The sequence below is a fragment of the Bacteroidales bacterium genome (assembly GCA_035647615.1).
Taxonomy (GTDB): domain Bacteria; phylum Bacteroidota; class Bacteroidia; order Bacteroidales; family 4484-276; genus SABY01.
Map to the genome: position 1 here is coordinate 1 of DASRND010000012.1, position 57,671 is coordinate 57,671.

At 44.6% G+C, this 57,671-nt stretch carries 41 protein-coding genes (1 of these 41 running past the window's edge); 25 read left to right on the forward strand and 16 right to left on the reverse strand.

Going from position 1 to position 57,671, the window contains the following annotated elements; translation table 11 throughout:
• Both VFC92_05085 and VFC92_05090 read right to left on the reverse strand, forming a co-directional pair.
• Positions 1-425, reverse strand: a 425-nt coding sequence (locus VFC92_05085; protein ID HZK07553.1) for a hypothetical protein, incomplete at its 3' end; no start/stop codon positions are given.
• A gap of 731 nt (positions 426-1,156) precedes the next feature.
• A complete protein-coding gene (locus VFC92_05090) occupies positions 1,157-3,625 on the reverse strand; it encodes a GEVED domain-containing protein (GenBank protein HZK07554.1) in 2,469 nt (822 codons plus the stop codon).
• A 320-nt stretch (positions 3,626-3,945) separates the two neighbouring features.
• Here VFC92_05090 and VFC92_05095 point away from each other — a divergent pair, with 320 nt between their 5' ends.
• The 6 genes from VFC92_05095 to rsmA all read left to right on the forward strand — a co-directional run bounded on the left by VFC92_05095 (position 3,946) and on the right by rsmA (position 10,003).
• Positions 3,946-4,875 carry an EamA family transporter gene (locus tag VFC92_05095; protein HZK07555.1) on the forward strand — a complete coding sequence of 310 codons (930 nt, stop codon included), beginning with the start codon at positions 3,946-3,948 and terminating at the stop codon, positions 4,873-4,875.
• Between the two features lie 78 nt (positions 4,876-4,953).
• Positions 4,954-5,265: a 50S ribosomal protein L21 gene (rplU, locus tag VFC92_05100; protein ID HZK07556.1), complete on the forward strand. Its 312-nt coding sequence runs from the start codon at positions 4,954-4,956 to the stop codon at positions 5,263-5,265.
• Positions 5,266-5,303: 38 nt separating this feature from the next.
• Entirely contained in the window at positions 5,304-5,582 is a 279-nt protein-coding gene (rpmA, locus tag VFC92_05105) for a 50S ribosomal protein L27 (GenBank protein HZK07557.1), read from the forward strand.
• Positions 5,583-5,664: 82 nt separating this feature from the next.
• Complete coding sequence (gene serS, locus VFC92_05110; protein ID HZK07558.1) at positions 5,665-6,942, forward strand: serine--tRNA ligase; 1,278 nt, start codon at positions 5,665-5,667, stop codon at positions 6,940-6,942.
• A gap of 390 nt (positions 6,943-7,332) precedes the next feature.
• Positions 7,333-9,207, forward strand: coding sequence for a tetratricopeptide repeat protein (locus tag VFC92_05115; protein ID HZK07559.1), 1,875 nt, complete (start codon positions 7,333-7,335; stop codon positions 9,205-9,207).
• Position 9,208: 1 nt separating this feature from the next.
• A complete protein-coding gene (gene rsmA / locus VFC92_05120; GenBank protein ID HZK07560.1) occupies positions 9,209-10,003 on the forward strand; it encodes a 16S rRNA (adenine(1518)-N(6)/adenine(1519)-N(6))-dimethyltransferase RsmA in 795 nt (264 codons plus the stop codon).
• A gap of 117 nt (positions 10,004-10,120) precedes the next feature.
• Here the strand turns inward: rsmA and VFC92_05125 are convergent, their stop codons facing one another.
• Entirely contained in the window at positions 10,121-11,521 is a 1,401-nt protein-coding gene (locus VFC92_05125; protein ID HZK07561.1) for a hypothetical protein, read from the reverse strand.
• Positions 11,522-11,576: 55 nt separating this feature from the next.
• The gene (locus VFC92_05130) at positions 11,577-12,671 is read right to left on the reverse strand and encodes a DUF2027 domain-containing protein (GenBank protein ID HZK07562.1); all 1,095 of its coding nucleotides are present in this window, start codon (positions 12,669-12,671) and stop codon (positions 11,577-11,579) included.
• Between the two features lie 791 nt (positions 12,672-13,462).
• Between VFC92_05130 and VFC92_05135 the strand changes: the two genes are divergently transcribed.
• The 3 genes from VFC92_05135 (at position 13,463) to VFC92_05145 (ending at position 16,754) form a co-directional block, all read left to right on the forward strand.
• Positions 13,463-14,251 (forward strand): TlpA disulfide reductase family protein, encoded by a 789-nt coding sequence (locus tag VFC92_05135; protein ID HZK07563.1) that lies wholly within the window; start codon positions 13,463-13,465, stop codon positions 14,249-14,251.
• Positions 14,252-14,543: 292 nt separating this feature from the next.
• Positions 14,544-14,903: a PHP domain-containing protein gene (locus tag VFC92_05140; GenBank protein HZK07564.1), complete on the forward strand. Its 360-nt coding sequence runs from the start codon at positions 14,544-14,546 to the stop codon at positions 14,901-14,903.
• Between the two features lie 18 nt (positions 14,904-14,921).
• Positions 14,922-16,754 carry a cation-translocating P-type ATPase gene (locus VFC92_05145; protein ID HZK07565.1) on the forward strand — a complete coding sequence of 611 codons (1,833 nt, stop codon included), beginning with the start codon at positions 14,922-14,924 and terminating at the stop codon, positions 16,752-16,754.
• A gap of 503 nt (positions 16,755-17,257) precedes the next feature.
• Here VFC92_05145 and VFC92_05150 read toward each other — a convergent pair.
• From VFC92_05150 to VFC92_05175, 6 genes are all read right to left on the reverse strand, one after another.
• Positions 17,258-18,928 (reverse strand): efflux RND transporter permease subunit, encoded by a 1,671-nt coding sequence (locus VFC92_05150; GenBank protein HZK07566.1) that lies wholly within the window; start codon positions 18,926-18,928, stop codon positions 17,258-17,260.
• On the reverse strand, positions 18,898-20,358 hold the full coding sequence (locus VFC92_05155) for an efflux RND transporter permease subunit (protein ID HZK07567.1): 1,461 nt from the start codon (positions 20,356-20,358) through the stop codon (positions 18,898-18,900). Before VFC92_05155 ends, VFC92_05150 begins: the two co-directional genes overlap by 31 nt.
• 9 nt (positions 20,359-20,367) lie before the next feature.
• The gene (locus tag VFC92_05160; GenBank protein HZK07568.1) at positions 20,368-21,498 is read right to left on the reverse strand and encodes an efflux RND transporter periplasmic adaptor subunit; all 1,131 of its coding nucleotides are present in this window, start codon (positions 21,496-21,498) and stop codon (positions 20,368-20,370) included.
• 5 nt (positions 21,499-21,503) lie between these two features.
• A complete protein-coding gene (locus tag VFC92_05165; protein ID HZK07569.1) occupies positions 21,504-22,835 on the reverse strand; it encodes a TolC family protein in 1,332 nt (443 codons plus the stop codon).
• A 98-nt stretch (positions 22,836-22,933) separates the two neighbouring features.
• A complete protein-coding gene (locus VFC92_05170; GenBank protein HZK07570.1) occupies positions 22,934-24,310 on the reverse strand; it encodes a HAMP domain-containing sensor histidine kinase in 1,377 nt (458 codons plus the stop codon).
• The gene (locus tag VFC92_05175) at positions 24,310-24,996 is read right to left on the reverse strand and encodes a response regulator transcription factor (GenBank protein ID HZK07571.1); all 687 of its coding nucleotides are present in this window, start codon (positions 24,994-24,996) and stop codon (positions 24,310-24,312) included. The genes VFC92_05170 and VFC92_05175 overlap by 1 nt, the downstream gene beginning before the upstream one ends.
• 274 nt (positions 24,997-25,270) lie before the next feature.
• Here VFC92_05175 and VFC92_05180 point away from each other — a divergent pair, with 274 nt between their 5' ends.
• The 4 genes from VFC92_05180 (at position 25,271) to amrB (ending at position 30,825) form a co-directional block, all read left to right on the forward strand.
• The gene (locus VFC92_05180; GenBank protein ID HZK07572.1) at positions 25,271-27,628 is read left to right on the forward strand and encodes a TonB-dependent receptor; all 2,358 of its coding nucleotides are present in this window, start codon (positions 25,271-25,273) and stop codon (positions 27,626-27,628) included.
• A gap of 89 nt (positions 27,629-27,717) precedes the next feature.
• Positions 27,718-28,050, forward strand: coding sequence for a hypothetical protein (locus VFC92_05185; protein ID HZK07573.1), 333 nt, complete (start codon positions 27,718-27,720; stop codon positions 28,048-28,050).
• An 11-nt stretch (positions 28,051-28,061) separates the two neighbouring features.
• Positions 28,062-28,892 (forward strand): MbnP family protein, encoded by an 831-nt coding sequence (locus tag VFC92_05190; protein HZK07574.1) that lies wholly within the window; start codon positions 28,062-28,064, stop codon positions 28,890-28,892.
• A gap of 454 nt (positions 28,893-29,346) precedes the next feature.
• The gene (gene amrB / locus VFC92_05195) at positions 29,347-30,825 is read left to right on the forward strand and encodes an AmmeMemoRadiSam system protein B (GenBank protein HZK07575.1); all 1,479 of its coding nucleotides are present in this window, start codon (positions 29,347-29,349) and stop codon (positions 30,823-30,825) included.
• A gap of 154 nt (positions 30,826-30,979) precedes the next feature.
• On the opposite strand, the gene VFC92_05200 is transcribed toward amrB, so the two are convergent.
• Positions 30,980-31,381: a DUF4296 domain-containing protein gene (locus VFC92_05200; GenBank protein ID HZK07576.1), complete on the reverse strand. Its 402-nt coding sequence runs from the start codon at positions 31,379-31,381 to the stop codon at positions 30,980-30,982.
• 102 nt (positions 31,382-31,483) lie between these two features.
• Positions 31,484-33,703 (reverse strand): DNA helicase RecQ, encoded by a 2,220-nt coding sequence (gene recQ, locus VFC92_05205; protein HZK07577.1) that lies wholly within the window; start codon positions 33,701-33,703, stop codon positions 31,484-31,486.
• 326 nt (positions 33,704-34,029) lie between these two features.
• Here recQ and VFC92_05210 point away from each other — a divergent pair, with 326 nt between their 5' ends.
• From VFC92_05210 to VFC92_05225, 4 genes are all read left to right on the forward strand, one after another.
• Positions 34,030-35,001: a KpsF/GutQ family sugar-phosphate isomerase gene (locus tag VFC92_05210; protein HZK07578.1), complete on the forward strand. Its 972-nt coding sequence runs from the start codon at positions 34,030-34,032 to the stop codon at positions 34,999-35,001.
• Positions 35,002-35,415: 414 nt separating this feature from the next.
• Positions 35,416-37,878: a DUF5686 family protein gene (locus tag VFC92_05215; protein ID HZK07579.1), complete on the forward strand. Its 2,463-nt coding sequence runs from the start codon at positions 35,416-35,418 to the stop codon at positions 37,876-37,878.
• A gap of 41 nt (positions 37,879-37,919) precedes the next feature.
• Positions 37,920-38,645, forward strand: a complete 726-nt coding sequence (gene lptB, locus VFC92_05220) for an LPS export ABC transporter ATP-binding protein (GenBank protein ID HZK07580.1) — start codon at positions 37,920-37,922, stop codon at positions 38,643-38,645.
• A 410-nt stretch (positions 38,646-39,055) separates the two neighbouring features.
• On the forward strand, positions 39,056-39,820 hold the full coding sequence (locus VFC92_05225; GenBank protein ID HZK07581.1) for a glycosyltransferase family 2 protein: 765 nt from the start codon (positions 39,056-39,058) through the stop codon (positions 39,818-39,820).
• Positions 39,821-40,031: 211 nt separating this feature from the next.
• Here the strand turns inward: VFC92_05225 and VFC92_05230 are convergent, their stop codons facing one another.
• A complete protein-coding gene (locus VFC92_05230; GenBank protein ID HZK07582.1) occupies positions 40,032-40,919 on the reverse strand; it encodes a glycosyltransferase in 888 nt (295 codons plus the stop codon).
• 232 nt (positions 40,920-41,151) lie between these two features.
• Positions 41,152-41,883 (reverse strand): ElyC/SanA/YdcF family protein, encoded by a 732-nt coding sequence (locus VFC92_05235; protein HZK07583.1) that lies wholly within the window; start codon positions 41,881-41,883, stop codon positions 41,152-41,154.
• 281 nt (positions 41,884-42,164) lie between these two features.
• Here VFC92_05235 and VFC92_05240 point away from each other — a divergent pair, with 281 nt between their 5' ends.
• Together VFC92_05240 and VFC92_05245 are read left to right on the forward strand one after the other, a co-directional pair.
• Positions 42,165-43,745, forward strand: a complete 1,581-nt coding sequence (locus tag VFC92_05240) for an O-antigen ligase family protein (protein ID HZK07584.1) — start codon at positions 42,165-42,167, stop codon at positions 43,743-43,745.
• Positions 43,742-44,707: a diacylglycerol kinase family protein gene (locus VFC92_05245; protein ID HZK07585.1), complete on the forward strand. Its 966-nt coding sequence runs from the start codon at positions 43,742-43,744 to the stop codon at positions 44,705-44,707. Before VFC92_05240 ends, VFC92_05245 begins: the two co-directional genes overlap by 4 nt.
• 458 nt (positions 44,708-45,165) lie before the next feature.
• Here VFC92_05245 and VFC92_05250 read toward each other — a convergent pair whose 3' ends face one another.
• The gene (locus VFC92_05250) at positions 45,166-45,429 is read right to left on the reverse strand and encodes a hypothetical protein (protein ID HZK07586.1); all 264 of its coding nucleotides are present in this window, start codon (positions 45,427-45,429) and stop codon (positions 45,166-45,168) included.
• Positions 45,430-45,642: 213 nt separating this feature from the next.
• Between VFC92_05250 and VFC92_05255 the strand changes: the two genes are divergently transcribed.
• The 6 genes from VFC92_05255 (at position 45,643) to VFC92_05280 (ending at position 53,270) form a co-directional block, all read left to right on the forward strand.
• Entirely contained in the window at positions 45,643-47,439 is a 1,797-nt protein-coding gene (locus tag VFC92_05255) for a hypothetical protein (protein ID HZK07587.1), read from the forward strand.
• Positions 47,440-47,459: 20 nt separating this feature from the next.
• Positions 47,460-47,816 carry a transcriptional regulator gene (locus tag VFC92_05260; protein HZK07588.1) on the forward strand — a complete coding sequence of 119 codons (357 nt, stop codon included), beginning with the start codon at positions 47,460-47,462 and terminating at the stop codon, positions 47,814-47,816.
• Between the two features lie 28 nt (positions 47,817-47,844).
• Entirely contained in the window at positions 47,845-48,756 is a 912-nt protein-coding gene (locus VFC92_05265; protein ID HZK07589.1) for a DUF5655 domain-containing protein, read from the forward strand.
• A 180-nt stretch (positions 48,757-48,936) separates the two neighbouring features.
• Complete coding sequence (locus VFC92_05270) at positions 48,937-50,475, forward strand: sulfatase-like hydrolase/transferase (protein ID HZK07590.1); 1,539 nt, start codon at positions 48,937-48,939, stop codon at positions 50,473-50,475.
• A 136-nt stretch (positions 50,476-50,611) separates the two neighbouring features.
• Positions 50,612-51,763: a porin family protein gene (locus VFC92_05275; GenBank protein HZK07591.1), complete on the forward strand. Its 1,152-nt coding sequence runs from the start codon at positions 50,612-50,614 to the stop codon at positions 51,761-51,763.
• Between the two features lie 4 nt (positions 51,764-51,767).
• On the forward strand, positions 51,768-53,270 hold the full coding sequence (locus VFC92_05280) for a kelch repeat-containing protein (protein ID HZK07592.1): 1,503 nt from the start codon (positions 51,768-51,770) through the stop codon (positions 53,268-53,270).
• 199 nt (positions 53,271-53,469) lie between these two features.
• Here VFC92_05280 and VFC92_05285 read toward each other — a convergent pair whose 3' ends face one another.
• Positions 53,470-57,671: the 3' portion of a hypothetical protein gene (locus VFC92_05285; GenBank protein ID HZK07593.1), read on the reverse strand. Its footprint extends 172 nt past the window's final position; the window shows 4,202 of its 4,374 coding nt (coding positions 173-4,374); its start codon lies off the right edge, out of view; its stop codon occupies positions 53,470-53,472.

The window sequence follows — 57,671 nt, forward strand, 5'->3', positions numbered from 1 at the left end:
TAAAAATAGGTACCATCATAAGCTAAATCCCTGATAGCGCCACCTCCTGCAAGTGAAAACGATGAAAGGTAGTTGCCGTCCATATCAAATTTATCAAACAGTCCGGCAGCATTATTCCAGTAAGTCATATAAAAGTTGATGCCATCGGTAGTAATACCCTGACTCGATGGTGCCTGACCACTGAATGTGAAAAGAACATCCCATTGCTCGTCCGTACCGTTCGAATATGTACGTGCTTCCATTGGCGATTGCTCAGCCTCCGGATTCATACTTGGAAATGAAGTCGGGTTTAGCACCTGCTCCATTTTAAACTGCTCCAAGGCAGAACGGTCTTTGTTGGCCAGTCCCGTCGAAGTAGTTTGCGCAAAAAGGGCTGTCGATGTCATAAAGAGCACCAGCAACCACAAACTTGTAATTTGCTTCATAAGAAATTGTTTTTAGTTAGTAATAAATCAATTCATAAAATTATTTGTATTCGTGAACCAATATTCATTACGATATCAAAAAAAAATCACCGCTAGTTGCATGACAAAATCTGGTAGCTGGTACTTGAGGTCTCTTTATGTTACTTCGTGTGTAGTTTAGAAATTAGTAGAATGAGTTAGTTTGACGATTTCTTAGTACTATTTGTTTAGGTTTTATTAGCTGTGTTTCGCTTTTCAGTTTTAACTTGCAAATATAAAATAATCTTTAATGATTTTATTGAAATTCTTTATTTTATTGAGCAGCAAAGTTAAAAAATTAACTGTAGGATATCCAAAAAAAAGAATTATTTGTTAATGACTTCTGACTTATTAACACAATGCCACTGTTTTCAACACCTCGCACGTTGGCGCTATGACCTTTAAAGCAGCTCATTTTCTTTACAACACCCGTCGGGGCGGCTGGGCACTATTGATTTTACTGATGCTCACATGGGGCAGTTCTTTAGTTCTCATGAAGCGGAGGCTATAAGTTTATGCCAGCACTCAGGTAGGAGCCATCAGGATATTCAAAGGATTTCTGGTACTGCTGTCCAAGTAGCGTAAGCGCGTAAATGGATGTAACAGTAGAACATCCCGTCGATCAAGCTATTTACTTTGTGAATTTCCTTCCCAAAAACAAAAAAAAGGGAACCCCTGCGGATTCCCTTTTCTGATTCCTCTTCAATTAAGGATTATTGGATGACCACCTTATGTATTGAGCGGCCATCAGTAGTCTCGATCTGCAACATGTAAAGACCTTTTGCGAATTTTTCGGTATTGATGCGCAGCTCCGTCCCCTTAACTTCCCGGCTGAAATTTACTTGCCCGGAGTAGTTGGTTAAAATTACCGACCGTAATTCGTCTTCAGATTGGATGATGATGTGATCGTTAGCCGGATTTGGATAAACCTGCAGTGTGCCTGAGGCACCAGAAGGATCGCTGATATGGGTGTCAATGATTACTTCTATCTCATTACTTGGAGCTGACAGGCCAGCAGCATATTGAGCTTTCACATGGTAATAGTACAGATGGCCATAAATAACATTTTGATCAAGGTAGGTAAGTGTGTTCGCATTGGTGCTACCAATCAGATTAAAGCTGCCTTGGTTCCCATTTTTGCGGAAAACTTTGTAACCTTCAACCTGCATTCCAGTCTCTATGTAACCTTTAATAGCCCAATTGAATGTAAGCGAGGGATCCAACTGAGAAAGGGTAGTCCAGGCACCATTCCAGGAAATCATGTTACCAAAGCCTTCATCTTGAGGGCCGGCATCGCAGCCAGCCGGGAAACCTCCCGTGGTGTTGCAGTTGAAACCAATCCACAAATCTTTAGAAAAATCAATATGATAAGCCTCATCCAGCTCTACAGTGTTCCAAGCACCTGGTGTGATATCAAAAACTTCCTGCGAATACTTAAGCGTTGGATTGGTGCTTCCCTGCCATATCTTGACGGTGTAGGTGCAAATATCGCCGGGTTCACCAGGGACAAAGTCAACCTTTGTTACCCTGCCCCCTTCAAAATCTTCGAGCATTTCAGGCGTCCAGCGGGCTGCCACGTCGAAATTGGTTGAGGCACTGATAGCGTTAGTGATGTTTTCACCGGAATAGGTAATCCATTCAGGAATAAAAACACCTGTAGGGACATCCCAAGTAAGGTTGACATCAAGGAAGTTTATTATCTCAGCCTCTAGATTATTTGGCGGTGGTAAAGGTGATCCAACCAGCAGAGTAACCGGAACAGTAACCAGCGGGTTAGCGGGATCGTTGCTGGTGATCTCCAGTGAGCCTTCATAATATCCATCAGGCAGAACCATAGAGTTGAAGGTAATCTCAACCCCTGTTGACTCGCCGACGCCCAAAGTACCGCCGGTGTTCTCAGGCACCGTGAGCCATGCGATTGGGTTTCCCGCTACTTTAATGGTGTAGTCTTCTACTTCACCATAGGTCATCGTTTCGCATGGAAAAGGATCCACGCTGTAGCTCATCCTTACACGCATGCGGTAATTGTCAAGGGGGGTGCTGGCAGGAACTGCAATAGCTCCGGTGAAGGTTAAGCCTGCATCATCACTGGTAAGAACAAACTTTTCGTTGCCTTCATCAAAGGTATAGCTCATATCCCAGTCAACCCAGCAGGTAACTTTATCGGAAGGCCATGGGTTACCATTGGTAACGGTAATGGCATTGGATGCACCGGGGGAAATTACAGTATAAATATCAGTATAGTCGGCTACGTCACCTTGCCAGCCACTACTGTTGTCGATGGTTCCACACAATACATTTTGAATAAATTCATCTTCAGTTCTGGTGGATGCTACGCAATATTCAGGAAAGAAATTGAAAAGGGTTTTCATTTTACAATCATTGGCAGCATCTTCGTCACCGGCCAGCGCCGTACAGGCTGTAAAATTGTAACTGCCATAGTCGGAAAGGTTGGCCGTTTGGGTAAGGTTCACAGTTGCTGTGGCTTCTGATGCAAGCGGGCCGGCAAAGGTTCCGTTTTCAGAACCTGACCCTGTAGTGCCATCCCAGTTTACTGTCCAAGGAATATTAGATTGTGAAGCAGTCCCAAAGTTTTTGATGGTGATAGCAATGGGTTCAGCATTGGTAAGACTTACACCGCTCAGAGGTTGCGGAATTGAATAAACTCCAACATCATTACTAAACTGTGAAACACTGGTAACAAAGTTGTCAAAAGGAAGAGCCTGTGAACCTGAGTTACCGCTGTTGTGTTTTACACCAGCAACAATACCCGGCTCAATGCCAGCAAGTGGCAGGAGTCCTTCAGCAGCCATTCTCTCTCTGAGAATACGCAAATCTTCAACCGGGTCAGAGGCAGGAATCGATACCTGTCGTAAAGGTGCATTAGCTACTATTGACCAATCAAGCGGTTCACTACCCGTGTTGGTGATGGTGAGCATCTGAGTGGTAACATCCCATTCAGGATGAAACTCGGTAAGCTTTGTCGGGTTCACATCAATCATCGGATCATTTTGGGAAAGCACCCCGGCTTTCACCTCAACATTTAGATTCGGCTGCTGACCGGTTTTGCACATTGCTGATGCAGCTTTCTTTGAAACCATTTCTGTGACGTCGTTTTGCGCAATGAGTGATGCTGATGCCATAAAAAACACCAACAGCCATAGGCTTGTAATGTGTTTCATAATATCTTGTTTTTAGTTTGAATTTTATCATTTCATCAAAAAATATGAAATTGCAACAGAACTATTATTCGTTCAAAACAAAAAATTCACTGGTAGCTGCAAAACTTTCTACAAGGCTCATTGCCGGTGTTTTGAGGTTCGCACGATGTTTATGGCTTAAAAATAAATAAAAACGCCTCAGTTTATCGATAACCTTTATTTATTTTGCAACAAATTTAAAAAAATTAACTGAAGAGTATTCACGAAATAAGATTTTTTGTTGATGATTTTCAAATTATTAATACAACACCGGTATTTCCTAAATCCCATACATTGGAGCTATGACCTCTAAAGCTGCTCACTTTCTTTACAACACCCGCCTCGGAGGTTGGGTGCTACTAATTTTACTGATGCTTACGTGGGGAAGTTCTTTCATACTCATGAAACGCGGGCTGGAGGTTTACAGCAGCGTTCAAGTAGGTTCCATCCGAATATTTATGGCATTTTTGGTTCTATTACCTGTGGCGCTGAAGCACATTAAGCGGGTTCCGCGATCGAAACTGAAATACATCTTTTTGGTAGGATTGTTAGGAACCGGTTTGCCGGCATTCCTTTTTGCCAAAGCGCAAACGGGTCTCGACAGTGCAGTGGCCGGAATTCTAAATTCGCTCACACCTTTATTCACGTTGATAGCGGGGCTGACATTTTTTGGACAAAAAACTAGAGCCGTTAACGTTGCAGGCGTATTGATTGGATTGATCGGCGCTGTAGGGTTGATTTATGTTACCGGCAGCGGCTCCCTCGAATTTCGTTTTTCCTTTGCAATCTACATCGTGGTGGCCACAATGCTCTATGCCATCCAAAGCAATATGATTAAATATTACCTGCACGACGTAAAGGCTGCTGCCATTGCCGCGATAGGATTTTTCTTTATCGGTGTTCCTGCCGGGATTCTGTTGTTTTTCTTCACCGACTTCACCCAGGTCATCGTTTCGGGTAATAATGCAGCATTGGCTTTCGTTTACATTGCCGTGCTGGGGATTTTCGGTTCAGCCATCGCCATCATATTATATAACAAACTCGTACAAACCACTACCGCCATTTTTGCTTCGTCGGTCACGTATTTTGTTCCGGTGGTGGCGCTTTTATGGGGAATGACCGACGGGGAACGCTTTACGGCAGGAGCATTCGGATTTGCAGCAGTGATACTGGCGGGTGTCGTTTTGGTAAATCGGGGTAGAAATCGTAACGCTCTGAATAAAATAAAGTAAGAAAACATTTGCAGTTAAAAAAATAGTTTTACTTTTGCACTCCTTTTTTAGTTACAAATTATCAATACAAGCACGAACATGTACGCAATAGTTGACATAGCTGGACAACAGTTTAAAATTGAAAAAGATAAAGAAATCTTTGTTCACCGCCAGGCAGGCGAAGCCGGCGACAACCTTAGTTTCGGGTCGGTAATGCTGGTAGGCGACGGCGACAGCATCAGCGTAGGAAAACCCTTTATTGATGGCGCCAAAGTAGAAGCCACCATACTGGAACATTTACAAGGCGACAAAGTGCTCGTCTTTAAAAAGAAAAGAAGAAAAGGCTACCAGAAAGAAAATGGTCATCGCCAGCAGTTTACCAAAGTGAAAATCGAAAACATCGCTTTGTAGTACGAAATTTATTTGCAAACTATTAAAAACTAAATATTATGGCTCATAAGAAAGGTGCAGGTAGTTCATCAAACGGACGCGAATCGCATAGCAAACGTCTTGGTGTAAAGATTTATGGCGGCCAGTTTGCCAGAGCAGGCAACATTGTAGTACGTCAGCGCGGCACAGCGCATCATCCCGGCGTTAATGTAGGCCTGGGCAAAGACCATACACTCTTCGCACTGGTGGATGGCACCGTTGAATTTAAAAGAAAAAGAGACAACAAATCGTTTGTTAATATCCTCCCCTTAGAGCAGGAAACTCCCGGGGTGAACTAACCACAAGATCTAAAAGATCGCAAAATCTCCTGTTTTAATTGAAAGCAGGAGATTTTTTGTTTAAACAAAAAAACACACAGGCATGCTGCAAATCACCACCATCCGCCAACAGCCCGACGAAATCGTTGCCAGGCTGCGAATAAAAAATTTTGACGCCGCATCACAGGTTGAATCCATCGTGACACTCGACGAACAACGACGCGAGCTTCAGGCACGCCTCGACGAAACGCTGGCCGGCGCCAACCGCCTGACCAAAAGTATAGGCGATCTTTACAAAACCGGCAAAACCGCGGAAGCATCGCAACTGAAAGAAGAATCTGCAGAATTGAAAATCACCTCTAAGGCACTGAACGAGGAACTTGGCGATATAGTGAAAAAGCTCAACGACGTTCTGCTGTTGCTGCCCAACCTTCCACATCCAAGCGTTCCTGCCGGCAAGTCAGCAGCCGACAACGAGATAGTAGCCACCGGTGGAACCCTTCCTGAGAAAAACCCCCAGGCCCTCCCCCATTGGGATTTGATAAAAAAATACAACATCATCGACTTCGACCTTGGCAATAAAGTGACGGGGGCGGGATTTCCTTTTTATCGCGGACAGGGTGCGCGTCTGCAACGTGCACTCATCAACTTTTTTCTGGATCAGGCGATCGAAGCCGGATACACGGAGTTCCAACCACCGCTTTTGGTAAACGAAGATTCAGCTTATGGAACCGGTCAGCTTCCCGACAAAGACGGCCAGATGTATCATGCACCCGTGGATAAGCTTTACCTGATACCCACTGCCGAAGTACCCATCACCAACATCTACCGCGACGTGATACTGCGCGAAGAGGATCTGCCCATAAAAAACGTAGCTTACTCCAACTGCTTCCGCCGGGAGGCCGGCTCCTGGGGCGCCGATGTTCGCGGGCTCAACCGGCTGCACCAATTCGACAAAGTAGAGATTGTTCAGATACGCACTCCCGAAGATTCGTACCAAACGCTGGAAGAGATGCGCGAATACGTGACCGGACTGCTGGGCAAGCTGGAGCTGCCTTACCGCATCGTACGGCTGTGTGGCGGCGACCTTAGTTTTACCTCGGCGCTCACCTACGATTTTGAGGTTTTCTCGTCGGCACAGGAACGCTGGCTTGAGGTGAGCTCAGTGTCGAACTTTGAGAATTTCCAGTCCAACCGTATGAAGCTGCGCTACAAAACCAAAGAAGGACGCACACAACTGGCACACACCCTCAACGGCAGCGCGCTGGCTTTGCCGCGTATCGTGGCGGCATTGCTCGAAAACAACCAGACCGAAGAGGGCATCCGTATTCCGGCAGCGCTACAAGCCTACACGAAATTTGAGATGATCACGCTGATGTAGTTCATTGTTCCTTGTTCCCTTCGACAGGCTCAGGGCAAGTGTTGTTTGTTGTTCCCTTCCACTGGGGGGATGGCTGAGCTTGTCGAAGTCCTGGGGTGGCTGCGGTGGCTGAGCTTGTCGAAGTCAGCCTGTCGAAGCCAGGTAAGGTTAAAACATTGTTTGTTTCCCGAATTGTTTTACTCTGGGAACTCCCCCGAAGAATCGACTCAAGATCAAAATCGAATTAGCGGCAATTCGCCTAATTGGCGGAAATTAGCGGACAATAAAAAAATCAACTTTTCGGGTAGAGTTGTGTTTCATTAAAAATAAAAAATTAACCCCCCGATAGATTCGGGCTACAAAATATTTGATCAGCTTTAGGGTTTTGTAGTTTCAGGAATGGATAGCTTTATGAAAAACACTTACACCTTATTAATAGTACTACTGTTGCTTTTTGGTGCAACACCTTTCTTGTCGGCACAGGATATCCCGGCATTTCCACAGGCCGAAACGGCCAAAAGTAAGATAGAAAAGCCTGACGACGAAAAGCTTGCCGCCGAATACATGAAAACCAAAGAGTACGAAAAAGCAGTGGAGCTGTACGCAAAGTTGTACGAACAGAAGAAGACGCGTTATTTTTACACCTATTATATTTTTTGCCTCACCGAACTGCAGGACTTCAAAACCGCGCTGAAGGTGGTGCGGCGTGAGCAAAAAGAAGAGCCCGGCTCCCTGCGACTGCTGGTGGACGAAGGCTACATCTATTCGCTACAGGGCGACCAGCACAAGGCAAAAAAACTGTGGGATGAAGCACTCGCAAAGCTTACCGGCAACCGCAATCAGGTAAATGAATTGGCCGGCGCATACAGCTACCGCGGACAAACAGAGTATGCGCTTCAGACGTACCTCAAAGGACGGCAGCTGGTGCAGGATTATCAATTTAACCTGGAACTGGCGCGGATGTATCAGCAGATGAACAACTTTACCGACATGGTGAACGAATATCTGAACCTGATGGACAACGACCTTTCGCGGCTCGAATACATCAAAGGACGGCTTCAGTCGGCACTCGATAGCGACGAAGAAGGTACCATTGGTGAGGCCATTCGGACTGAACTGCTGCGGCGTGTTCAAAAAAATCCTGACAAAATTTATTATTCAGAGATGCTCATCTGGTATGCTGTTCAGCAAAAAGATTTTGACCTGGCGCTGCTGCAGAGTAAGTCGATCGACCGGCGGCTGGGCGGCGACGGGCGCGCGGTGATCGACCTGGCAATGATCAGCCTGAATAATGAGGCGTATGATGTGGCTGTGGATGCCTATCAATATGTGTTGGCAAAGGGCGAGCTGTCGACGTACTATCTGGATGCACGCATCGGGCTGCTCAACGCACGCTACCTGAAGATTACCCATCGCCTCGACTATACCCGCGACGACCTGACGGCGCTCGAACGCGAATATCATTCGGCACTTGAGGAGTTTGGCGAAAACAGTTCCACCATCACTATCATGAAATACCTGGCGCACCTGCAGGCTTTTTATCTCGACAAATACAACGAAGCCATCGTCCTGCTCCAAAAAGCTGTGGCAATGCCGGGGGTGTCGCCACAGCTCACTGCGGAGTGCAAGATAGAGCTGGCCGACATTTTGCTGTTTACAGATCGTGAGTGGGATGCAACGCTGCTTTATTCGCAGGTAGATTATGATTTTAAAAACGATCCCGTGGGGCATCTTGCCAAATTCAAGAATGCAAAGTTGTCGTATTATATCGGCGAATTTAATTGGGCCAAGATGCAGCTTGATGTGCTGAAAGCAGCTACTTCCAAGCTTATTGCCAACGATGCCATGGAACTCTCGCTGCTCATCAGCGACAACATCGACATGGACAGCACCTACACGGGACTTGGATATTATGCCCGTGCCGACCTGCTGGTGTATCGCAACAAACCCGACCAGGCATTGGTCGTATTGGATTCGATACAAAAATTGGCGCTGTGGCATCCTCTCAACGATGAGGTGCTTTATAAAAAAGCCGACATCATGCTGAAAAAATCCAACTACGAAGCCGCCGACAGCCTGCTAAATAAAGTGACGGAAATGTACCCAGGGGATATCCTGGCCGACGATGCGCTGATACTGCGCGCCAGACTTTATGACGAACATTTTAAAGATCCCGGTAAAGCCATGATGCTTTATGAGCGGCTGATGATAGAATATCCCGGAAGCCTCTTCGTGGTGGAGGCTCGCAAACGATTCAGAGAGCTGCGCGGGGACATGATTAATTAGCATGAAAAAGAATTTTCCCACCAATCCCGAATATGTCCGGCCCAAGAAAAGCCTGGGACAACATTTTCTGGCCGACGACAACATTGCGCATAAAATTACCGACAGCCTCACCCTGCGCGACCAGGTGCTGGAGATAGGCCCGGGGACGGGCGTTCTCACCAAGTTTTTGATGGGAAATGTTCAGCAGCTAAAAGTTATCGAAATCGACCGGCAGTCGGTGGCCTGGCTCCATGAGCATTACGCGTCGCTGGGCGACAACATCATCGAAGGCGATTTTCTGAAAACCGATCTCAGCACCATCTTCCCTGGCGAATATTCTATCATCGGCAACTTCCCCTACAACATTTCGAGTCAGATATTTTTCCGCGTTTTGCAATACCGCAGCCAGATACCGCAAGTGGTGGGAATGATACAAAAAGAAGTGGCCGAGCGTCTGGCAGCACCGCCGGGCAACAAAACCTACGGCATCATGACGGTGCTGCTGGGGGCTTTTTACGATATAGAATATCTTTTTACCGTGAACGAAACAGTTTTTATCCCGCCTCCACGTGTCAAATCAGCGGTGATCCGATTCAATCGAAAAAAGGATTTTGTCTTAGGATGCGATGAGAAGCTGTTTTTTGAAGTTGTAAAAACATCTTTTAACCAACGGCGAAAAACATTGCGCAATTCCCTACGCGGGATTTGGACCGGACATCTCGATGCGGCAGAACACGACATTTTTACCAAACGTCCGGAGCAGCTAAACCTTGAAGAGTTTGTAATGCTTACGCGGATGCTTACAAAGGAAAAATAGAACCCAGTTTTAGCCTTACAGAATTCTCAGATGTTTATGGGCTAAACTCCAAAATTCAAAAAAACAAAATTCCCCGAATAATCCTGGCTTTATTAATTGAAAAACCCTTCCGGAATTTTAAAACGGCGAAGGAAAGGTAACCACACAATCTTCGCTTACGCGGATATAATAGGCTTTGCCGGGCAGCAGCGTGGTAAGGGTATAAATGTTTTGCGAAGGCTGGTAAACTTTATTACCCCCTACTTCGTGCACCACATCAATAACCTCATCCAGATCGCGAAATACCACAAATGTGCTGGCCTGCACCGAACTCAGCACCGGCATCACATTCCAACCTTGCTGCAGGAACACCGTCTGCGATATTTCAAACATTCCGCCAACTTTTATCTTAAAAGATTCTTTGGCTTTGATGATATAGCCATCAAAAGTATTCCAGTTTTCGAGGGTGTTGATTTGTTGGTCGGGATAGAACATGCGCCCATGTAGGTCGAATATCACCTCGATATGCTGCGCTGTAGTGTCGAAAATCTCAGTTAGTTCATCTTTGAAGGGAAGCACAAAAGTGGAGAGGCCACTCCATCCTTCCGGTATGGTGATGGTGTGCTGCATATTGTAAGGAAAGATAATGAGCTTTACAGGAACATTTACAACCGGCATGCTGGCGTCATTGCTCAGAATATGAAAATTGCGCTGATGATTGCCTATGGTGAAAACGCCGGAGTTGAAGAGTAAATCGACAGGCTTGGTTTGTCCGGGAGGCACTGCTGCTGCACTGGGCGTCGCGGTAAGCCAGATATCTCCGGGCAATAGCTGTAGCGTATCGGTGAGGGTGTGTGGCTCGCCACCATGGATGTCGCCACTGATGGTGTACACCAGATTAAGTGGAGCATTGAGATTGGCATCGAAGGTGAGGCCTACAATAGAAACTGCAGTTTCGCCGGGCAGAATATTACCATCCCCGCCATTGGCATCATTCCAATTCACTATCACCCCGTTGCCTGTGACGCCATTGTAAACTAAAGGCCCCAGGCTTCCGCCGGTAAAGTTGGAAGCATAGTTAATCGTAACTCCCGCCGGAAAATCGATCACCAGCGTGTCAAGCCATTCGTTGTCGGGACTGCCATTGGTAAGCTCAAAAACGAAATCAGTGGTTTCGCCGGGAATGTATCCCTGCGGCTGACAGGAAAGGGTTGATCCCTGAATGCTACGGGGAGAGCCATTTGCAACTCGATTTATTTTATCCGGATTGGTATCGATGTTAAAGAAAAGCGTGTCGGTACCTGTATTGGAGATCAACAGCTGCCGATGGGCCAATGTGTCCGGTTTCATTACTAAATAAAATGAATCGGGCTGTATCTCGATTTGGGGATAAAGCGTGTCGGTGAGCGCTAATATTTTTTGCTGTGGAGGCACCTCATGCTTCACAAAACCAAATGTTAGAACTGGTGCTGCAAAACCAAACATCAGCAGGCAAAGCCATCTAAAATGAGAGTATGTTCTTTTGATATTGCTGTTCATTACACCTTATTATATTGGGGTACAAAAATTTATGCTGTTGCAAAGATAATCAGAATCAGGAATTTCTGTGCCAGATGAGAATTTCTGTGGCGCCATAGCCAAAGTCTTTCATAGAAGCATCGCGCGTTTTCACGTTGTCGTAGGCTTTGAGTATCTCCATAATTTTTAGTTTAAGGATACCGTCGCCAACGCCATGGATAAAAGTGACTTTGGTAAGATAATTTTTGATGGCACCCTCAAGGCACCTCACAAAATAATTGAGCTGGAAGTTAAGCATCTCCTGGTTGCTCATTTTGGAATAGTCGTCTGTAAGTTCGCCGATATGGAGGTCAACCACAGCCTCACGTGGGCCGGTTTTGTGCTTGTCGATGGTTTCTTTGGGCTCCTGTGGTTTGGCGTTTTGCATACTAATCTCTTCATCTTGCTTTTCGTCCTCCGATCTCTCGGCCACAGACTTCTGAGTAGCTATCTCATTTACAAGAAATAGAAAAGCTTTCTCTTGCAGAAATGACGAATCGATGTAAACATTTTCGCGATACAGACGTGTCGGCTTAAAGCTAAAAGTGCTGTTGACGGGTGCCAGCACCGAATCGGACAGCTCTTTGTGATACAACGCCTGAATTATCCCATAGGTCCAGCGCTCAATCTCTTCGCGATGGATGGAAGCCAGCAGCAGACGGCTATCGGGCGGGATGGCGTCGTAGTCGCGGCCTTCCCAGGCACCATTCTCTTTGCGCAAAAACAAACTAAACAGCACCTCGTACCCGGTAAAGTTTACCAGATAAACATCGATAAGCCCCGTTAGCAACCAGCGCTGATCCTGCGGAACATAGGCCAGATAAAGACCTTTTTTATCGTCGCCTTTGGCTTTGAAAACGCGTAGTTTTTCAATCCGGCCATCAAAATAAACGGGATCTTTTTTTTCGGGTTCGGGAGGGGGCGCTGCCGTTCGCGAAGAAGCATAGAAATCGCCAGGCTTCCGCTCAAAGTTCCCCATGTCGTTGGCGAGCACCAGCTCGTTGGCAAGCGTGGGAATCTCAAAACCATCTTCAATCTGGATATTTACCAGGCTGGCGCTAATTATTTTGGTTACGATGCCGCCACCGTTATCATTGAGGAAATTTACCTTGTCTCCTATCTTAAATTTCATAGTTGTCTTTATTTTTTACAAAAGTACGGAAATGTTTGTTGTTCCCCTCGACTTGGTTCGGCTTGGTTCGGCTTGGTTCGACTACGCTCACCAACCAACGCTCACCAACCAACGCTCACCAACCAACGCTCACCAGCCGACGCTCAGGGCGAGTGTTGTTTGTTGTTAAGGCGTTCGGCTTAGGCTGCGCCTAAGCTGAATCTATTTTTGCAGGCTTGGCTTGCTTTTTTAATCGTGTGACTTCATTCCATCAACAGGCAAAGCCTATAAAAATAGCACGGACGAAGCATAGCCTCGTCCAAACACGACGACGCGGGTGGCCTTTCGCCCTGTTCTTTACACCTTGCGCCATGCGACCTACTGAAACCTGAGAGAATAAAAGTCAGGCATTCCAAATGAAATTTTTCTAAATTTGCCATGCAAATAAATACCTCATCAAATGCAGGCTCCTGCCCTCACATTGGCTAATGACATGCACCGCGAAACATCGATGGTGCGCAAGAACTTTGAGCGAGAACGCGGGCTAAATGGAAAGCCATCATTTGGACATGAGAATTCGAACCTACCGGAAATTTACACGGACGCATCCAGGAATGAAACAAGAAATTTTATCTTGTCCTTTAAACGACTTCGGCTAAATTTGCAAAAGGTACACATACACGTCCATAATGGCTGTGTAAGTGTATCTTTTGCACAGCGTAATGAAGAAATAAACGTAATATTACGCTTACAGAGATGTTGCCAGCAATTTGAAAAACCTCGAAATCTAATTTAAAATTAATGAAAAAACTATGAGAAAAATACTTTTTTTGATTTTCACCTTATATGGTTTTACCCTTTTTGCACAAGAAAAGGAAATAAAAAAACCTGAATACGTAATCATCGCCAATAATGAAATTATAACAAAAGAGAAACTTGGTGAATTAGAAGAGCAAGGCCTAGTTAAGGTTATGAATAAAGGAGTAACCGAAGACGAGCGAAATAAACTTGTAGAAAAATTTGGCGACAAAATTGGGGATCGAGAATTTATAATCAGGATAGATTTATTTACCGAAAAAGAAAAAGCAGAACGTCAAAATGAAATACCCTCAGATAATGAAAAAACAATTACAGGAAAAAATAGTAATGATGAATTACATATAAAAATTAATGATTCTGCAAGTGAATTTACAGTCCAAATGCTTGATGGGAAAAAAATTAATCTTTCGGATTTAAAAGGTAAAGTAGTTCTAATAAATTATTGGGCTACTTGGTGTGCACCTTGCCTAATGGAATTTGCAGAATTTCCAGAAAAGATTCTTGAACCTTATAAAAATGAAGATTTTATTTTAATAGCTATATCTATTGGAGAAAGCAAAGAAAAAGTGGAACAGAAAATGCATAATATGAAAAAATACGGCGTTGACTTCAATGTAGGTATTGACCCAAAAAAAGAGATTTGGGTTAAATATGCTACTGGAGCTATTCCAAAAAGTTTTTTAATTGACAAAAACGGAATTATAAAATATATTTCAATAGGAAATGCAGATGGAAATGTTGATAAATTAGCAACTGAAATTAGAAAATTGCTTGAGGAATAAAAACTGCTGGCAACAAGCTATATAAAAAATTGGGGCTTAATTGGTTAGCAAAGTGAAGTACCTCGCATCAAGTTCCGAGCAACTTGAAAGCGCGGAGCGCCGAAATCCCCAACATTTTCATATAGCTGTCCGTTATGGGCAAGTGTAAAAAGAAACAAACAAACAGACAATTTGCTACAGAAGGACAGAAAAAGAAAAACAATGCTGATATCCCAGCCAACATAAAGGCATTTTTCATATAAATTTATGGGCTTTTTAACAACACTTGAAAAATATTTACTACTTTTAAAAAATGAATAAACAAACATACCTTTTAGCAGAAGAAAAATTGTTCAGACATTTGGACAGAGACAACACAAATAATGAAAAGGAAAATTTATTAAAGATTTTTGTTTCTGATAATTTTTCCCATCTGTATGTTCATACTGAATACAGTAAACTTGGTGGCACCATTCGTCTTATTGATCTCTTCAAGAAGGCCAAAGAATATACAATGCCAGCCATTGCCATCACGGATCACAGCAACATGTTCGGCGCAATAGATTTTTATAAACAGGCCAATGGCATCAAACCCATTATTGGTTGCGAACTCTACGTTGAACTGCGTAGTCGTTTTGTTAAGATACCATCCAACATTAATTTTGAGTTTTAAATACAGAAAGAGAAAGTTATGTCACCAAAAAAATTCATCATAAGAACGGTCATCGCCCTGATCGCAGTTCTCTGTTTAGCCCTTGACGTATGGATAGCATTTCCCCCTGTTAAATACCTGGGTTTAATCTTCTACTTTGTCTGCTTTGCAATGTATCTCAAGGAATTATACCTTGCTCTTTTCAAGATGCGAAAGGTCACAGCAGACCTTCTTGTTGTAACAGTTATGATAGTTTCCCTTGCGGCGAACCAGCCGTTGAGCGGCGCTCTTGTGGCATGGTTTATAAGCATGGGCCTTGCCATCTCCTTTACTATCATGCAGCGAACCAATCGTAAGATATCAGCCCTCACCAGCAAGACCACAAAGCCTGTGAGGGTTTTAAGAGACGGGGCCATGGTCGAGCTTTCCATTGACAAGGTCGTTGCAGGAGATGTGGTCATAGTTCCCCAAGGGGAGATGATTCCCGTTGATGGTAAGATTCTGGAAGGTAGCTCGTCGGTTGACGAGTCCGTTATAACAGGAGAACCCTTTCCGATATTCAAGCAGGTTGGAGATTCTGTAACCTCGGGTTCCATAGCGGTTTCCTCCCAGCTAAAGGTCAAGGCGGAAAAGGAAGGGAACAAGGGATTCCTCCAAGTAATGGCGAAAGAAATTGAGGCCTCGCTCAAGGTCAAGCCAACGATCCATCGCAAGGCAGATACTATCGTTCAATTCTTCATCGCCGGCGTGGTTCTATATGCCCTGGGGGTGCTCGTAGTAACTGGATTTATCACGGGCGACTTTCAAGAAGGTCTCATGCGCATGGCTACGGTGACGGCTGTTGCCTGTCCCTGCGCCTGGGCGCTATCTGTTCCAACGGCCTTTGCCGCCGCCATTGGTGGTCTTAGCAGTCGGGGAATCCTTGTGCGGGGTGGTACGCCTCTTGAAATTGCCGGTCAGGCTGTGAACGTTATGCTTGACAAGACCGGAACGGTAACCCTGGCAGAACCTAAGGTGGCAGAAATCCTGGTCTTTGAAATCGAAAAAGATGAACTCATTCAAATAGCCGCTTCGGTTGAAGCAGGCTTTAATCACCCGATTGCCAATGCCATCGTCTCCTATGCATCGAAGAACAAGATTCAGCCCTTATCGGCAGAGGTGTCCGAATATCTCCCGGGCCTTGGCATACGCACCACGGTAAACGGCCGAAAAGTGGAACTCGGATCCGCTGAAACCATGGAACAACTCAATATTTCCCTACCACCAAAGGAAGAGTTTAGCGGCCGAGCCACATGGATCGCCATTGACGGCAAAATAGCCGGAGCCATTATTATCCAAGACGAACTCAGAGAATATGCAACAGATCTTGGAGAAGAACTCCACAAACTAGGAATAAAGAGGGTTGAGATTGCAACCGGTGACGATGATGAGGCCGAAGCAAAACGGGTGGCCAGCCTGATCAAGGCGGACGGATACAGTTGGGGAATGACACCCGATGAAAAAAAAGCCCGACTGGAAGAACTTAAAGTCCAAGGTCTTACAATAATGGTCGGCGACGGGGTTAATGATGCCGTATCCCTTGCAGCCGCAGACGTGGGAGTCTCCATCGGACGCACCAAGGCGGATCTTGCGATCAAATCTTCTGACATAATAGTGATGCGCGATGACGCAACGAGTTTGATCACCATCCTGAAAAAAGGCAAAAAACTCCTTAGAATTATCAAAGAAAATTATGCCTGGGCCATAGGATTTAATGCTGTAGGCATTGCCCTTGCTACCGTCGGGGTCATCGATCCCTGGCTTGCGGCCCTGTTTCACCACGTAAGCTCGGTGCTGGTGGTCCTTAACTCCTCCCGACTGGTAAGGGGCTAAAAATCAACTTTCGTTGTGTCCGCCAAGACATGTGGGTTATATAAAACTCACTTCTAGCCGGTAGGCGGAAACGGGTGTTACCCTTCTCTCATTCTCGCAGCCCATCCGTGGGAAACTCCTGAGGAGTGTATCTGCCCCATGCCAAAAAGAATTTCAAAATTTTTCTCCCACGCTTAAAAAAAATAAAACACGCAAACACACAGGCTACACAGACAAAAAAGAAAAACGAAGTAGTAATTTGACAAGTTTAATATGAAAGTGCAATTTGACCCAAACACACGGACAGACAAGAACCGCCAGCCCATAACAGGCGGTATATTTTATTGCCGAGATAGTGCAGGTTTTAGCGTTTCTGCATCTAGTAAACTTTCGTGTAACTTGACAGGTCAGTGCTTCGAAATCGGCAACAAAAACATACCGCCAACCGTTGTGTGTAATTCTCCTATTCTCCCAACGCACAATTCTACTTCATCTATAAAGCCACAGCAAATTCGGATTTACCTTTAAACTTTAGATTTCCGATAGGCTAAATAAAACAATTGCGGCAAGACTGTAAGCGAAAGAACGGTACAGATTAAAATACCGCCTACAATCATGATAGCCAAAGGTTTTTGAATTTCTGAACCCATTCCGTTCGAAAGTGCCGCTGGTAATAATCCCATCGCGCCCATTAAACCAATCATCACAATAGGTCTGATTTTTTCCTTTACACCTAGTGAAATCGCTTCTTTTAAAGGATGACGTCCCTTGAGTTTCTCATGGATGACGGTGATCAAAATAAGTCCATTAATAGTAGAAACCCCAAAGAGAATTATAAATCCGATTCCTGCGGAAATCCCAAAAATCGTTCCTGTAACCCATAAGGATATCAAGCCACCAATAAATGCAAATGGCAATGTTAGCGCGGTAATAACGGTGTCCTTCACGTTACCGAAATTCATGTATAACAAGAAAATAATCAACAATAAAGAAATAGGGACCACCATCATTAATTGTTTACTGGCGCGTTCCTTACTTTCAAATTCCCCTGCCCACTCGACTTTATTATACGACGGAATTTCGACTTCATCTTCTACTTTTTTACGCGCTTCGGCAATGGCACTTCCCAAATCCCGTCCTTCAATACTAAAACCAACCCCAATATAACGACTGTTTCCTTCGCGATAGATAAATGCTGGTCCGGTATGGAAATCAATGGTTGAAATCTCTTTCAAAGGCACATGATTTCCATCGACCATTGGCACTAATATATTTCCAATGGCCTCTGGCGTTTCACGATGTTGTTTTTGATATCTAATACGTACATCAAACATCCTTTCGCCTTCATAAAAAGTGGTTGCTGCTTGACCACCTATTGCCATGGCCAATACGGATTGTGCATCGGCCATCGTAACGCCATATTTTGCCATTTTATGGTCGTGCAATTGAATCCGCAACTCTGGTTGCCCGATGTTTTCATACACATTCAAGTCCGTTATACCTTCAATATCTTTAATGGCATCAGCCACCTCATGAGCTTTATCTTCCAATTCAAATAAGTCATCGCCAAAGATTTTAATGACCAGAGAACTTTTAACACCGGCTACATATTCTTCCACGTTATCCTGAATAGGCTGACTAAATCCGAAATTAATTCCTGGATAGGTCTCAAAATCGTCACGAAGTTCTGCTAATAAATCATCTTTGGAAATATTGCGACTCCAATCATCTTCTGGTATCAATTGGATGTGGAATTCAATATTGAAAAATCCGGTGGGATCAGTGCCATCATTTGGGCGACCGGTTTGGGTCAAGACGAACTTCACTTCTTCACGTTTTCTGATTTTTTCTTTCATTTCCTTTGCCAATTTCACAGACTCGTCCAAATGAATGCTATTTGGTAAAGTGGCACGGACATAAATAGCGCCTTCATTCAATTTTGGCAGAAATTCGGTTCCGTAATAATGAAACTTAACAGCACAAATAACCAGCAAACCGACAAATAGGTATAAAGTTGCTTTTCCATGTTTATCGGTAAAATTATAAAGCTTAAAAAATTGAACGTTGAAGAACTTTGAAACCATACTTTCTCTATCATTAATACCATTTTTCAGCAACACCTTACACATGGCTGGCACGTAGGTCAAACTTAAAATCAAAGATCCTAAAAGTGCATAACCCAAAGTAAAAGCCAAGGGAAAGCCAAGGGTGAGAACATTTTTCCTTCCACTTTTTGGAAAGAAAAAATTGGCATTAAAGCAACAATAAGAATAAAAAGAGCAAAGAAAATTGGCGTTGAAACTTTACCAACACTTTTTTTAATAATGCCCAATTTGGAAATTTTAGAAAACTTATCCTTTCCTATAAGTCTCGATTTTACCTGAAGGGAGACGAAAACAGATTCTACAATAACCAATGTGCCTTCCAAGAGCAATCCAAAATCCAGCGCACCCATGGAAATCAAGTTTGCCGGCAATCCCTGTATTCGCAACATGATGACTGCAAATAGGAAGGATAAAGGAATAACAGTCGCAACAATTAAGGTTGTGCGCCAGTTGTAAAGAAAAATAAATACAATCAAGGACACCAAAATAACACCTTCAATCAGGTTTTTTGTAACCGTACTCACAGTAGCATCTACCAATTCTGAACGATCAATAAAAGGAACAATCTCCACATTTTTGGGTAAAATTCGGGTATTAAGCTCGTTGATTCTGGTTTTTAAACCTTCAATGACATCTGCAGGGTTTTCCCCTCGCAGCATAATAACGATGCCCTGAACCAAATCGTCGTCATCGTCCAAACCTACTTGACCCAATCTGGGTTTAGCGCCGATCACCACTTCGGCCACATGTTTTACCAAAACCGGTGTGGAACCATTCACTGTAATGAGAATGTTTTCTATATCGTCAAGACTTTCCAACAAACCCACACCTCGAACTGCATAAGCCTGATCACCTCGTTGAATCACATCACCTCCAACGTTTATATTGCTTTTTGAAACCGCTTCGTAAACATCCAGTGGCGAGAGATTGTAGTTTTTTAATTCGCTCGGATTGATCTGTATTTCATAAATTTTTTCTTCACCACCAAAACTTGCCACATCAGCAACACCAGGAACGGATAACAGCTCACGTTCAATAATCCAATCATGAATGGCCGATATTTCCTTGATAGGTAAATCACTTTTAACCACATACCTAAAAATTTCACCTGTCGCTCCAGATGGCGGTTCAATTTGGGCGTCACTTCCGTCTGGTAATGGCAACCCTTGCAATCGGTTTGCAGCATATTGTTGTGCGTAGAAATCTTCAACATCATCATTAAAAATAACCGTGACTACCGAAAGACCAAATAATGAAGTAGAGTGCACTTCAGCCTTTTTAGGAATGGTGTTCATCTCTTTAGAAACAGGAAGTGTAATAAACTTCTCTACTTCTTCCGCACTTCTACCTGGCCATTGAGTAATAATACGTGCTCTGGTGTTTGTAACATCAGGAAAGGCTTCAATTGGGATTTTTATGTAATTGATAATTCCCGCAACCAGCAACAAACCGGTGAGAAAAAATATAATGGTTGAATTTTTTAATGAAAAACTAACAATACCTTGGACAAACTTCTTCATAAATGCTATTTATTTTAGGGCTTTCAAATGGTTATAAATCAACAAGTGATTTTTTGTGATAATTTGCTCGCCTTCTTCAATACTATTTTCAAAAAAAACTTGAGTGCTATTTTGCACATTTGGAGTAACTTTTCTAATCTCAATATCACAATCCGATTTGTAGAGTACTAAAAAATGTTGGTTGTTGTCAAAAATCAATGCATTTACTGGCGCTGCGTTGGCTAGAATTCCATCCTCTTTTTCTACCGTGACATCTACCCACATTCCAGGCATGAGTTTCCCATCGTAATTATCCATCACGATCCGTGCTTTTAAAACACGTTCGTTGGCATCAAAAACCTGCGAAATCGTATTGATTTCTCCAAAAAACAGCTCATCCGCATAAGGCAAGGCTTTAATCTCTACGGGCATTCCCTTTTTTACATAAGGAATATTCCCTGCATAAATATTGGCAATGATCCATACTTCCTTTAAATCGGAAATCGTAAAAAGAGGTTCACTATCCGCAGAAATTTGCATTCCTGAAGCAATATTTTTACTGATAATGGTGCCAGAACTCGGTGCTTTTATTTGAAAAACGCCACATTCACTGCTCGCACTATATAATTTAAGTTGGGCATTTGCATTTTGAAGTTCTGCTTTAAGAACATCCAAATTACTTTGCGCCTCAATCAAATCCTTTTGCGAGGCTATATGATCGCGATGCATTTCCTGAACAGATTTCAATTCGCGCTCCGCAACAAGGATTTGGGAATTTAGACTTAATTTTTGTGAACTCAAATTACTTAATTCACTACTCATCATTTCAATAAGCAACTGGCCTTTTTTAACTTCTTCACCTAAAGTGAAATAGGTTTTCGTGACGACACCACTGACCAAACTCATAAAATGCACCACTTTATCAGGGTTTGGCTCAACTCTGGCGTTTAATAAAATCGATTCTGAAATAGGGATTCTTTCTACGGGAACTTTTTCTATATCGTCTTTCATAAAGTCATTGAGGCAAAAAGCTCTGTCTGCAACAACTTCATTTTTATTTCCATTTTGAGAACAGCTATTGAAAAGAAGCAATCCGAAAATAAAAGCAAGTAGGTTAATGGATTTTTTGAGATACATTTTTTTGAGATTGAATAGGTTCATGATAATTAAAGTTCTTTGCCAACGATATATTGAAGTGTTTCTAAATGAAAATGGATTTCCTTTTTGGATTCGAGGATTATTCTTTTGTTTTCCAAATACGCTTCCTGAAAGTCTAGATATTGCAACAGACTGATGTTTCGGCTGACAAAATTCTTGCTATAACTTTCGAAAATTTCATCCAAATCATTTTCAAATTCTGGGTCGATGCTTTCAAAGAATGTCAATGCAGCCGTGAAGTCTTTGTAGATTTGGTCAAATTCGGCTCTAGCTCTTAACCGGACGTTGTCTGAATGCAAACTTGAATTTTCGATACCAAATTCTGCATATTTAATTGCGCCTTGATTTCTATTAAAAAAAGGCAAATCAATAGACAAACCAAACCCGAAGAAACTGGGCCAAACGCCTCCACCACGATCATAAAACGCGTTAAAACTAACATCTGGAATCGCTTCCGACTTTTCATAAATCAAAAGACTTTTAAATTGCTGGGTTTCAAAATCGGCTAATTTTACATCGGGACGATTTTCGAAAATTTGGTCTTGGAGATTTAATATCTCCATATTTTGAATCTTTAATAGATTTGGTGCAAAGTCTTCTTCCAACACAAATAAGTTAGCTTGCCCTTCTAAACTCAAAAGAACTTTTAGATCTTTTTCGGCTTCATTTCTGGCCTTGGACAATTCATTTATTTTTTTGGACAACTCGAACTGCAAGGTTTGAAGCCGTATATAATCACCTTTACTGATATGATTGTTTTCAAGTTGCTTTTTATAGGCTTTCAATAAATTCTGAACTTGATCGCGCTGCTTAAAAAATACGCCGCTATACAGTTGCAAATACTGCAAATCTGTAAGGAGATTTCTAAAGTCGTATTTCAATTGACGTAGAAGTTCTTCAAATTCCTGTTCAGCCACTTTCACGCCCACTTTCTCGAGGTTCATAAGTTTTTTACGTTTTCCTACAGTAATGATTTGCTGTTCCAACTTTACCGAAAATTGCGTGTTTTTGGCTGCATTACCAAATACCGGCGGCAAAGGCTCGTCTAAATAAGAAAGTTGCTTTTTGGTTGTCCATAAATTGACATCCTCGAGTGTTAAATTGGGATTAGGCCAAAGTTTAGCCTGCAAGACCATGGCTTCGGCTTGGTCTATTTTATATTTTTCAGCCAGCAACATGAGGTTTTGTTTTAAAAACAATTCTTCGTATTGCACTCGGCCCAATTTAAGCGTGTCAATTTGCTGCGTTTGCGCATAAACATTTGAATTAGCTCCAATCATCAAAAATGACAAGGCCATCAAAATGCGCAATGCGAAAAATCTTCTTATCTGTAAATTCATTTTTCTGTCTTTCAATTCCTTGATTGCAAAAGACTTCAAAACGACCTTAAAAAGACCTTAAAACGAATAAAGTTTAACTTAATGAACCTTACAAAAAGTTAATTATGTGGTAATGGGAAGATGACTGTAAAAGTGTTCAGGCTCATATTGTCATTATGATAAGAGATGCTACCGCGATGTTGTGAGATAATTTTATTGACAAAAACGAGTCCCAGACCAAAACCAGATTTGCCTTGGCTGTTCTTGCCTCTGAAGAAATGTTGGAAGAGGAATTTTTGTTCTTCAGGCATTATGATTGGCCCTTGATTTATAAAATGAATTTGGAGTTGTTTTTTGTCGGTAATAATATGGATTCTACCTTCTTTATTAGAACTATAGTGTATTGAATTAAGCATCAGGTTCATAAAAACGGCCTTTAACAACCGTTCAGAACCTTCTATGGTCAATAAACGCTCGTTGTCTGTGTCGCCCAAATATTTTAGTGAAAATTCGAAATCAGGATACAACAGTGAAAGCTCGTCAATGGTATCAAAAATCAATTCATCGACACGAATATCAATTTGTTCAATGCTTTGGCCTGCATCAGTTTTTGAAAGTTCCAATAATAGATTGATGATTTCGCTTAAGCCTTTGGTATCTTCCTTTTGATGATTGATTTGTAATTTCAAACGTTCCAAATCCGTTTCCTTTTCCATACGTTCAAAATTGGAAACCAAGATTGCAATCGGCGTTTTCAACTCATGCGAAATATGATTGATGGCATGTTTTTGAAAGGAAACCGCCTCTTTCATCCGCTTCATCAAATTGTTGAACTGTTCGGCCAAAACGACAATTTCATTTTCAGTACGCTTAATTTCGAAAGGAATATAGAGCGTGTCAAAATCGTAATTGGAAATCTTATTGGTAATGTCCACAATAGGTTTCGCAATAATTCTAGAAAGATAATATGCGATTAAAATAATGACGAGTGAAATACCTAAAAAAGTAACTATTAAAACATAGCGTAAAAAATCAAGTTTAGAATAACCAGATTCGTCATAAGCTTTATTGATGCCATAATAGGTGTTGTTATTATATTTGACATACACGCCAACCACATCATACAAATCGTCTTTCGTTTCCAACCACGGATGCGCTATAGTGAGGACATTCAAAATGTTTGTCGCGTCTTCATCAAGAATGGGCAAATCGTCAATACTGGAATATATTAATTTTTTGGAATAGTCAAAAATCAGCAGCTTTTCGTCATAAAACTCATTGATACTGATGCGATCCATGGCTTGGATAATGGATTTGTCCGCCTGTTTTATTTCGGTTAAAAACTTGATGGTGGAAGTAATTTTTTGCTTCTGTTTCTGTTGAAAATCCTCTTCCCTATATTCATAAAAAAGCGTGTAAATAAAAAACAGGGTAACGCCCAACAAACTTATGATGGTGACTGAAAAATAAAGCAATATTTTCCTTCTTATGCTCATCAGTCTTCAAAATAATAACCGTAACCGATTTTAGTTTTAATGGATTCTTTACCAAAAGGGCGATCGATTTTATTGCGCAAAAAATTGATATACACCTCGATCGTATTGGTATTGGCGTCAAAATACTTGCCCCAAATCTCCTGTACCAAATGCTGCTTGGATACAATTTCACCTTTAGATTCCAAGAGTTTTAAAAGAATTTGATATTCTCTCGGCGTCAAAACAATATCATTGCCTTGTCGGCTTACTTTTTTTAAGCTTGTATTTATCTGTAAATCGCCGGCAATAATTAGATTGGTTTTTTGAGCGTTGTCAATCGTGTTATGACTTCTTTTTATTAATGAATTGATTTTCAAAATTAGCTCACGCATGTAAAAAGGCTTGGTAATATAATCGTCAGCGCCCATTTCGTAACCTTCCACCTTATCTTCAAGTTCAGAGAACGCCGAAATCATCAAAATAGGTGTGGACGTGTTGTGCGCCCTGAAATCTCTTGCCAATTCATAACCATTTTTCCCCGGTAAGTTAATATCAAGCAAAATACAATCAAATTGAGATTTTTTCAGAATTCTTTCCGCCAGAAGTCCGTCATAGACCGTTTCTACATCCATATTTTCTGCCGTAAGAGCTTCTTTCAAATTCCTATTCAGTTCTGGATCATCTTCTATGATAAGTATTTTTTTCACTTGAACAATTATTTTAAGACAGAGCAAAATTAAGTAATTTAAAGTTGTTGGCTAAATTAAATGGAGGAAGGAACTTTTAATCATTAACCTGCTTTTTTTAATCGTGTAACTTCATTCCATCAACAGGCACAGCCTGTAAGAATAGAATGGACGAGGTACAACCTCGCCCAAACACGACGGCGCGGACGGTCTTGCACTTTGCGCCACGCGCCTTGCTTTTCTTCCACCAGCCAGCATTTACTATCTTTGTTTTTCAAAAAAGAAAAAATCGAAAATGCTTCGTCTATCAAGCCTTCTTCCTATACTTTTCTTATCGATGTGTTTTTTCTGCCCTCCGAGAGTGCAGGCACAGATGGCTGCTTTATCGGGGCGGATTTTGCTTGCCGACGCACAAACTCCCGCAAAGGGTGCAAAAATTACACTTGCTCCCGGCAACCACAAAGCCACCACCAATGAAAAAGGTTTTTACAAATTTGACCAGTTGCCTGCCGGCGAATACCAGCTTACGGCTGTGCTGGACGAATATCAAAATCTGGTTCGTCAGGTCACCCTGCGCGCCGATGAGGTGATGAAAATCAATTTGGAATTACAACCAAAGCCGGTGCTCCTCGAAAGTGTCGAAATAACTGCTTCTCCCTTTGGCTGCCAGCCATTTCTTACCGATGTGGTGAGCCGTGAGAAGATAGAACGCATGCCGGGACGCGACGTGGGCGATATTTTGCGCAGCCAGCCCAACGTTAGCGGTATTCGCAAAGGCGGCAGCAATATCGATCCGGTGGTGCGGGGTTTGAAATTCAGCCAGCTCAACGTGCAAACCAATACCGGGCAAAAGATCGAAGGCGGCTGCCCCAACCGGATGGATCCCGCTGCTTCTCATATCGACATCAACGACGTGACCCGCATCGAAATCCTGAAAGGCCCTTATGCGCTGCGCTATGGGCCCAACTTCGGTGCGGTACTCAACCTGATAACCGAAAAAGCCCGCCCTTATGAAATATGGCAGCTGCACGCCCGCGCCATAAAAGGTTGGGAAAGCAACCCGGGCGGAACCAAAGAACATGTAACGCTGCAAGGTGGTAACGAAAACATATTTTTTGCCCTTTCGGGAAATCGCCACGACTATGGCAACTACACGGCAGGAAACGGAGAGCTGGTTCCTTCGTCGTTTTTCAAATACAGCTTTTCCGGTGAGGTGGGCTTTGTTCCCGCAAAGCATCATGAGGTGCGGCTTGCCTATCGAAACTCGCAGGGACGCGATGTGAGGTTTCCTTCGCTACCCATGGACGAACGCAGCGACAACACGCAGCTCTATTCGGCTACCTATCGATACACCAACAGCGAATCGCGCGTGCAAAGTATCGACGCCCGCCTTTACCGCTCCGCAGTAAATCACGAAATGGACAACAAATGGCGCCCTTTTTCCGATACTGTGGTGGCCGTTTCCACGGTAGATGCCCTGAACCAGGGTGGCCGCATAGATGTTGGTATCCGACAGAAAAACGCCAGACTTCACGTGGGATTGGATTATGAAAACATCCACAAAGATGGTGAGCGAATCAAATGGTTGATACAACAGCCCAACCTGCCGGTGAAAACCGAAGATTTATGGAAAAATGCTGCCATCAGCAATTTGGGGTTCTTCGGAGAATATCAGCGTCAGCAGGCAGCTTCTTTAGATTTGGTACTTTCGGCGCGGCTGGATATAAACCATGCCGGCAGCGATGCGATGGTGCTTCGCAACATGATGGGCGGCGAGATGTACCGCAACGACAACACCAGCTCCGACTTTGTGAATATGAGCCTGAGTGGCGGCATATCTTACAAAATCAGCAGCGGGCTGACTATGGATTTTGCGCTGGGACGCGGCGTGCGCAATCCCGACATGGTGGAACGATTTATCATCCTGCTGCCGGTGGGCTACGACAACTACGACTATCTCGGCAATCCGCAATTGGCCCCAGAAAAAAACCATCAGGCGGAAGCGACATTTTCATTGACACACGAACGATCAGGTAACTTCAGAATCAGTGGCTTTTATTCTTACATCACCAGCTACATCACAGGTGTAAGGATGCCGCCGGCGCAGGTGATGCCACAAACAGCAGGCGTAGTTGGCGTAAAGCAATTCCAAAACATCGACCTGGCGCACATGTACGGATTTGAATTTACATGGACTTCGCCGCAGCAATGCCCGGTTAACATCAATCTCTCGGCGGCATACACGGTAGGTTTAAATCCTGAAGCAACACACTATATTGTGGAAAATGGACAGGTGGTTACCACCGAAATCGTAAAAAATGATCCGTTGCCGGAGATACCGCCTTTTGAAACAAACCTGCGCCTGGACTATCCGTTGCTCAACAACCGGCTCACACCAGAACTTCACCTTAGATGGGCTGCTGCACAAAACCGGATTTCGCAGGCCTATGACGAACAAAAAACTCCGTCGTTTTTTATTACCAACTTCAGCGTAAGCTATCAAATAATCGAAATGCTTTCGGCATCAGCCGGAGTGAGCAATTTATTTGATACCGCCTGTTACGAGCATCTCAACCGCCGCATCATCGGCTCGAAGGCAGCGCTTTATGAGCCTGGCCGCAATTTTTATCTTAATATCATCCTGACCTTGTAATTTGAAATTTTGTAATAATGCTTTTGAAAATAAAATCTCATCCCGGCTTCTTTTTTAAAAAACATCAACTGTGGTTACTTTTGGTTTTAATGATCGTCGCTTTGGGCGGATGTCACAAGCGCGACGACAAAAGGGTAACCTACCTGGTGACCAGTGATGCCACAGAAATTGCGCTGCAATACCGCGACGGGACAGGGTTACTGCAAAAAACAACACTTCGTCCGGCAGGCGGACAGGACGAATGGCGACATAGTTTTGTAGCCGAACAGGGCGACATCGTTTACCTTTCGGGGAAATATGAGCAGGGCCTGGCCACGCTGACGCTGATGATCACCATCGATGGCAAAGTGTACAAGCAAGCGCAAAGTACCGGCGACACCGTTAGATACGTTACTGTTTCGGGCGTGGTGCCTTACGATTAAAATATTTTAATATGAAGATTTGGAATCAAACAACCTTTTTTATCATCCTGCTGATGACGGCAGGGATCTTGAGTTTTTCAGCTTGCGATAACGGGCACGACCCACAGCCTGATTATCCGTCGGCACGTCTCATGCTCAGCTTTGAACATCTTAATAATGGCGAACCATTACAGTACGACACCATGCGTTACGTGAACGCTGCCGGCAACCATTATCTGGTAAATGAGATTCAATACTTTGTGTCGGATATTACACTGCATTACAGCGATGGCAGCCGGCAAGCACTCGATGGCTGGCAGGCCATTCATTATGTAGATACGGATTTGCCGGAAACACATTTTTTTAATCCCCCTGACATTCTCAAGCCGGGGCATGTGGATAAAATCACTTTTACGTTTGGAATCAGTGAAGAGAAAAACCAATCGCTGATGTTTGTCAATCCGCCGGAGCGCGACATGTTCTGGCCCGAATATATGGGCGGCGGCTATCATTACCTGAAACTCAACGGCAAATGGCTGGCTACGGATGGCGTGGTGAAACCTTTTAATTTTCATCTGGGCATCGGACAGGAATATGGCGGCGGAGGCAGCAACCCCGATTCGATCGTCGGTTTTATTCAGAATTATTTTGAGATTACCCTGCCAGCTTCTTCTTTCGATGCAGAACAAGGAAAGGCTGTTAAGGGCGAGATACAAATGAATATCGAAAACTGGTTTCAGCATCCGCATACCTACGACCACGATGTGTGGGGCGGCGACATCATGCAACAGCAGGCTGCCATGCAACTGGGGTGCGAAAACGGGAAGGCAGATGTTTTCACGTTTAGCTTAAAACAGGATTAGTATTCAATGGTGACCGATTAAAAACAATAGATTCTTCGCTACGCTCAGAATGACAATGGCTTGCGATGGATTGGAGGAGAGAGGGCTAAGCTGGCGGCTGCGCCGCCAGCTTAGCCCTCTCAAAAACTCTAATGCCTTGTCATTCTGATCCGCCAACCGGCGGATCAGAATCTATTTAAAGGAAATTATGTTTACCGGACAACAATGATTAGTATTATTAAAAAACAAGAAAAAACCACGAAAACGATAGGATACAGCGGAAAACAAGAAAAACTACTTTTATTAATCTCTTCGCCTCCGCGATAAAATAAGTTCTTCTCCGCGTCTTCGAGCCTCCGCGGTGAGACCCATAATGAGGATGCATCGAAATGACAACCCGCAACAATCCCATGAGGCATTTGTTCTAACTATCACTCAATCACTCTTCGCTATACTCCCATAAAAACTATGTGACATGCTAAAAAAAATGTTTTCAGGAAAGCCATCACCCAAAACATCTGATGCCCGATTTGAACACCGCCAGCCCTGCGTTGCCGGCCAGTTTTATCCGGCTGATGCCGAAAGTTTGCGCGAGGCCCTGCAACATTATTTTGCGCTGGCAAAATCCCGGGAAAACAAAAATTTACGCGCCATCATCGCACCGCATGCCGGCTATATGTTTTCGGGGCAAACGGCTGCCCATGCCTTCAACCAGATCGATCCCAAGCGAAAGTATCAGCGCGTTTTTCTCATTGGCAGCAGCCACCGCGTGAAACACGAAGGGGCTTCCATCTACAACCGTGGCCACTACATCACACCACTGGGGACTGTAAAAGTTGACCTTGACCTGGCCAATCAGCTTACCCGCGATAACAAAACTTTCACTTTTCATGCCGACGCTCATCTCACCGAACACAGCCTGGAAGTGCAATTGCCATTTCTGCAATATCATCTGCAAAAGGAATTCTGTATCGTTCCCATAATAATTACTACCCAATCGCATCGGGACATTGAAAAGATTGCTGAGGCATTGAAACCCTATTTCACCACCGAAAATTTATTTGTCATCAGTAGCGACTTTTCGCATTATCCGGCTTATGCCGATGCCGTGGCCAACGACCGCCGCACAGCTGAAGCCATCGCCCAAAATTCGCCTGAAGCATTTCTTGAAACAATCGCGCAAAACAACGCCCCTCCTATCGCCAACCTTGCAACGAGCATTTGTGGATGGTCGTCGGTTCTGACGCTGCTGCATCTTACCTGCCATCACGAAAACATACGGGTAAACCTTTTGGATTATACCAATTCGGGCGACGCACCCCGCGGCGACAAGAGCGGCGTGGTTGGTTACTGGGCTATCTCTTTTGATGAAAAGAAAGAGGAACCACGAAAATTTCTGCTGACTGCCGATGAAAAAAAACAACTCCTCCAGATAGCGCATGATGCAGTCGAAGATGTAGTTCTCGGTAAAAAGCACCTGGGTTATGATTTGAACAACCTTCCTGATAAACTAACGGTGCCTATGGGCGCTTTTGTAAGCCTGCACCGTAAAGGAAATCTGCGCGGCTGCATCGGCAGACTTGAAGCAGAGATGCCGCTCTGGGAAACCGTGCATAAAATGGCCGTTTCGGCGGCCACCCGCGATTATCGTTTTGAAAGGTTATCTGCTGATGAGCTTCCAGACCTGCAGATCGAAATATCTGTGCTCACACCCATGCACCGCATCGATGATATCGATGAAATCATTCCGGGAAAGCATGGCATTTTTATCCGCAAAGGAAAAATGACGGGAACCTTTCTTCCGCAAGTTGCCGAAAATACGGGATGGAATACCCTGCAGCTTCTGGAACATTGCGCTGCCGACAAAGCACGCATTGGAAGCGATGGCTGGAAAGACGCCGAGATTTATGTTTATGAAGCGCTGGTGATTGAAGAGAAGAATGTTGCCAGGTAAAATTCGTTGTTCCCTTCGACAAACTGGCTTCGACTGGCTTCGACTCCGCTCAGCCACCGATGCTCAGTTTATAAATTTCACAGTGTTTTACACAGAGTAACCTTTCGACAAGCTCAAGCCGGGGCACTGTGTAACAACTCCGGTTGAAATCCTTCTATTTCCCGCTATTTCCCGCTTCGGCCTGCATCTGTGAAAGAAGCGTCACCACGTCGGCATAAATTTGCTGATAAAGGTCGAGATGTTGCTCATACCAGGCAGTACTCGAATCGTATTGTTGGGGAGTGACATTATGTTTTGCAAAAACTTCGGCCATAAAAGCCCGGCTGCGGACGTCGTCTTCCTGCCCCAGCCTTTTGTATTCCCGCAGCGTAGCCTCGGTAATCTGCAGGTCGGCAATGAGACTTACCATCGAATCGGGAGAAATGATATGATCAGGAACACGTACCGACTTTTTTTCGCCGGCAGGGCTGCATCCGGCTGCAAGTGCTGTTATAGCGATAAGCATCACCAACAAAACCATCCGACAGCGGTATTTGATATTTTCTGATTTTTTCATTTAGCGAAAGCGATAAATATGATTGTTTTAAAATAAGCCCGGCAAACAAAAAAGGCGCAGGAACTTACTTGCGCCACTTTTTTGTGAGTTTTGTCCGAAGGATTAGTTGCCCACCTCCGACAAAAATTTGATACGCATCAGCCGGACCTCCGTCTCATTGTATTCTTCCTCACCCAGCTCGTCGAGGGCTTTCTGTATCGAATCCGATTCGGCTTCACGCCAATAGTCAGTGATCTCTTCCTGATGGTATTGATCCACCGCCTCCTGTATGTAATAATTGATATCGAGCTTGGTACCCGAGGCCACGATGCTTTCAATCTCCGTAATCATTTCATCGAGGGTCAGGTTTTTGGTGTGCGCAATATCATCGAGTGAGAGCTTGCGATCGATGCTTTTGATGATGTAAACTTTCATGCCTGATTTATTTACCACCGACTTCACCACCAGGTCGTTGGGTCTCATTATTTCATTTTCCTCCACGTAGTTACTGATGAGGTCGAGGAAAGGAGCGCCGTACTTCTGTGCTTTTCCCACACCTACGCCAGTAATCTGCGTAAGCTCATCAATGGTAATGGGGTATTGTATCGACATATCTTCGAGCGATGGGTCCTGGAAGATGACAAAAGGCGGCAATTTTTCTTTTCGTGAGATTTGCTTACGCAAATCCTTAAGCATGCTGTAGAGCGCTTGATCGGCGCTGGTTGTTTTGTGAGCGCCGGTAATCATGTCGTCCTCATCCTCGGGGCTGTCGTAGTCGTGGTCACGGGCCAGCATCAAGGTATATGGGGCATCCAGATAATCATAGCCCTGCTTGGTCACCTTGAGCAGACCATAATTGTCGATATCTTTTTTGACAAGGTTTGCGACAAGCGCCTGCCGGATAATGGCATTCCAGAATTTGTCGTCCTGATCGGCGCCCCGCCCGAAGCTTTCAATTTTGTGATGTTTGTACGATTTGAGCGTAGCAGTATTTTTTCCTACCAAAATATTGACAATGTGCTTGGCTTTGAAGAGTTGCTTAACCTCGAGGATGGCATCCAAAACGATTTCGATGTATTCGCTGCCATCAAACTTTTCTTTGGGATGCAAACAGTTATCGCAGGCTCCGCAGTTTTCCTGTTTCAGGTCTTCACCAAAGTAATGAAGCAACTGCACGTGGCGGCAAATCGACGATTCGGCATACGAAACAGTTTCCAGCAGCAGCTGCTGCGCGATCTCCTGCTCAGCCACCGGCTTGCCCTTCATAAACTTCTCTAGCTTCTGAATGTCGTCATAGCTGTAAAAGGTAATACAGTTTCCCTCACCATCGTCGCGGCCGGCACGACCAGTCTCCTGGTAGTAGCCTTCGAGGCTTTTAGGCATATCGTGATGAATCACAAAACGAACGTCAGGCTTGTCTATTCCCATGCCAAAAGCAATGGTAGCAACAATTACATCGTCCTCTTCCATCAGAAACCTATCCTGATTGTTGCGCCGGGTGGCTGCGTCGAGCCCTGCATGATAAGGCAAAGCTTTGATGCCGTTTACCTGTAGTGTTTCGGCGAGTTCTTCAACCTTTTTGCGGCTCAGGCAATACACAATCCCCGATTTCCCTGAATTGTTTTTGATGTATCTGATGATATCCTTGATGACGTCGGTAGTTTTGGGACGTACCTCATAGTATAGGTTTGGCCGGTCGAATGATGATTTGTAAACGGTGGCGTCGAGGATATCGAGGTTTTTCAAAATGTCGTGCTGAACTTTAGGTGTAGCCGTAGCGGTAAGCGCTATCACAGGCACATCCTGGCCAATGGCGTCGATGATAGGACGCAGCCTCCGGTATTCCGGGCGGAAATCGTGCCCCCACTCCGAGATACAGTGCGCCTCGTCGATGGCGTAAAAGGAAATGGTGATGCCTCTGAGAAACTCCACATTTTCTTCTTTGGTAAGCGATTCGGGAGCTACATAAAGCAGCTTGGTGAGGCCGTTGGTAAGATCTTCCTTCACCTGCGCTATTTCGCCGCGGGTGAGCGAGCTATTCATAAAATGGGCAATCCCGGGTTTGGAGCCAAAGTTGCGAAGGGCATCCACCTGGTTTTTCATCAACGCAATAAGTGGGGAAACGATGATGGCTGTGCCTGGTTGGATAATAGCGGGCAACTGATAACACATAGATTTTCCCCCGCCGGTGGGCATGATGACAAAGGTATCTTTGCCTTGAAGTAAATTTTGTATGACTGGTTCCTGGTTGCCTTTAAAACTGTCGAAACCAAAAATGCGTTTAAGCACTTTGTTCAGCGGCAAGTTTTTGGCTTCGGTAAGTGTCGGTTCGAAGTTAAACATAGTTCAGTGTGTTGTTACTGCACAGTAGTCAGTAAGCAAGTTTTTTAATATTTTCTTTTTTCAGTAGTTATAGTTGCACGCGAACGAGCCTTTATGACGATTCTTTTTATTTAATAGTTTTTATTAATTCCATATCAATCAAACAAGACAAATCTAACTCATTTTTTCGAGAAAAGCCGGTAAATGCTACTGCTTACATTATTTTACAGCTTATTAGCAGCGAAATCTGTTCTTTTTTCAGAAATCTAAAAATAAAGCTATTTGGTGATAAACCAGTAGTTTTGCCGACAACATTTAACCTTTTTTATTTTCTCTTTATTTAATTGATGATGAAACTCACTCGCGCACAAATACAGGAACTCGCCCGAAACACCCTACAGACAGAGGCTGATGCTATTTTGCAACTCAAAGAATATGTGGATGATGATTTCTACAAGTGTATCACTCTTATTTATCATTGTAAGGGCCGGGTGGTCATAACCGGCATTGGCAAGAGCGCCATCATCGGCCATAAGATTGTTGCCACACTAAATTCTACCGGCACTCCTGCTATTTTTATCCATGCTGCCGATGCCGTTCATGGCGATCTGGGAGCCATCCGAAAGGAAGATGTAATAGTATGCATCTCCAACAGCGGAAACACGCCCGAAATAAAAGTGCTCATTCCGTACCTAAAACTCTCGGGGAACAAGCTTATTGCAATGACAGGCCATCGCGACTCTTATCTTGGTAAGCAGGCCGATCTTATCATCAACACAGCAGTAGCACATGAAGCCTGCCCAAACAATCTGGCGCCCACCTCCAGCACTACTGCACAACTTGCTATGGGCGATGCTTTGGCGGTATGCCTTCTCGAATACCGCGGCTTCACCATCCGCGACTTTGCCATGGTGCATCCGGGAGGAGCGCTCGGGAAAAAACTTTTCCTACGGGTAGCCGATTTGTATATTAACAACGAAAAACCTCTTGTACAGCACGACACCTCTGTGCAGGACGCCATTATCGAAATCTCTTCGAAACGCCTGGGGGCTACCGTCGTAATGCAACTGGGAAAGCTGGCGGGCATCATCACCGATGGCGACCTGCGTCGAATGATACAGCAAGGTAAATCCGCTGACAATCTCACGGCAGAAGACATCATGTCGCGCAACCCCAAAACCATTGAAGCCGAAATCCTCGTCGCTCATGCCCTCGAAATCATGCGCAACAACAACATCACACAGCTCATCGTCACTGAGCAGGGCGAATACGTGGGCATCATTCATCTTCACGACATCCTCAAGGAAGGGATTTTATAAAAGAATTATTTGTCCGCGAATTTTACCAATTAGGCGAATTGCCGCTAATTATTAAATTTGAATCTGATCCTGCATGCCCGGCTGGCTTTTTTAATAAATTGGCTTCATTTTGAAAACAGGCAGGAACCTGCAAGAATAGACCAGACGAGGCTCAGCTCGTCCAAACCCCCGGAATTGTAGTCAATCCAAATTCGTGTTAATTAGCTTAATTCCTATCAATTCGTAGATTCTTAAACTGTCCGGAGATTTTCGCTGCTGTGCCTGAATGTGAAAATAATCACCCTCTTTCCAAACCAGTCGCTGATTCCTGCGTTTTAATACGACATGCGGCAATAATTTTTTTTCAGGATGGTTTTATAGGCTGTTTTATGGAGGATTATGTACATGAGATTTTTCCCAAAGAGTAAAGTCCGAATGGTGATTTTGCTATGGACACTGGTCTGTAGCAATGCTGCTTTTGGTCAACTTACCAAGATAATGGGAACCGTCACCGATTCTCTTACCGGCGAGCCGCTGCCTTTTGTTAACATCGTTTTCCGCAACACCACCCAGGGCGTCACCACCGACTTCGATGGCAAATATTCTATCGAAACAAAATCGCCCGGCGACAGCCTCACCGCTTCTTTTATTGGTTATCATACCCAACCCCAAAAAGTTATTAAAGGCAAATTCCAGTATATCAATTTCAAATTACTACCCAGCATCCAGGAGCTCGAAACGGTTGTGATCGTAGCGGGCGAAAACCCGGCCGAGGTGCTGCTGCGCAAGATCATCGAAAACAAAAAACACAACGACCCCGATCAGTACGAAGCCTATCAGTACGAGGCTTACAACAAAATGCAGATAGACGCCAACAACATCACCGACAACTTTAAGGAACGCCGCATCTTCCGCCATTTCGAATTTATTTTTGATAATGTGGATACTTCCACGGTTAATGGAAAGACCTATCTGCCCATCTTTCTGTCGGAGTCTATTTCGGATGTTTATTCCAAAAGCAATCCCAGCAAAAGCATCGAAAAAGTAAAAGCAACCAAAATTTCCGGCATCGAAAATGAAAGTGTGATGCAGTTTCTGGGCGACAAATTTAAGCACACCAACATCTACGACAACTACATAGGCCTTTTTCAGAAAAACTTCATCAGCCCCGTCGCCAACTTCGGATTGAATTTTTATAAATATTATCTCATCGACAGCGCCTATTTTGATAATAAATGGTGCTACAAGATTGTGTTTAAACCACGGCATAAACAAACGCTTACCTTCACCGGAAACTTCTGGGTACACGATACCACCTTCGCCATACGCCAGGTGGAGATGCGCATCATGGACGACGCCAACATCAACTTTGTAAACGACCTGATGATTGCCAAAGAGTTCGATCTGATCGACGGAAAGTATTGGTTGCTTACCAAAGACTACATCATCGGCGACCTGAACGTAGTGGAAAAAGACGACAAAATAGTAGGGTTTTTTGGACGCAAAACCACCACCTACCGCAATTTTGTGATAAACCAACCCAAGCCCGATGATTTCTATCGTTTGCCGGTAAACGTAGTTGTGGAAAAAGATGCCAACGAACATCCCGATGAATTTTGGCGGGAGCAGCGCCACGAGGAGCTTACACGCGACGAGAAGACCATCTATTATATGATCGACACGCTGAAGACCATCCCCAAATTCAACACCTACATCGACATCATTCAGATGATCACAACGGGCTACTACGAAACAGGATTTTTCGAAATAGGCCCTTACGCCTCCATGATGAGCTTCAACGCCGTGGAGGGCGCCCGGTTTCGATTGGGTGGCCGCACCAGCAACAAATTCAGCAAACGCATCATGCTCTCGGCCTACACTGCCTTCGGCACCCTCGACAGCCAGTGGAAATATGGCGGCGGCGTGTTGTACATGCTCAACAAAAACCCACGCCGTGCAGTGGGTGGAGAATTTAAATACGACCTCGAACAATTGGGGGCAAGCCAAAACGCTTTCCGCGAAGATTTTTTTCTAACATTTCTCTTCCGTCGCAACCCTGCCGATAAGCTCTCGCTGGTGGAAGAATGGAGCACTTTTTATGAACATGAATGGTTTAATGGTTTCAGCAACAAGATCAATATTATCCATCGCAACCTCTACCCCATCAACGACAACCACTTTGAATATTTCCAGCGCGGCGACACCCTGCAGCCTGTCGGACGCGAAACGGCCATCACCTCTACCGAAATCCGCCTCGATACGCGCCTGGCCTACAAAGAGCGCTTTTTGATGGGCGAATTTGAAAGGATAAGCCTGGGGGCTAAATTTCCCATCCTGGAGCTGCAATACGGCTATGGAATCCCTGATCACCTGGGCGGCGACCACGAATACCATCGCCTGCAGGTCAATATCAGCCACTGGTTCAACACTTTCAACCTGGGATGGAGCAAATACATCATCGAAGCCGGACGAATATGGGGAACGCTGCCTTTCCCGCTGCTCAAACTCCACGAAGGAAACGAGACCTACTTCTTCGATCCCTACTCATTTAATATGATGAACTACTTTGAGTTTGTCAGCGACAAGTATGTGAGCGTCTATTACACACACCATTTCGACGGCTACTTTTTCAACCGTGTTCCATTGCTGCGTCATCTGAAATGGCGCGAAGTAATTTTCGCCAAAGGCCTCGTCGGCGGCCTCGACGAAGCCAACCGCGAATATTCCGTATTCCCGCAGGGCATGAACACATTGGATAAACCTTATTTTGAAGCCGGCGCCGGCATCGAAAATATTTTCAAAATCATCCGCGTGGACGCAATCTGGCGCCTCTCCTATCGCGACCATCCCAACATCACAAAGTTCGGCGTACGCTTCAGCCTTCAGTTTACCTTTTAAAATATACTTTTACACTCTTTTATTTTTTATCTTTTGATTACATGCTTTTAGAAACCAAAAATATTTTTAAAAAATACAAGCACCGAATGGTGGTGAACGATGTGTCGGTGCAGGTGAAACAAGGTGAGATAGTGGGATTGCTGGGACCCAACGGTGCCGGCAAGACCACCACTTTTTACATGATCGTGGGATTGATAAAACCCTACTCCGGCAAGGTGTTGCTCGACGGTGCCGAAATCACCAACCTGCCCATGTATCGGCGCGCAAAGCGTGGAATCGGCTATCTGGCGCAGGAAGCTTCGGTGTTTCGCAAACTTAGCGTGGAAGACAACATCAGAGCAGTGCTGGAATTTACAAAATTCACAAAGACGGAGCAAAAAGAGCGGATGGAACAGATGCTCGAAGAGTTTGGGCTAACCCACGTACGCAAAAGTCTGGGCATCACCCTGTCGGGCGGCGAGCGTCGCCGCACTGAGATAGCACGCGCGCTGGCCGTAGATCCAAACTTTATCCTGCTCGACGAGCCGTTTGCCGGCGTGGATCCGATTGCTGTGGAAGACATCCAACAAATCGTGGCCAAGCTCAAAGAAAAAAATATCGGAATCCTCATCACCGACCACAACGTACACGAAACCCTCAGCATCACCGATCGGGCCTACCTGCTCTTTGAAGGATCGATACTTAAAGCCGGCAGCTCCGAAGAACTGGCTGCTGACGAACATGTCAGGCGTGTCTATCTGGGTCAGAATTTTGAATTGCGCCGATGACGATAAATAAATTACAAAAGTCAATAATTCAAATTCCAAATAAATTCCATTATCAAAAGTTCAAATTTCCAAAATATCACAAGCACTTGGTATTTGAAGTTTAGAACCTATTTGTTTTTTAGGATTTGTTTTTTGGAATTTTTCTAATAAAAATTATTGGTGTCCGGTTAAAAACAATAGATTCTTCTCCGCCATTTGGCGGATCAGAAAGACAAGGGTTTGCGAGGGATTGGAGGAGGGAGGGCTAAGTCGGCGGCGGAGCCGCCGACTTAGCCCTCCCAAAAATCCTAACAGGCTGTCATTCTGAACGAAACGGAGTGGAGTGAAGAATCTATTCAAAAGAAATTATGTTTACCGGACAACAATGAATAAAAATATCGACTTTAGAGATTAACACTAATAATAATTCCATGATCAAGCTTTCTGTCGTCGTCATCACCTTCAACGAAGAGCGCAACATAGCCCGCTGCCTGGCTTCCGTGCAAAAAGTGGCCGACGAGATTCTGGTGGTGGATTCGCTATCGACCGACAACACGGTAGAAATATGTAAAAAATATAGCGCCCGCGTGATCAGCCATCCCTTCGAAGGATTTATCGAACAAAAAAACTTTGCCTTGCGCCAAGCTGCTTTTCCACATCAGCTCTCGCTCGATGCCGACGAAGCACTGACGCCGGAGCTATCCAAACGTATTATTGAGATTAAAAATAGCTGGACGCAAGACGGCTATTCCATGAACCGGCTGGCCAACTACTGCGGCCATTGGATCAGGCACAGCGGCTGGTACCCCGATGCTAAGCTCCGGTTGTACGACAGCCGCCGCGGAAAATGGGGCGGCGTAAATCCGCACGATCGTTTTGAGCTTGTTCCCGGTGCCACTACCGCCCAACTGCAGGGCGACCTGCTACATTACACCTACTACACCATCGAAGAACACGTGGCACAAAGCAACAAGTTCAGCACCATCGCAGCCAGCGAACTGCTGGCACGCGGGCGCCGTGCTACCCTGTTGAAAATTCTGGTGAAACCCATAGCGAAATTTATCCGCAACTATATCATCCACGGAGGTTTCCGGGACGGCTTTTATGGATTTGTGGTTTGCCGGATGACTGCGCACGAAACCTTTCTGAAATATGTAAAGGCGCGGCACATCCATCGGTCATCCGAAAAGAAGTAGTGAATCACAAACTCAGATGCCACATTAAATAAAATTCCAAATAACAATCTTTACAGTCGCCCGGTGAATAGCTCCTGAGCGTCTTTCTGTTTTCAGGGGTTCAGCTACTTACTTTTGCAGGAATTCACCGGGTGACTTACTGCATTTTTTATCATGTTTTTGGGATTTTGTCATCAACCTATTTTCATGATCATACGCGAATTGCTTAACATCAGCTCCAAAGTAATTTCATTTTATCTTTCATTCGTTTCCACTTCAATGCACTCCCCTGCGGCTCCGGAAGTGCGCCAGCAAATGGCGTCCCCATTCGTAGGTATTCGGTGCGGAAAGTGCTGTTGCTGATGCCCCACTTGCGCAAAAACTGTCGACGACCATTATTTTTCTTAATACGACGCACACTTTTGCTGATAAAATGATAGCTACGACTGGCGCTCACCCCTTTAAAATAGCGCACGCCTACCTGCCAAAGTTTCATCATAAAATCAGGATCGGAATACATGCCGGGCGTAAACTCCGTGCTCAGCCCGCCTATCAGGTCCCACATGCGCCGGTGCACCACCAGCGGGTACCAACTGCTGCCATTCCAGTCGGCGTGTTCATAGTTTTTGTATTGCGCCAGCAGCTCGCTTTCGCGAAAAGTGTCGGGGCTGTGACCAAAATCTTCGGGAGCAATCACGCAGGGGTTGAAGGTTTTGCGTGGTTCTATTTTGGTTGCCGAAACCGCAAAATAGGGATGCCCGATTTTCTCGACTTCCTGCCAAAGGTAAAAATCCCAATCGGGCAGAAGGTAGTTGTCGTCGTCGATGAGAAGCAGGAAGTCACTCTTTGCGAGCGAGGCAGCCGCATTAAAAGCAAAACAAACGCCTACATTTTCGCTAGAATAGCTGTAGCTAAAATTCTGTTGTTCCACCCATTGGCGGGTGCCGTCGGAGCCTTCGTTTACGTGCACCACTATCTGATGTTGGTAGCGGCTGTGCTCCCGGATGCTGCGCACGAGCAACTGCAAATGCGGCAAATTATTCCAGGTAGGAATTACTATCGAAAATCTGTGTGATGATTCCGCTTCAGCGGGATGAAATGTGATGGGTGAAATGGTCATTTTGATCGTTGTTTGTTCTTTGGTGTTTGTTGTTCGTTAATTGTTAATCGTTAATCCGTTAATTGTTAATCGTTGTTCCCTTCGACTTGGTTCGGCTTGGTTCGACTACGCTCACCAACCAACGCTCACCAACCGACACTCAGGGCAAGTGTTGTTTGTTGTTCGTTGTGGTTCTCAATTTTCGCTCACCACTCACCGCTCACCGCTCACCGCTCACCAATCCCCTCTTTCCTCACATGTATCCTTTAATTTTATAATAAGCAATGGCCACGTATTCGCGCAGCACATCAATTTCGAGCTTCAAATAATTCCACATGTTGTAACGCAAACCAACACTTCGGCCGGGCGAGGTAACCAATTTGTCTCGTTCGTCCGGGTTGAGCAACAACTCAGGATCGAAAGCTGCCTGAAAAGCCGGCAAGCCAAAGACATTTGTAAAACCACATTTACTAAAAGTGTGTACGCTGCGATAAATGTGCTCCGGCGAAGTGACGATAAGTAAAACATCATTGTCGGCGACTCCCTGCATCAGGCGGATGCCGCAGGCCTGAGTGTGTGTATTTGTCCCATGCTTTTCAAAGCGAAACCGATCGGGCGCGATGCCGTAAAGTGTCATCTGCTGGTACATTTCGTAGCCGGTGCTGTTGAGAAAATCACCTGCAGCGGCCGGCATGGTGATGATGACCTTAGCCTGGGGAAAACTTTTTGCGGCCAACGCTGCATAATGGCAACGCATCAGTGCAGCGCCTCCGGGCATGGCGCCGGCGCCCATCACCACGATGTAATCAGGAGCCTGCTGCAAATCATCACCGAAAGTTCCCAGCCGATGGTAAGCATGAAATGGCAGCGAGGTAAAACTCACCACCAACATCAGCAAGGCGATGGCGCCTGCTACTGCCAGCACTCGCATGGCCAGCCGACCAAGGCGGTGCCATAAATGCGTGTATGAAGAGGTTCTTGTCATGTGTTTCTGAAATCCCAAAAAACAATAAAACATCCGCCGGTAGCCGGAGTAAACAATCACAAATAAAAATCAATTATGAAAATCCCAAAAATCAAATTTCAAGTATCCGTAGCTTTTTGATTTTTGGATTTTATTTATCATTTGGATTTTGTCATTTGAAAAATCTTTAAATGGCATCTTATCATTAATATTATCGATTCTATTTTTCCCGCCTCAAAAGTAGCTTTTTGGCGCGAAACAAAAATCCGTTCTATCTTTACCCGCTTAATTTTCTCGCTTTTATGACCAACTTCTTCGGGATAACACGCACTCATCTCTATTATATCGGGCTGGCACTGATGCTCATTGCACTGCCACTGTCGAAGTTTCTGATGAGTGTTTCGCAGTTTTGGCTGCTGACGATATGGCTTTTCGACAAAGATATTCTGAATAAATGGCGCCGGTTTTTCCGGAATCCAACCGCCATGCTCCTGGTGTCCCTCTATTTGCTGTACGTCGTTGGATTGCTTTGGACCACCGATTTCGATTATGCGCTCAAAGATCTGCGGACGAAGTTGCCGCTGCTGGCAATACCCATTATCATTTCTACATCGCCACGCGTAAGTCGCGGCTTGTTTTATTGGTTGATGCTAATATTCATCGCTGCAAATGTGATCGGCACTTTTTTCAGCATGCACGAGCTGCTCACCAAAGAGATCACCGAGATCAGGACTATTTCGCTTTTCATGTCGCACATCCGCTTTAGCCTCAATATTTGCGTAGCCATCTTTGCGGGACTTTATCTCGTTTTCGGTGTGCGCTTTTTTAAACTTTGGGTACGCATCGCCCTTTTTGTGGCCGTTGTTTGGCTGGCAATCTTTCTGGTCATCCTCGAATCCGTCACAGGCATCGCCATTTTGATGGCAACGATGAGTTTGCTTGCGCTAATATTTGTTTTCACCAGCCGCAGCCGTCTTTTAAAATACAGCATCCTGGCGGCATTATTAGCTGCTGTTCTGATTTTGTTTTTCTACATCCGCGCACTTTATCTGGAGTACATTCCCGACGAGCCTTTTTTACATCCGGGGCTCGAACAAACTACAAAACTCGGAAATCCTTACCGCCACGACTCCACGCTAAGAGGCGCCGAAAACGGCCATTGGGTTGGGCAATACATCCAGATTACTGAGCTTCGCAACAGTTGGCAGCAGCGCAGCAGCATCCCGTTTGATAGTCTGGACGCCGGGGGCAATTGGGTGCGCTATACGCTCATCCGCTACCTTACAAGCAAAGGGCTGCGCAAAGATGCTGAAGGTGTAGCTACCCTCGCCGACACCGATATCCGATACATCGAAAAAGGCTATGCCACCGTTTACCAGCCCGTCGAAACCAGCTTTACAAACCGCATGCGCACCATCATCTGGGAGGTGATGCTGTACAAATATTCGGGATACCTCAGCGGACATTCTGTAGCGCAACGCATCGAGTTTTGGCGTGCCGGCTTTCATATCATCCACAACAACTTCTGGCTTGGAACCGGCACCGGCGACATCCGGCAGGCTTTCCAAACCGCCTACGAAGAGCTCAACTCGCAACTGGAGCCACAGTATAGGTGGCGCACCCATAACCAATATTTCAGCGTGCTGGCCACTCTTGGCATTTTTGGATTGCTGTGGTTTCTGTTCACCCTCATCTGGCCGGGAAAACTCCGGGGCATGTACACCGATTATTTTTACCTCGTCTTTTTCTGTATCCTCACCCTCTCGATGCTCACCGAAGACACCATCGAAAACCAGGCGGGCGCTACCTTCTTTGCTTTTTTCATGTCGTTTCTGCTGTTGGCGCGCAGCCACAAAGATTATTTCTTTAAACTCCAATCATGACGCTCGAAAATCTACAAAATAACCCGCCCGACGAGATGTGGTATGTGGTGGTAAATCCCAATGCCGGCAACCGAAAAATTGCGCGCGACTGGGAGAAGATCCGCGAGATGCTTGAGGAGAGCGGTTTTAAATTTGAATACGTGCTCACCGAGCGTATGCTTCAGGCAATAGCCCTTACCACGCAAGCTGTACAGAGGGGTTTTCGCCGGTTTATTGCCGTGGGCGGCGATGGAACCTTCAACGAAGTGGTGAATGGTATTTTTAGGCAAACGGAAGTGCCGTCTATGGATTTTACGGTAGCCATCATCCCGGTAGGAACCGGTAACGACTGGGGTCGGATGTTCGAAATTCCCGCCGATTATCAGCAGGCCATTGATGTGATAAAGCAAGGCAAAACCTTTGTTCAGGATGTCGGAATAGTCAGCTATCGCAATAATGGGTCTTTTGACACCCGCTACTTTGTGAATATTTCCGGGATGGGTTTTGATGCTATGGTGGCGCATAAAACCAACCAACAAAAAGCCGAGGGCAAGGGCAACGCCATCTCCTATTTTATAAACCTTTTCACCAGCCTTTTTGAGTACAAGCCGCGCATCATCGAGGTTACCATCGACAGCACACGATATAGCTTCAACATTTTCAGCATGAGCGTAGGCATCTGCCGCTACAATGGCGGCGGCATGAAACAACTGCCCCACGCCATCCCCGACGATGGCCTGCTGGACATTACTGTTATAAAAAAGATTGGACTGGGAACACTGCTGGCGCAACTGCGTAACCTCTACACCGGCACCTTTATCAAACATCCCAAAGTGGCAGTCTTCACCGCCCGCAAGGTGACGGTACAAAGTCGTAAGAAAGGTTTTATGATGGAAGCCGACGGCGAAAGCCTGGGCGAAGCGCCGCTGGAAATAACACTGCTGCCGCGCGCGCTGCGAGCTATTATTCATACTGCGCCATGAAGTTGGGATGAAATATGAACATCAAAAAAAAGTATCCCTAAACGCCGCCATTGGCGGCACCGCCGAGGTTTTGGGCAGCGGCTTGTAGCAACCTCTCCGAGCCATTCCCAAAAAATAGTTTGCCGGATATTACTAAAGTAAAATGGCTAAATCTTCGGGGTTTTTCAAGGCTTTTTAATCATTCCCTGTTTTTTCTTTCCAAATTTTAGGGTTACGATCGGTGCTTATTACGGATAAAACTTCAACGGTACTGTTTTCTTCATTAATAAAGAAATGAATCATGTAGGGAAATTTTCTAACCACAACACAGCGGATTTCATTGTAACGAACTGCGTAAATCTGTGGGTCTGTGTTTAGGGAGTCAATATGCTTGATTAGTTGTTTCCTGAAACCTATTACCAAGTACTGCCTGCTGTTTGTTGTACCAATGGGTAATTTCCTGAATATCGGCAAGGGCTTCAGGTTCGATTTAAACTTTGTACTTTTTCATCAGGCTTCAACTTTTTTTTAGCTTCGTCCCAATCCAAAAGCCATTCGGGCTGCTTTCGTACCTTATCAAAACGCTCCATGACTAATTTTCGGTGCGCTTCAGGAATCTCAAAATGCTCCTGCTCTTTCGTTAAAGCATAATCGAGTATGTTTTTAATGGCATTAATCAGGTTTACATCGTCCACCTGCTTAAACTGCTCTATGATAATTGCCTTTTGAGCTTGTAAATTCATGATTCGTGATTTTAGATTCAATGACCGTATTGCCTGGACAAAATTATAGTTTTTGTTTTAACCTCTCCTTTTAAATTCAATCAACCAGCCTCGGCGGGATCTGTACCGTTGCACCATGCGTTGTTTGCTATCTTTGTCGCTGAAAAATATTAGCAAATACATGTCCTCAATCACACCGGTGAATTATTGCATGCAAACCATACAAACCGCACCATGACAACACCCTCTCCCAAAGAAACCTACACCGAACTTCTCAGCGATTATCAGCACAAGCTACAAAAAGCCACGCGTCGCACGGCACGGATCAGCGCTCTGCGGGTTGCGATTTTTCTGGCAGGCATGGTGGCGATTTATGTCTCAGCAGGCATCTCTGCGGCGGCAGTGATTATGGTTAGCGTTGCATTCGTCGTAGCGTTTATCCTGATTGTGTTGCAGCACCAGCGCGTGCATCAGGAGACCGAAGAGCTGCAGCGGCTTGTCACCATCAACGGCAACGAACTAAAGGCGCTTGATGGCGACTACAGCAGCTTTGGCGATGGGAAGCTTTTCATCGAACCCGGCCATCCCTATGCCGGCGATCTGGATATTTTTGGCGCCGGCTCCATTTTTCAATACATCAACCGCACCGCTACTTCGGTGGGAAACGCGCGTTTGGCGCAATGGCTTTCCGTACCCAGCCTTTCGACCACAGAAATTAAAGAGCGGCAGCAGGCTGTGACCGATTTAAAAAGCCGGCGCGCCTGGCGGCAGCAGTTTCAGTCGGAAGGCATCCGCGTAAGCGAAGAAACCAATGATACCCGCGGGCTGCTTTCGTGGCTGCACATGCCGGCGGAGTTCGGCAGTAATATGTACCGCGTATTGATCGTGCTCACGCCCATAGCTGGCGCGGCCATGGTGGCGCTGCTCGCGACCGGCGTCGTTAGCTTTCAGCTTTTTGTGCTCTACATGTTTTTGCCGTTGGGTTTCGCTTTCGCTAAAGCTAAAAAAGTACAGCAAAGCCATGAGCTGCTGAGTCGCCGCGGCGAAGTATTACAAAAATATGGCCGTCTGCTGGCAATGATAACTGCCGAAAACTTCGACAGTACGCCGCTCAAAAACCTGCAAAGCGACCTTACCGCGCAGCATCATTCGGCGCTGGCGTTGCGCAAGCTGGGCAGGATTACGCAGGCTTTCGACAGCCGGCTCAATATTTTCGCCTGGCTGCTGCTCAATTATTTTGTGTTGTGGGACATCCTGCAGGCACGACGTCTCGAACGCTGGCGACTACACTACTCCGATCATGTGGAGAAGTGGCTCGACATTGTGGCGCAGATTGACGCGATGAGCAGTCTGGGAAATTATTGGCACAACCGCCCCGACTTTATCATGCCGCTCCCTACAGAAAAGTCTTTTGTGCTAAAAGCAGAAGGTTGCGGCCATCCGCTTATCCATTCCGAAAGCCGTGTGGACAATCCGGTGAGTTTTGATAGCTGGCGCGAGTTTTATATCGTCACCGGCGCCAACATGGCCGGCAAGAGCACCTACCTGCGCACCGTCGGCATCAACTTTATCCTGGCCATGGCGGGCGCTCCGGTGTGCGCGTCGGAGTTTGCGTTTTCACCGGCCGAAATTTATACCAGCCTGCGCACCACCGACGACCTGCTGAAAAGTGAATCCTACTTTTTTGCGGAGCTAAAACGCCTCAAAGCCATCATCGACCGGCTGGAGGGTGGCACCAAATTGTTTATCATTCTCGACGAAATCCTCAAAGGCACCAACTCTGCCGACAAACAGCAAGGCTCTAAGGCGCTACTGCGCAAACTGCTGCACTACGAAGCCTCCGGCCTCATTGCCACCCACGACCTGAGCCTGGGCGAGCTGGCTAAAGAACATCCCGACAACATCACCAACAAACGCTTTGAAGTGGAAATCGTCAACGACAACCTCCTCTTCGATTACAAACTAAAAGAGGGCATCTCCCAAAACCTCAACGCCACCTTCCTGATGCGCAAAATGGGGATTACGGAGTAACTTGTTTAAAAACTGCAATTATGAATTTGAAACCTATCAAAACAGAGGCTGATTACAGAGCAGCGTTGAAAAGATTAGAAGATATTTTTGATGCAAAACCAGGCACGCCAGAGAGTGACGAACTTGAAATACTTGGATTGATGGTTGACGATTTTGAAAACAAGCATTATCTAATCGAAGCACCTGACCCCATCGAGGCAATTAAAATCAGGATGGAAGAAATGCAACTTAAACAAGTGGATTTGATTGATGAAATGGGTGGCAAAAGCAGAGTATCGGAGGTGCTGAACCGTAAGCGCAGACTAACCGTTGACATGATTAGAAAATTGTCACCGCGACTGAATTTATCAACGAACCTTTTGATCAAGGAATATTAAATGTGCTTAATTTTAAAAACAGAGAAATATGCCATTATTTGAAATCAAAAACAGCAAAGCAAAAAAAGTAAACCAGAAAGAATTTACGAATGAGCTGGAACTTCATCATCTCATTGATAAAAACTTGGAGGAAATTTTTGGAATACGATATATCAAGGATGAACACATTACCGAAAAGCATGGTAGAATTGAGACTTTAGGCCTTGATGAAAGCAACAGACCCGTTGTAATTGAGTATAAAAAAACACAGGAGAAAGGTCAACTCGTTCAGGCAAACAGATACATGACTTGGATAAAACAAAATCCAGATTCTTTTGAATTAATAGTTAGGAAGAATTTAAAAAACTTGGATGGAGAAATTGACTTTGCAAATCCACGGATTTTGTGCTTTGCCCAAGGATATAGCATAGATGATAAATGTTTAGCATTAGCTCTTGGTGCAGAATTATGGAAATACAGGTATTATGAAAACGAGTCTCTTGTTATTTCAAGAGAAGAAGAGCCAGAGCAATTAATTAAAACAAAAAATAAAGTATTAACAAGAGAGAAAGAACCTAGGGCAGCTAGGACTGTTGACCAACATTTACAAGGAGCATCCGATGAGCTAAAAGACTTATTTGAGCGATTAGATCTGGGAATAAAAGAGATAGGTTCTGAAATTGAAAGATACACGACGAATGCAGACATAATTTACACCACATCAAGATGTTTCCTTTACATAGCAGTTCAGAATAAAAGTAATTGCTTAAAGTTGTCCTTTAGGACTGTCAATGACACAATGATTGACAATAAAAACCTTACTAAGCCAATTCCCAAAACCCATGGTTATGGTAACATGACAAGACAAATGCATATTTCTCCAAAAGATGAAAAAGACGGAAAGTTCACAATTGAAGATATTTTGGATTTAATAAATCAGTCGTATGACTCGACTCAATAAAAAACATAACAAAGTCAATAAATAATGTTGGGTGAAGCAAATAATTGGGAGTTTTGTCGCCCATCCCGTAGGTGTGGAAATGGTTGACAGAAACGAATCACGCTATCCGCAGCTATCCATTGCTTCACCGCCATACCTCCTTCTCAAAAACAAAATTTCAATCAGAAGATAAAGAGAACAATGAAACCCAGGTTTAGAATACTACTCATTTTATCAGCTTTTGCACTCTCATCGTTGCTTTTCGGGTATTCGTGTACTTCCCCAAATGAAGGAAATGCGCGTCCAAACATTATTGTTTTTCTGGTGGACGACATGGGGCTGATGGATACTTCCGTTCCGTTTCTGACGGATTCCGCTGACAATCCGGTGAAATATCCGCTGAACGACTATTACAAAACGCCCAACATGGAAAAGCTTGCTGAGCAAGGCATCCGCTTCACAAATATCTATGCCCACTCGGTTTGTTCGCCATCGCGCACGTCAATTCTGACGGGTCAGAATGCTGCCCGCCACAAGGTGACCAATTGGATTGATCCGGAAGAAAATAATCGCGACGCGTTTGGCCCTACAAACTGGAACTGGAAGGGACTTACCAATGCGTCGGTAACGCTTCCGCGAATCTTGCAGCAGGCGGGCTATAAAACAATTCATGTGGGCAAAGCGCATTTTGGCCCAACCAACAGTGAAGCTGAAGACCCGCGTAATCTGGGCTTTGATGTCAACATTGCCGGCAGCTCCATTGGGCAGCCCGGTAGTTATTTGGGCACGGAAGGCTTTGGACATATTGCCGGCAACAAAGCCAGAGCGGTGCCTGGCCTGGAGAAATACCACGGCACGGATATTTTTCTGACGGAGGCCTTAACTCTCGAAGCCAATCTGGCCATCTCGCAAGCCAACAAAGAGGGCAAGCCTTTCTTCCTTTACATGGCGCATTATGCCGTGCATGCCCCATTTTATTCCGATCCGCGTTTTGCACAGAACTATAAAAATTCGGACAAATCGGAAGAGGCTCAGGCTTACGCAACACTGATCGAGGGCATGGATAAATCGTTGGGAGATATTTTGCAACACGTCAGAGATTTGGGGCTGGGCGAAAACACACTCCTGTTGTTTCTTGGAGATAATGGTTCGGATGCGCCCCTGCCCATTGCAAATGACTACAGCAGCTCATCGCCGCTGAAAGGCAAAAAGGGAAATCACTGGGAAGGTGGCATGCGCGTGCCATTTATTGCTGCATGGCTTTCGCAAAATGAAACGGCTGCCTGTCAGAAGCAATCACCCATTGCACCCCATGCAGTTCAGCAGCAAATGGGCACTGTCGTGGATATTTTCTCAACCGTGTGCCAGGTTGCCAAGGTGAAACCTCCTGATGGTTATATTACAGATGGTTTTGCGCTTCAGCAGCAGCTTAGCGGCCGACGCAATGAAGCGCGCAATGAGCTATTTCTAAACCACTTCCCGCATGCCCACCGCAGCAGTTATTTTACGAGCCTGGTGGCCTCCAACTGGAAAATCGTTTACCATTATCCGATAGAAGGGCAACCGCGTTATGAGCTATTCAACTTAAAATTAGATCCGTTTGAAACGAATAATGTAGCAGACGAAAATCCCGAACAGCTCAAAATTATGATGAAGGCTTTGTCGGCCGAAATGGAAAGTAAAAAGGCGCTTTTTCCTGAAAAAGAAAATCAGCCACTGGAACTGATTATGCCTGATTAAGTGATCAAATACTTCTGCTGTATGAATGGGGGAAAAAAACCTACTTTTGTTTAAATGATTTAAAGAAATGCGGATAAAACAGAAATAAAAGGAAAAGTCACAATACACAATCGTTAAACACAATATGAGCAACGCCATGAAACATTTTTTCATAATATTTTTAATTTCATTTATTCCAATACTCTCCTTTGGACAGAATGCATACTTTTCAATTGATAGTTCAACATCTGTAGGAATAAAGTTGATAGATAACGGGGACTTGATAAACTCAAGGCTTTGTCAGGTTAAAAAAGGTGAAAGTAAAATAAACTACACCCCGTATGAAGTTGATGAATATGGATTTAAAGATGGGCGGATTTATATTTCTAAGGAGATTCAAATAGCAGACTCATCGAAAAGGGTCTTTCTGGAACGTTTGCATAATGGTAAAACAACTTTATTTTACTACAGAGGAAAGGGAATAAAGACTTTCTTTTTGGAGAATGATAGTGCGACGTTGGTTGAATTGCCAAAACAAGATGCTGCAAAAGAACATTATTCTGAACTTCTAGCAAACTTTACAGATGACTGTCCAAATGTTTCAGATGCCTGCAAGCTTGTTAGCTATAATAAAAGATCATTATCCAAACTTATTAAACGATACAATAAATGTGAATCGAAACCTTTTCCCCATTTTAAGTATGGGTTTATAATTGGTTATGAATTTTCCAAACTAGTACCTTCAGAAAAGCAAAATGATGGTTTTGAATATGTGATACAAAATAAGGAAAGTGGTTTGGATTATTTCGACTATAATTATGACAGTGACTTTTCGGTTGGCGTGTTTATAGACCATCCGATTCTTGTAAGTGACTTTTCAGTGCATGTGGAGTTACTATTTTCTAAACATGGATATTCATATGAGTATACCTCTGAAGCCAGAGACTTAGATTTAATCATTAATGTTTCCACTTTAAAGGTTCCCTTGTTGGTAAGGTATAGCTTGCCAAAAAATAATTTCAGACCGTATTTTAATGCAGGACCCGTTTATTCTTACAATCTAAAAAATGAAGGTTTTTTGTATGAATCATCTGTTTCAGAAAATGGAATTGAGATAAAGGATTTGTTTGAAGGATCAATAATACCAAAAAATGAAATAGGGTATGCAGTGGGCTGTGGATTAAAGTATGACCTTGATTTTAAAAGAGCTGTATTTCTTGAAATACGTTATAGCCAGCAATTTGGCATATCAGATGTTTTTTCAAACAAAAATACAATGATTAATATTTCAGCAGGAATTAATTTTTAAAAACATGAAAAAAGCCGTTTTATTTTTCACGCTTTTATGCCTGGTGTTATTTCAAAGCTGTCAAAAAGAAGCTGAAATTCGAGAAAAAGATTACCCATATTTAATAACAACCGAAGTCTCTGACATAACTAATACCAGTGTTGTATTTAATGGAAAAATTATCAGTACCGGAAATGAAGAAATTATTGAATACGGTTTTTTATGGGATACGAGTGAACCTGAAATTGAAACAGCCAATAAAATAGCATTGAATAATCCTGCAAATATTGGCAGCTATAGTGCAAAAATTAGTTCCAACTTAATTAAAGACACAGAACAGTTGGTAAGGGCTTATTTGAAAACTAACAATCTTTTGGTTTATGGTAATACTATAAAATTTACATCTAATGGTGGGTTACCAGCTGAAATAACTGAAATAATTCCCCTAAAGGGGTATTCAAGTTCAAAGGCTGTTATCAAAGGAAATAATTTTGGGAATGATAAGAATGAAGTAGCTATTTATTTTGGCGACAAAACAGTACCGGTTGATAGTTGTTCTAATAATCGAATAGTTTTTAGAGTACCAGATATTGATACAGATATTGAAGAATACATTACTATCAGTATTTACAATAAACAGGTTAAGTCAAATCATAAATTTAGAGCTTTTACATATTGGAAAAAAACCTACAATATGTCTGGAAACAGCCGGTTTGGCGCTACTGCTTTTTCTTTAAACAATGTTGGTTATGTTTGTTTTGGGAAACAACCTTACGGTGATGAATTCAACGATTTATTTGCTCTTAATCCAGAAACTAATTCTTGGAGTAGAAAAGCGGATTTTCCTGGCAATCCAAGAGCATTTTCAGTTGCATGTGTAATTGAAAATATAGCTTATTTAGGATTTGGCTCAGGTGGCGATACTTATTATCACGATTTGTGGAGCTATGAAACTGAAACGGATAAATGGACAAAGGTTCTTGAAGATGACAGAATTAAAACCCATAGTGATGCCTATTTCGTTTTAAATAATGAGCTTTATATCTTTTCACAAGGTGGATCCTATAAATACTCACCAGCTAGCAACGAGTTTACTGAAATTGATAGGTTTCCAGGAGACTATCGGTTTTTCACATCAGGTGTAAATTGTGATGGATTAGGGTATTTAATTGCGGGACAAAGGCCTGGAAATAAGTTATTGAAAGATTTATGGTGCTATGATCCTACTTCAAATACCTGGACAAAAAAGGCTGATCTACCAGGAAGTAATCGAGATGGAATAGCTTGTTTCGCTATAAGCAATAAGATCTACGCCGGATTAGGCGGGATTTGGGGTGGTGAACATCTTGATTTTTATGAATATTCACCATCAATCGATACCTGGGTTAGAGTTCAGAATTTCCCGGGCGATAAAAGAGAATTACCTGTTAGTTTCACTATTTGCAATAAGGGATACCTTGGTACTGGTAGAAAAAACATAACTGACGTGCTAAATGATTTTTGGGAATTTAACCCCGATAAAGAATAACATAATGTGTGTAACACATTGTATAAAACATTGGGGTTTGAGTGGTTATTCGAGCATCCTGCTGCGCATCAAGTTCGGTGTTTGTGGACAGGAAAGTCGCCTGCAATCCCCAACGTTTCATACCGCCGACAGTTAGCACTCCATTAAAAAAACCCTCTGAAAGCTGCTTCCAGAGGGGTTTTTTATCTTTTAAACAATCTTAGCGGCTAATCACCAGTTTTCGAGTCACCACGCCATCGCTGCCGATCAGTTGCAGATAATACATCCCCGGCGCAAAACCTGTGGCGTCGAGCAGCAGCGGCTCGCCCGCGGGCAGCGGTGCCAGCGGTTTGTCCATCACAACATACCCGGCGGCATCAATCAGCTTTAGCTGAAATGGATCATTAAGTAAACCGGAACCATAAATGGTAAAAAGCCCTGTGCCCGGGTTGGGGCGGATAGTGACCTCGTGGTGCATGGCGGAGGCGATATTTACGTAAAGTACAATTTCTACTACTTGCTCAGCGCTTTCGGTGCAGCCGTTATCGTCGGTGTAGGTATAACGGAGCGTATGCAAGCCAACGCCGGCAACGTCGGGATGGAGCCAGCCATCTATCACACCCGGACCTTCGTAAATGCCGCCGACAGGATTTCCTTCGAAAAGTTCGTAGGGCGGCATATTGGTGCCCAGCAGCGGTAGCGTATCGAAGGTCACTACGGGTGCGGGTATAAATGTAATCGTCAGGGCATCTTCGACGGAACCGGTGCATGGCAACAAGCTCTTGCCCATAAGCATAAGCTCCACCGATCCATACTGAACATCTTCCAAACCCGGAAAATAATCGGTCGTCAAACTGTTGTCATTACCAAATGTTCCATCGCCAGCCGAAATCCATACATGCACCAAAGCATTCACCACACTTCCGGAGATTTCCACTGCTGGCCGGTTATCGCACGCCTGCAGATCGTTACCGGCAAACACGTTGGGGAGTAACGAGATATAAAGTATCATCTCATCCGAGGTGTGTGCGTTCTGGTTGTCCCAAGCGGTAACCATAAGTTCAGCCACGCCATTGTCGATATCATTTGTTCCCGGCGTATAAACAGGATGGGTAACTGCGTGATCGTCAAAAGTTCCATCGCCGGAAGTAGTCCAGAAAATGGTTGTTGCATTAATAATAAAACCCTGAATGACGGGATTGTGGTCTTCGCAAATGCTCATATCGGGGCCTGCCGAAACAGCCATCGTTTCCTGGCCCGTGGGCGGAAAGGTGATATAGTCGATGTATCCGGCATCCAATCCAGTCGATACGGAATAATCTTTTACATAAACCCAACGGAAAGTGGTTTCGCCAGCCGGCACATCAAATTCGGCAAAACCCCATCCGGTATCTCCGGCCCACTGTGCCTTCATTTCGCCATTGACATAAAACTTCAGAAAGTCGTAGTTGTTTTCGCTTTGCACTACATAATAAAAACTTATTTTCCCGGCGATGAGGACATCCATGGTCACAAAAATTTCGCTGTTTTGGCTGTGGTCAATTTCACCCGACCGCATGCACCACTGACCTTCGTATGGATCAAAGTTATCGATAACCCACGGAGCATTCCCTGCAAATTCCCAGTCGTACTGCGAGAAATCACCGGTTTCGAAATCTTCGATAAAAAGGCCAATGGACATACCAAAGAAGCTCTCTGTGGTAAAGCCATAATCGGCTGTGGCTGTAACACTAAACATACAATTGTAGCCAAACGGAGCATCTTCGGCTATAGAAACCTCAAACGCAGCAACCCCTGTAGCGCCTCCATTGATAAAAGCAATGACGGAATTTGGCTGGGTGATGCTCACATAAGGATCGGCGTTCATAAGATGTGCCTGAACATTGGTGGCGCGGCCACCGCCGGTATTTTTTATGTTCACCATCACCGCAATGATTTCGCCGGGTTCGGGATAACCATTGTTGCCATCGTCGAAAGTTATATTCCCAATTGCCAGCGCGGGAGCATAGGCCTTCAGGTAAATGTGGCTGTTGTATACATCCGTTGCATCTTGTATGGTGGTGTTAAAGATAAGGTCGTGGTTGTTGGGCACATCGGTGGCTACCGAAAAGCTAAAAGCATCTTCCAGCATCACCGTTTGCCCGGGCTGTATTGTGGTAAGCGTTTGCAAGCTGTCGATGAGGGTTACATAAGGATCGCCGATGGCAATTTTCATTAAAGTTACCAAAGCCGGCTCCTGACTAATATTTTTAAGCTCCACCGACAGTATGGCCGTTTCGCCATTTTCGATGATGCTGTTATCGCCGGCCTGCACCAATACATCGCGTATTACTACTTGGTTGGCGCCTTCGGTAGAGAAATAAAGCATTTTTGAATTTCTCAATCCGTTGGCATCTTTCAACGAAAATTCTATTTCGGACGCTTCGTAGGGCTGGGTGGGCAAACCGCTGAACAGACCCTTCTCGGTAATACTCATTTCGGTAAACTCATAGTCGGGTTCTAAAGTAATCTTGGTATTGGCCGCCACCGGAGTGTTGGAAATATCGAGTAGCTCATAGTTAAAATCGTCGCCTTCCGAAATTCCGGCGTACCAGCGATTCCACGAAGCTATAATGAGGTAGCCATAATAAAACTCTATTTTTCCGTCGGGATAAAGGCTGACGGCAAAATCTTGCATATTGCTGGTTCCATATTCAGAAGTCCTCCATCGGAAGGTAGCTTTCTGGCTGTTTCCTTCGTACCACATACCACCGCCCGCCACGCCGATTGGATCGCACATCAGTGGCGAAATACACCGCATATTTCTGAAAAGATTATACTGATCCACTATAAAAGTCCAGGGATAGTGGTCCTCCCGAAACATGATGTAACCATCGGTATGCAGGGTGATATCGTGGTAATTTTTACCGTAAAACGGAAAATCAAAGTCGATGGTTTTGGTCACATATCCAGTGGATTGATTGTTAGGATAAAGTTGTTGATCGTTAATTATCGGGAAAATTTGCGTGCCGCTCTGGCTGCTATATTTCTGTTTGATTTTCCACTGATACGGATATGTCCCCTGCGTACCAATCATCTGATTATTATAAGGCTCGTTGATGGTGGCCGGGGGCAGGTCGACGTTGAGCACCTGCGGATTGGTGAAGGTAACAGAACTACTAACAAAAAGTGTGGTAAGTCCATTTTCGGTGAGTGGCACATTGGTTTGGGAGCATGGCGTCTGTATCATCATCCCTTCTGTATAATCGATTAATGTGAAATTGTTGATCATACCGGTGCCGGAATTATAAGGATCCTTTTCGTTGACGAGCAGAAAGTAGCGTGCCTGCTGCCCGGTTTGGACATAATCGAGGAGCGGTGTAACATCCAGTCCAAACTCGAGGGTTTTATCGGATTCGTTGCTGCCGCCGGTCATATATTTGGTGCCACCCTGGTAATCAAGAATAGGGAAGTCGATGATGTATTCCGGTTCGGTGGCTCCCGGTGTTACGGCCACGCCGGCCATCACTTTCAAGGTGTTGCGAACATTGTGCGTTAGCTTAACTTTATAGGTAAGCTGTGGTTCGGTGTTTTCTTTTGCTTTAACCACATGCACCGACCCGTTCCAGCATCCGCCTTGCGGCAAGGTACGGCACAGCGCGCTGTAAAGACACCAGGCAAAACCGGCGTCGCCCCAGGCGGAAGCATAATAACTGTTGGCCACCTTCACGCCGCCAATCTCCCAGTCGCGGATATCGACCACACCATCGCCGTTGATGTCGAGGTGATTGGTATATTGTCCATCGTTATTCAGGTCGTAGCGTATCGAATCGTGATAACCAACAATCGCCACGGCGTGATTGGCATAGGTTGACATTTGCAAGATCACATGCTTACCGGCTTCCGGAGTTCCTGGCGGCAAGGTAGCGTTTGCGCTCGGCACAGCGGAATAAATATTACCAATACCGCCGGTAGCCTCACCTTCCAGATGATTATCGAACCAGTGCTTGAGTGTGTTGAGACCGTCCTCAGTGGTAACGTCGATGCTGTAAAAATCCCACAGCCTGTTTTTCATTGAATTGTAATACTTGTCGTACCCGGACATCCAGCGAGCACTGCCGCCGTAGGAAAGCGAACCGCCGTAGTCGGGGACGTTTGGCGTTCCGACATGCTTAACAATATCCCAGCTATCGAAATAGGCGCTGGCCTGCCCATTGCCGTTGCCACCCCAGTTGTACACAAAATGGCTTACATACTGGTTGTCGGGAATATTGGCTGGCAAATCGCGCAAGCGGTTTATCTCGTAGGTAAAGGTATAGGATACTGCGCTCGCCTGGCCGCATTCGAGCGCTACCTGATCGAAGATTGGCCGAAACCAGGGTCGCTGCGAATTGTCGACCATCACCGGCAACTCACGCCCGCGTGAGGCAAGCGTTAATGTAA

What these genes read in the sequence shown, in the direction of transcription:
- VFC92_05135 (HZK07563.1), top strand. Translation starts at nt 13,463, where the DNA reads ATGAGAAAAATACTTTTTTTGATTTTCACCTTATATGGTTTTACCCTT.
- rplU (HZK07556.1), top strand. Translation starts at nt 4,954, where the DNA reads ATGTACGCAATAGTTGACATAGCTGGACAACAGTTTAAAATTGAAAAA.
- VFC92_05250 (HZK07586.1), bottom strand. Translation starts at nt 45,429, where the DNA reads ATGAATTTACAAGCTCAAAAGGCAATTATCATAGAGCAGTTTAAGCAG.
- serS (HZK07558.1), top strand. Translation starts at nt 5,665, where the DNA reads ATGCTGCAAATCACCACCATCCGCCAACAGCCCGACGAAATCGTTGCC.
- VFC92_05145 (HZK07565.1), top strand. Translation starts at nt 14,922, where the DNA reads ATGTCACCAAAAAAATTCATCATAAGAACGGTCATCGCCCTGATCGCA.
- VFC92_05265 (HZK07589.1), top strand. Translation starts at nt 47,845, where the DNA reads ATGCCATTATTTGAAATCAAAAACAGCAAAGCAAAAAAAGTAAACCAG.
- VFC92_05170 (HZK07570.1), bottom strand. Translation starts at nt 24,310, where the DNA reads ATGAGCATAAGAAGGAAAATATTGCTTTATTTTTCAGTCACCATCATA.
- rsmA (HZK07560.1), top strand. Translation starts at nt 9,209, where the DNA reads ATGAAAAAGAATTTTCCCACCAATCCCGAATATGTCCGGCCCAAGAAA.
- VFC92_05245 (HZK07585.1), top strand. Translation starts at nt 43,742, where the DNA reads ATGACGCTCGAAAATCTACAAAATAACCCGCCCGACGAGATGTGGTAT.
- VFC92_05280 (HZK07592.1), top strand. Translation starts at nt 51,768, where the DNA reads ATGAAAAAAGCCGTTTTATTTTTCACGCTTTTATGCCTGGTGTTATTT.
- VFC92_05090 (HZK07554.1), bottom strand. Translation starts at nt 3,625, where the DNA reads ATGAAACACATTACAAGCCTATGGCTGTTGGTGTTTTTTATGGCATCA.
- VFC92_05210 (HZK07578.1), top strand. Translation starts at nt 34,030, where the DNA reads ATGATGAAACTCACTCGCGCACAAATACAGGAACTCGCCCGAAACACC.
- amrB (HZK07575.1), top strand. Translation starts at nt 29,347, where the DNA reads ATGCTAAAAAAAATGTTTTCAGGAAAGCCATCACCCAAAACATCTGAT.
- VFC92_05165 (HZK07569.1), bottom strand. Translation starts at nt 22,835, where the DNA reads ATGAATTTACAGATAAGAAGATTTTTCGCATTGCGCATTTTGATGGCC.
- VFC92_05275 (HZK07591.1), top strand. Translation starts at nt 50,612, where the DNA reads ATGAAACATTTTTTCATAATATTTTTAATTTCATTTATTCCAATACTC.
- VFC92_05230 (HZK07582.1), bottom strand. Translation starts at nt 40,919, where the DNA reads ATGACCATTTCACCCATCACATTTCATCCCGCTGAAGCGGAATCATCA.
- VFC92_05200 (HZK07576.1), bottom strand. Translation starts at nt 31,381, where the DNA reads ATGAAAAAATCAGAAAATATCAAATACCGCTGTCGGATGGTTTTGTTG.
- VFC92_05160 (HZK07568.1), bottom strand. Translation starts at nt 21,498, where the DNA reads ATGAACCTATTCAATCTCAAAAAAATGTATCTCAAAAAATCCATTAAC.
- VFC92_05140 (HZK07564.1), top strand. Translation starts at nt 14,544, where the DNA reads ATGAATAAACAAACATACCTTTTAGCAGAAGAAAAATTGTTCAGACAT.
- lptB (HZK07580.1), top strand. Translation starts at nt 37,920, where the DNA reads ATGCTTTTAGAAACCAAAAATATTTTTAAAAAATACAAGCACCGAATG.
- VFC92_05225 (HZK07581.1), top strand. Translation starts at nt 39,056, where the DNA reads ATGATCAAGCTTTCTGTCGTCGTCATCACCTTCAACGAAGAGCGCAAC.
- rpmA (HZK07557.1), top strand. Translation starts at nt 5,304, where the DNA reads ATGGCTCATAAGAAAGGTGCAGGTAGTTCATCAAACGGACGCGAATCG.
- VFC92_05260 (HZK07588.1), top strand. Translation starts at nt 47,460, where the DNA reads ATGAATTTGAAACCTATCAAAACAGAGGCTGATTACAGAGCAGCGTTG.
- VFC92_05240 (HZK07584.1), top strand. Translation starts at nt 42,165, where the DNA reads ATGACCAACTTCTTCGGGATAACACGCACTCATCTCTATTATATCGGG.
- VFC92_05180 (HZK07572.1), top strand. Translation starts at nt 25,271, where the DNA reads ATGCTTCGTCTATCAAGCCTTCTTCCTATACTTTTCTTATCGATGTGT.
- VFC92_05185 (HZK07573.1), top strand. Translation starts at nt 27,718, where the DNA reads ATGATCGTCGCTTTGGGCGGATGTCACAAGCGCGACGACAAAAGGGTA.
- recQ (HZK07577.1), bottom strand. Translation starts at nt 33,703, where the DNA reads ATGTTTAACTTCGAACCGACACTTACCGAAGCCAAAAACTTGCCGCTG.
- VFC92_05235 (HZK07583.1), bottom strand. Translation starts at nt 41,883, where the DNA reads ATGACAAGAACCTCTTCATACACGCATTTATGGCACCGCCTTGGTCGG.
- VFC92_05155 (HZK07567.1), bottom strand. Translation starts at nt 20,358, where the DNA reads ATGAAGAAGTTTGTCCAAGGTATTGTTAGTTTTTCATTAAAAAATTCA.
- VFC92_05115 (HZK07559.1), top strand. Translation starts at nt 7,333, where the DNA reads ATGAAAAACACTTACACCTTATTAATAGTACTACTGTTGCTTTTTGGT.
- VFC92_05095 (HZK07555.1), top strand. Translation starts at nt 3,946, where the DNA reads ATGACCTCTAAAGCTGCTCACTTTCTTTACAACACCCGCCTCGGAGGT.
- VFC92_05190 (HZK07574.1), top strand. Translation starts at nt 28,062, where the DNA reads ATGAAGATTTGGAATCAAACAACCTTTTTTATCATCCTGCTGATGACG.
- VFC92_05270 (HZK07590.1), top strand. Translation starts at nt 48,937, where the DNA reads ATGAAACCCAGGTTTAGAATACTACTCATTTTATCAGCTTTTGCACTC.
- VFC92_05125 (HZK07561.1), bottom strand. Translation starts at nt 11,521, where the DNA reads ATGAACAGCAATATCAAAAGAACATACTCTCATTTTAGATGGCTTTGC.
- VFC92_05130 (HZK07562.1), bottom strand. Translation starts at nt 12,671, where the DNA reads ATGAAATTTAAGATAGGAGACAAGGTAAATTTCCTCAATGATAACGGT.
- VFC92_05255 (HZK07587.1), top strand. Translation starts at nt 45,643, where the DNA reads ATGACAACACCCTCTCCCAAAGAAACCTACACCGAACTTCTCAGCGAT.
- VFC92_05215 (HZK07579.1), top strand. Translation starts at nt 35,416, where the DNA reads ATGGTGATTTTGCTATGGACACTGGTCTGTAGCAATGCTGCTTTTGGT.